The sequence below is a fragment of the Planctomycetota bacterium genome (genome assembly GCA_039182125.1).
Taxonomy (GTDB): domain Bacteria; phylum Planctomycetota; class Phycisphaerae; order Tepidisphaerales; family Tepidisphaeraceae; genus JBCDCH01.
On record JBCDCH010000021.1, the window covers coordinates 1 to 55643 of the forward strand.

The 55643-nt window shown below is 63.9% G+C and carries 61 protein-coding genes and 1 other RNA gene (1 of these 62 running past the window's edge); 35 read left to right on the forward strand and 27 right to left on the reverse strand.

What is annotated here, in order from left to right; translation table 11 throughout:
* Positions 1–92 precede the first annotated feature (92 nt).
* The 3 genes from AAGD32_07435 to AAGD32_07445 are packed head-to-tail and all read left to right on the forward strand — an operon-like array spanning position 93 to position 4755.
* Positions 93–1058: an endonuclease/exonuclease/phosphatase family protein gene (locus AAGD32_07435; protein ID MEM8874078.1), complete on the forward strand. Its 966-nt coding sequence runs from the start codon at positions 93–95 to the stop codon at positions 1056–1058.
* Positions 1059–1074: 16 nt separating this feature from the next.
* Entirely contained in the window at positions 1075–3270 is a 2196-nt protein-coding gene (locus AAGD32_07440; GenBank protein ID MEM8874079.1) for a DUF255 domain-containing protein, read from the forward strand.
* Between the two features lie 54 nt (positions 3271–3324).
* Positions 3325–4755, forward strand: coding sequence for a leucyl aminopeptidase (locus AAGD32_07445; GenBank protein MEM8874080.1), 1431 nt, complete (start codon positions 3325–3327; stop codon positions 4753–4755).
* On the opposite strand, the gene AAGD32_07450 is transcribed toward AAGD32_07445, so the two are convergent.
* Genes AAGD32_07450 through AAGD32_07460 form a run of 3 tightly spaced genes read right to left on the reverse strand, consistent with a single transcriptional unit; the run spans position 4752 to position 6146 of the window.
* Positions 4752–5471: a hypothetical protein gene (locus AAGD32_07450; protein MEM8874081.1), complete on the reverse strand. Its 720-nt coding sequence runs from the start codon at positions 5469–5471 to the stop codon at positions 4752–4754. The genes AAGD32_07445 and AAGD32_07450 overlap by 4 nt on opposite strands.
* Positions 5472–5501: 30 nt before the next feature.
* Complete coding sequence (locus AAGD32_07455) at positions 5502–5825, reverse strand: Uma2 family endonuclease (GenBank protein MEM8874082.1); 324 nt, start codon at positions 5823–5825, stop codon at positions 5502–5504.
* 12 nt (positions 5826–5837) lie between these two features.
* The gene (locus AAGD32_07460) at positions 5838–6146 is read right to left on the reverse strand and encodes a hypothetical protein (protein MEM8874083.1); all 309 of its coding nucleotides are present in this window, start codon (positions 6144–6146) and stop codon (positions 5838–5840) included.
* A 56-nt stretch (positions 6147–6202) separates the two neighbouring features.
* Between AAGD32_07460 and AAGD32_07465 the strand changes: the two genes are divergently transcribed.
* From AAGD32_07465 to AAGD32_07510, 10 genes are all read left to right on the forward strand, one after another.
* Positions 6203–7255, forward strand: a complete 1053-nt coding sequence (locus AAGD32_07465) for a peptidylprolyl isomerase (protein MEM8874084.1) — start codon at positions 6203–6205, stop codon at positions 7253–7255.
* Positions 7256–7310: 55 nt separating this feature from the next.
* An RNA gene (gene ffs, locus AAGD32_07470) (signal recognition particle sRNA small type) lies at positions 7311–7410 on the forward strand.
* A 136-nt stretch (positions 7411–7546) separates the two neighbouring features.
* On the forward strand, positions 7547–8524 hold the full coding sequence (locus tag AAGD32_07475) for an NAD(+)/NADH kinase (GenBank protein MEM8874085.1): 978 nt from the start codon (positions 7547–7549) through the stop codon (positions 8522–8524).
* A gap of 69 nt (positions 8525–8593) precedes the next feature.
* Complete coding sequence (locus AAGD32_07480) at positions 8594–8815, forward strand: hypothetical protein (protein MEM8874086.1); 222 nt, start codon at positions 8594–8596, stop codon at positions 8813–8815.
* Complete coding sequence (locus AAGD32_07485) at positions 8787–9587, forward strand: DUF167 family protein (protein ID MEM8874087.1); 801 nt, start codon at positions 8787–8789, stop codon at positions 9585–9587. The genes AAGD32_07480 and AAGD32_07485 overlap by 29 nt, the downstream gene beginning before the upstream one ends.
* Positions 9588–9676: 89 nt before the next feature.
* Complete coding sequence (locus tag AAGD32_07490; protein MEM8874088.1) at positions 9677–10255, forward strand: hypothetical protein; 579 nt, start codon at positions 9677–9679, stop codon at positions 10253–10255.
* A gap of 21 nt (positions 10256–10276) precedes the next feature.
* Positions 10277–11647: a BatA domain-containing protein gene (locus AAGD32_07495; protein MEM8874089.1), complete on the forward strand. Its 1371-nt coding sequence runs from the start codon at positions 10277–10279 to the stop codon at positions 11645–11647.
* 146 nt (positions 11648–11793) lie between these two features.
* Complete coding sequence (locus AAGD32_07500; GenBank protein ID MEM8874090.1) at positions 11794–12153, forward strand: STAS domain-containing protein; 360 nt, start codon at positions 11794–11796, stop codon at positions 12151–12153.
* A 103-nt stretch (positions 12154–12256) separates the two neighbouring features.
* On the forward strand, positions 12257–12721 hold the full coding sequence (locus tag AAGD32_07505; protein MEM8874091.1) for an ATP-binding protein: 465 nt from the start codon (positions 12257–12259) through the stop codon (positions 12719–12721).
* A gap of 91 nt (positions 12722–12812) precedes the next feature.
* On the forward strand, positions 12813–14012 hold the full coding sequence (locus AAGD32_07510) for a rhomboid family intramembrane serine protease (protein ID MEM8874092.1): 1200 nt from the start codon (positions 12813–12815) through the stop codon (positions 14010–14012).
* Positions 14013–14028: 16 nt separating this feature from the next.
* Here AAGD32_07510 and AAGD32_07515 read toward each other — a convergent pair whose 3' ends face one another.
* Positions 14029–14826: a metallophosphoesterase gene (locus AAGD32_07515; protein MEM8874093.1), complete on the reverse strand. Its 798-nt coding sequence runs from the start codon at positions 14824–14826 to the stop codon at positions 14029–14031.
* Positions 14827–14917: 91 nt separating this feature from the next.
* On the opposite strand from AAGD32_07515, the gene AAGD32_07520 reads away from it, so the two are divergent.
* The 3 genes from AAGD32_07520 (at position 14918) to AAGD32_07530 (ending at position 17352) form a co-directional block, all read left to right on the forward strand.
* Positions 14918–15403, forward strand: coding sequence for a hypothetical protein (locus AAGD32_07520; protein MEM8874094.1), 486 nt, complete (start codon positions 14918–14920; stop codon positions 15401–15403).
* 57 nt (positions 15404–15460) lie between these two features.
* Positions 15461–16414 carry a helix-turn-helix domain-containing protein gene (locus tag AAGD32_07525; GenBank protein MEM8874095.1) on the forward strand — a complete coding sequence of 318 codons (954 nt, stop codon included), beginning with the start codon at positions 15461–15463 and terminating at the stop codon, positions 16412–16414.
* A 68-nt stretch (positions 16415–16482) separates the two neighbouring features.
* Positions 16483–17352, forward strand: coding sequence for an OmpA family protein (locus AAGD32_07530; protein ID MEM8874096.1), 870 nt, complete (start codon positions 16483–16485; stop codon positions 17350–17352).
* Between the two features lie 91 nt (positions 17353–17443).
* Here the strand turns inward: AAGD32_07530 and AAGD32_07535 are convergent, their stop codons facing one another.
* The 7 genes from AAGD32_07535 to AAGD32_07565 all read right to left on the reverse strand — a co-directional run bounded on the left by AAGD32_07535 (position 17444) and on the right by AAGD32_07565 (position 23433).
* Positions 17444–18580: an extracellular solute-binding protein gene (locus tag AAGD32_07535; protein ID MEM8874097.1), complete on the reverse strand. Its 1137-nt coding sequence runs from the start codon at positions 18578–18580 to the stop codon at positions 17444–17446.
* Positions 18581–18590: 10 nt separating this feature from the next.
* Positions 18591–19052, reverse strand: coding sequence for a fructose PTS transporter subunit IIA (locus AAGD32_07540; protein ID MEM8874098.1), 462 nt, complete (start codon positions 19050–19052; stop codon positions 18591–18593).
* Positions 19053–19134: 82 nt separating this feature from the next.
* On the reverse strand, positions 19135–20388 hold the full coding sequence (locus AAGD32_07545; protein MEM8874099.1) for a hypothetical protein: 1254 nt from the start codon (positions 20386–20388) through the stop codon (positions 19135–19137).
* Positions 20389–20399: 11 nt separating this feature from the next.
* A complete protein-coding gene (upp, locus tag AAGD32_07550; GenBank protein ID MEM8874100.1) occupies positions 20400–21023 on the reverse strand; it encodes a uracil phosphoribosyltransferase in 624 nt (207 codons plus the stop codon).
* A gap of 12 nt (positions 21024–21035) precedes the next feature.
* Positions 21036–21596, reverse strand: coding sequence for a 3-isopropylmalate dehydratase (locus AAGD32_07555; protein ID MEM8874101.1), 561 nt, complete (start codon positions 21594–21596; stop codon positions 21036–21038).
* A 14-nt stretch (positions 21597–21610) separates the two neighbouring features.
* Positions 21611–22300: a PDZ domain-containing protein gene (locus AAGD32_07560; GenBank protein ID MEM8874102.1), complete on the reverse strand. Its 690-nt coding sequence runs from the start codon at positions 22298–22300 to the stop codon at positions 21611–21613.
* 56 nt (positions 22301–22356) lie between these two features.
* Positions 22357–23433 (reverse strand): phosphotransferase, encoded by a 1077-nt coding sequence (locus AAGD32_07565; GenBank protein MEM8874103.1) that lies wholly within the window; start codon positions 23431–23433, stop codon positions 22357–22359.
* A gap of 110 nt (positions 23434–23543) precedes the next feature.
* On the opposite strand from AAGD32_07565, the gene AAGD32_07570 reads away from it, so the two are divergent.
* The 7 genes from AAGD32_07570 (at position 23544) to AAGD32_07600 (ending at position 27968) form a co-directional block, all read left to right on the forward strand.
* The gene (locus AAGD32_07570) at positions 23544–24404 is read left to right on the forward strand and encodes a rhomboid family intramembrane serine protease (GenBank protein MEM8874104.1); all 861 of its coding nucleotides are present in this window, start codon (positions 23544–23546) and stop codon (positions 24402–24404) included.
* Between the two features lie 20 nt (positions 24405–24424).
* Positions 24425–25102, forward strand: coding sequence for an ABC transporter ATP-binding protein (locus AAGD32_07575; GenBank protein ID MEM8874105.1), 678 nt, complete (start codon positions 24425–24427; stop codon positions 25100–25102).
* Between the two features lie 25 nt (positions 25103–25127).
* On the forward strand, positions 25128–26039 hold the full coding sequence (gene ilvE, locus AAGD32_07580) for a branched-chain-amino-acid transaminase (GenBank protein ID MEM8874106.1): 912 nt from the start codon (positions 25128–25130) through the stop codon (positions 26037–26039).
* Between the two features lie 149 nt (positions 26040–26188).
* Positions 26189–26362 (forward strand): histone H1, encoded by a 174-nt coding sequence (locus AAGD32_07585; GenBank protein MEM8874107.1) that lies wholly within the window; start codon positions 26189–26191, stop codon positions 26360–26362.
* Between the two features lie 119 nt (positions 26363–26481).
* The gene (locus AAGD32_07590; protein ID MEM8874108.1) at positions 26482–26952 is read left to right on the forward strand and encodes a beta-hydroxyacyl-ACP dehydratase; all 471 of its coding nucleotides are present in this window, start codon (positions 26482–26484) and stop codon (positions 26950–26952) included.
* Positions 26953–27039: 87 nt separating this feature from the next.
* Positions 27040–27564 (forward strand): LEA type 2 family protein, encoded by a 525-nt coding sequence (locus AAGD32_07595; protein MEM8874109.1) that lies wholly within the window; start codon positions 27040–27042, stop codon positions 27562–27564.
* Entirely contained in the window at positions 27564–27968 is a 405-nt protein-coding gene (locus AAGD32_07600) for a RidA family protein (GenBank protein ID MEM8874110.1), read from the forward strand. The genes AAGD32_07595 and AAGD32_07600 overlap by 1 nt, the downstream gene beginning before the upstream one ends.
* 37 nt (positions 27969–28005) lie before the next feature.
* Here AAGD32_07600 and AAGD32_07605 read toward each other — a convergent pair whose 3' ends face one another.
* The 4 genes from AAGD32_07605 to AAGD32_07620 form a co-directional block, all read right to left on the reverse strand.
* The gene (locus AAGD32_07605; protein MEM8874111.1) at positions 28006–28359 is read right to left on the reverse strand and encodes a carboxymuconolactone decarboxylase family protein; all 354 of its coding nucleotides are present in this window, start codon (positions 28357–28359) and stop codon (positions 28006–28008) included.
* A gap of 73 nt (positions 28360–28432) precedes the next feature.
* Positions 28433–28759, reverse strand: coding sequence for a metalloregulator ArsR/SmtB family transcription factor (locus tag AAGD32_07610; protein MEM8874112.1), 327 nt, complete (start codon positions 28757–28759; stop codon positions 28433–28435).
* A 47-nt stretch (positions 28760–28806) separates the two neighbouring features.
* Entirely contained in the window at positions 28807–29703 is an 897-nt protein-coding gene (gene murQ / locus AAGD32_07615) for an N-acetylmuramic acid 6-phosphate etherase (protein MEM8874113.1), read from the reverse strand.
* Positions 29704–29742: 39 nt separating this feature from the next.
* A complete protein-coding gene (locus AAGD32_07620; protein ID MEM8874114.1) occupies positions 29743–30915 on the reverse strand; it encodes an anhydro-N-acetylmuramic acid kinase in 1173 nt (390 codons plus the stop codon).
* 76 nt (positions 30916–30991) lie between these two features.
* On the opposite strand from AAGD32_07620, the gene AAGD32_07625 reads away from it, so the two are divergent.
* Together AAGD32_07625 and AAGD32_07630 are read left to right on the forward strand one after the other, a co-directional pair.
* Positions 30992–31354 (forward strand): ATP-dependent Clp protease adaptor ClpS, encoded by a 363-nt coding sequence (locus AAGD32_07625; GenBank protein MEM8874115.1) that lies wholly within the window; start codon positions 30992–30994, stop codon positions 31352–31354.
* A gap of 62 nt (positions 31355–31416) precedes the next feature.
* Positions 31417–31857, forward strand: a complete 441-nt coding sequence (locus AAGD32_07630; GenBank protein ID MEM8874116.1) for a hypothetical protein — start codon at positions 31417–31419, stop codon at positions 31855–31857.
* On the opposite strand, the gene AAGD32_07635 is transcribed toward AAGD32_07630, so the two are convergent.
* The 4 genes from AAGD32_07635 to AAGD32_07650 form a co-directional block, all read right to left on the reverse strand.
* On the reverse strand, positions 31847–33535 hold the full coding sequence (locus AAGD32_07635) for a serine/threonine-protein kinase (protein MEM8874117.1): 1689 nt from the start codon (positions 33533–33535) through the stop codon (positions 31847–31849). The two genes, AAGD32_07630 and AAGD32_07635, sit on opposite strands and share 11 nt — an antisense overlap.
* A gap of 12 nt (positions 33536–33547) precedes the next feature.
* Complete coding sequence (locus AAGD32_07640) at positions 33548–34825, reverse strand: citrate synthase (protein ID MEM8874118.1); 1278 nt, start codon at positions 34823–34825, stop codon at positions 33548–33550.
* A 99-nt stretch (positions 34826–34924) separates the two neighbouring features.
* On the reverse strand, positions 34925–35644 hold the full coding sequence (locus AAGD32_07645; GenBank protein MEM8874119.1) for a hypothetical protein: 720 nt from the start codon (positions 35642–35644) through the stop codon (positions 34925–34927).
* Positions 35625–36452, reverse strand: coding sequence for a hypothetical protein (locus AAGD32_07650; protein MEM8874120.1), 828 nt, complete (start codon positions 36450–36452; stop codon positions 35625–35627). Before AAGD32_07650 ends, AAGD32_07645 begins: the two co-directional genes overlap by 20 nt.
* A 618-nt stretch (positions 36453–37070) precedes the next feature.
* Here AAGD32_07650 and AAGD32_07655 point away from each other — a divergent pair.
* From AAGD32_07655 to hslU, 3 genes are read left to right on the forward strand one after another with little or no spacing between them, the layout of a single operon-like run.
* Positions 37071–38915: a glycosyltransferase family 39 protein gene (locus tag AAGD32_07655; GenBank protein ID MEM8874121.1), complete on the forward strand. Its 1845-nt coding sequence runs from the start codon at positions 37071–37073 to the stop codon at positions 38913–38915.
* A gap of 3 nt (positions 38916–38918) precedes the next feature.
* Positions 38919–39497, forward strand: coding sequence for an ATP-dependent protease subunit HslV (gene hslV / locus AAGD32_07660; GenBank protein ID MEM8874122.1), 579 nt, complete (start codon positions 38919–38921; stop codon positions 39495–39497).
* Between the two features lie 9 nt (positions 39498–39506).
* The gene (hslU, locus tag AAGD32_07665) at positions 39507–40826 is read left to right on the forward strand and encodes an ATP-dependent protease ATPase subunit HslU (GenBank protein MEM8874123.1); all 1320 of its coding nucleotides are present in this window, start codon (positions 39507–39509) and stop codon (positions 40824–40826) included.
* Here the strand turns inward: hslU and AAGD32_07670 are convergent.
* From AAGD32_07670 to AAGD32_07695, 6 genes are read right to left on the reverse strand one after another with little or no spacing between them, the layout of a single operon-like run.
* On the reverse strand, positions 40821–41342 hold the full coding sequence (locus tag AAGD32_07670; protein ID MEM8874124.1) for a gamma carbonic anhydrase family protein: 522 nt from the start codon (positions 41340–41342) through the stop codon (positions 40821–40823). The genes hslU and AAGD32_07670 overlap by 6 nt on opposite strands.
* A complete protein-coding gene (locus tag AAGD32_07675; GenBank protein ID MEM8874125.1) occupies positions 41339–41836 on the reverse strand; it encodes a hypothetical protein in 498 nt (165 codons plus the stop codon). The genes AAGD32_07670 and AAGD32_07675 overlap by 4 nt, the downstream gene beginning before the upstream one ends.
* Before the next feature lie 7 nt (positions 41837–41843).
* The gene (locus tag AAGD32_07680; protein ID MEM8874126.1) at positions 41844–42797 is read right to left on the reverse strand and encodes an alcohol dehydrogenase catalytic domain-containing protein; all 954 of its coding nucleotides are present in this window, start codon (positions 42795–42797) and stop codon (positions 41844–41846) included.
* 3 nt (positions 42798–42800) lie between these two features.
* Complete coding sequence (locus tag AAGD32_07685; GenBank protein ID MEM8874127.1) at positions 42801–43577, reverse strand: HEAT repeat domain-containing protein; 777 nt, start codon at positions 43575–43577, stop codon at positions 42801–42803.
* A gap of 16 nt (positions 43578–43593) precedes the next feature.
* Complete coding sequence (gene murI, locus AAGD32_07690; protein MEM8874128.1) at positions 43594–44469, reverse strand: glutamate racemase; 876 nt, start codon at positions 44467–44469, stop codon at positions 43594–43596.
* A gap of 28 nt (positions 44470–44497) precedes the next feature.
* Complete coding sequence (locus AAGD32_07695; protein ID MEM8874129.1) at positions 44498–44824, reverse strand: hypothetical protein; 327 nt, start codon at positions 44822–44824, stop codon at positions 44498–44500.
* Positions 44825–44895: 71 nt separating this feature from the next.
* Between AAGD32_07695 and AAGD32_07700 the strand changes: the two genes are divergently transcribed.
* From AAGD32_07700 to AAGD32_07720, 5 genes are all read left to right on the forward strand, one after another.
* On the forward strand, positions 44896–45321 hold the full coding sequence (locus AAGD32_07700) for a response regulator (protein MEM8874130.1): 426 nt from the start codon (positions 44896–44898) through the stop codon (positions 45319–45321).
* Between the two features lies 1 nt (position 45322).
* A complete protein-coding gene (locus AAGD32_07705) occupies positions 45323–45961 on the forward strand; it encodes a hypothetical protein (protein ID MEM8874131.1) in 639 nt (212 codons plus the stop codon).
* A gap of 205 nt (positions 45962–46166) precedes the next feature.
* Positions 46167–46436, forward strand: a complete 270-nt coding sequence (rpsO, locus tag AAGD32_07710) for a 30S ribosomal protein S15 (GenBank protein ID MEM8874132.1) — start codon at positions 46167–46169, stop codon at positions 46434–46436.
* Positions 46437–46679: 243 nt separating this feature from the next.
* Positions 46680–48896, forward strand: coding sequence for a polyribonucleotide nucleotidyltransferase (gene pnp / locus AAGD32_07715; GenBank protein MEM8874133.1), 2217 nt, complete (start codon positions 46680–46682; stop codon positions 48894–48896).
* A gap of 295 nt (positions 48897–49191) precedes the next feature.
* Complete coding sequence (locus tag AAGD32_07720; GenBank protein MEM8874134.1) at positions 49192–50745, forward strand: sulfatase; 1554 nt, start codon at positions 49192–49194, stop codon at positions 50743–50745.
* A 39-nt stretch (positions 50746–50784) separates the two neighbouring features.
* Here AAGD32_07720 and AAGD32_07725 read toward each other — a convergent pair whose 3' ends face one another.
* Positions 50785–52104: a DNA recombination protein RmuC gene (locus AAGD32_07725; protein ID MEM8874135.1), complete on the reverse strand. Its 1320-nt coding sequence runs from the start codon at positions 52102–52104 to the stop codon at positions 50785–50787.
* A 105-nt stretch (positions 52105–52209) separates the two neighbouring features.
* Between AAGD32_07725 and AAGD32_07730 the strand changes: the two genes are divergently transcribed.
* The gene (locus tag AAGD32_07730) at positions 52210–52875 is read left to right on the forward strand and encodes a histidine phosphatase family protein (protein MEM8874136.1); all 666 of its coding nucleotides are present in this window, start codon (positions 52210–52212) and stop codon (positions 52873–52875) included.
* A gap of 3 nt (positions 52876–52878) precedes the next feature.
* Here AAGD32_07730 and AAGD32_07735 read toward each other — a convergent pair whose 3' ends face one another.
* On the reverse strand, positions 52879–54057 hold the full coding sequence (locus AAGD32_07735) for a hypothetical protein (GenBank protein MEM8874137.1): 1179 nt from the start codon (positions 54055–54057) through the stop codon (positions 52879–52881).
* Between the two features lie 178 nt (positions 54058–54235).
* On the opposite strand from AAGD32_07735, the gene AAGD32_07740 reads away from it, so the two are divergent.
* On the forward strand, positions 54236–55643 hold the 5' portion of the coding sequence (locus tag AAGD32_07740; protein MEM8874138.1) for a trypsin-like peptidase domain-containing protein. Its footprint extends 170 nt past the window's final position; 1408 of the gene's 1578 nt are visible here — the first part of the coding sequence; its start codon is at positions 54236–54238; the stop codon falls past the right edge of the window.

The following is a 55643-nucleotide window of genomic DNA, read 5'->3' on the forward strand; positions in this document are numbered from 1 at the left end:
CAACGCAGCTATGGGTGACTTGCGAAAGGCTTAGCTGCGTTGCTCCGCAACGCGGTTCTGCAACTGTCTTCGATATCTCGCATGCAGCGGACGTGAAGAAGTTCCGAACGTGGGCCGCGGTTGTGCTGTGGGGCGTGCTCGTTGCCGTTGTCGGTGCCGTCGCGTTGGCGAACGTGTCGCCGGACGATCTCGCCGGTGAGTCGGCGTGGCGGGCGTGGCAGTTTCGGTTGCTCGTGGCACAGTTTCATGTTGCCTGCTGCGTGCTCGTTGGCGGTGTCGTAGCGCTCGCGCTTCGGCGGTGGTGGCTTGCGGCGACGGCGGGCGTCGTGGCGATCGTGATGGGCGCGCTGGTGCAGGTCGGACCGAGCGCGGCGACGCCGAGCGGGCCGACGCTGCGGGTGGTGTCGGCGAACGTGTATTTCCTCAACCCGAGAGCCGAGCGGGCCGCAGCCGACCTCGCAAACCTCGACGCCGATTTGTTGCTTCTGCAGGAGTGGAACCCGCTGCACATCGAGCCGTTCGCCGCGGCGTTCGGCGAGTCGCACCCGTACCGCCTCTCGCACCCGGCGCGGGATCCGAACGGCTTTGCGATTTACAGCAAGGTGCCGTTCCGACTCGAGCCGACCGATGAATCGGGGCTCGAGCAGAAGGTCCGCCGGGTCCGCCTGCAGGTTAACTTCGATGAGCAGGACTGGATCGTCTACAACGTCCACCCCAGTTCCCCCGGCAGCACCGCCGGTGTTCACGCGAACCGCATCCAAAGCAAGGCGCTGGCCGAGATGATCGCGGGTGAGACGCTGCCGACGGTCGTCGCCGGCGACTTCAATCACACGCCCAACACGTGGAACGCCGACGCAATCCGCGCGTCCGGCGTCACCGGCCGAGGTTCGGCGGGCACGTGGCCGTTCAATCGCGGGCTGCGTCGGATTTTCTGGCCGAAGTTCCGTATTGACGACGTGCTGGTGAGCGAGGACCTCGGCGTGTGGCCGCTCGGGACTTTCAATGTTGCCGGCGCGGACCACCACGCGGTGCTCGCGGAGGTGGGGCGGGCCGAGTGAAGCGCTACCGTGTCGCATGGCCAATCGCCTGAAGAACGAGACGTCGCCGTACCTGTTGCAGCACGCGGAGAACCCGGTGGACTGGTGGCCGTGGTGTGACGAGGCGTTCGCGGAGGCGCGGCGGCGAGACGTGCCGATCTTCCTGAGCGTCGGCTACTCGACGTGTTACTGGTGCCACGTGATGGAGCGGCAGTGCTTTGAGAATGCGGAGATCGCGGCGTTGATGAACGAGCGGTTCGTGTGCATCAAGGTCGACCGCGAGGAACGGCCGGACGTGGATCAGCTTTACATGACGGCAGTGCAGGTGCAGACCGGCGGGGGTGGCTGGCCGATGAGCGTGTTCATGTTGCCCGACGGTCGGCCGTTCTACGGCGGGACGTATTTTCCTCCGCAGGACATGCAGGGTCGACCGGGGTTTCCGACGGTGCTCACGGCGCTCAGCGATCACTTCAAGAGCGGCCGGGCGGAGTTGGAGCAGCAGGCGCAGCAGATCACCGACATCGTGCAGCGGTTGGCGGAGCCGAAGGGGCCGGAGACGTCGTTCACTTTGGATCTGCCGATGCTGCTCGACCTTGAGCGGCAGATGCGCGGCGACTTCGAGCCGATGCACGGCGGCTTCGGGCACGCACCGAAGTTCCCACGGCAAACGCTGCTGCAAACGGCGTTGCAGTTCGAACGTGAGCACCCCGACGAGACGAGGCGAGCGCAGCTCAAGCAGACGCTCGACGCGATGGCCGCTGGCGGTATACGCGACCATCTCGGCGGCGGCTTCCACCGCTACAGCACCGACGCGAAGTGGCTCGTGCCGCACTTCGAGATCATGTTGTACGACCAAGCCATGTTGCTGGACGTGTACGCAACCGCGGCCGAGCTGTTCGACGACGACGGCTACCGCAGCGTCGCCCGCGGCATCGCCGAGTTCGTGCTGCGCGAGATGACGTCACCCGAAGGTGCGTTCTACACGGCGTTCGATGCGGAGGTCGATGCGGTCGAGGGTGACCCGTACGTCTGGACCGCCGACGAGGTCCGCGCCGTCATCGGTGACGACGAAGACTTCCTGCGGACCTACGGCCTGCTCGACGGCCCCAACTTCCATGACCCGCACGGCCCCGCCACCGAGCACACGCACAACGTCCTACGCGTCACCGGCGACTTCCGCGAAGCGGAGGAGAAATTCACCGAGCAACGCGCGAAGTTGCTCGAAGCGCGAAACAAGCGCAAGCAGCCGATGCTCGACACGAAGATCATCACGGCGTGGAACGGGTTGATGATCAAGTCGTTGTTCAAAGCAGGATCCTTGCTTGAGGATAAGACCTACCACGAAGCGAGCGACCGGGCGGTGCACTTCTTGGTGCGGAACCATCACGTGCTCGCTGAGCAATCAAGCGGAAAAGACGAACTCAAGCGATCTTCTCGGGATGGCGTTCACGGCCCGTCGGGAACGTTGGAAGACTATGCCCATCTGGTCAACGCGATGCTCGCATTCTCGGCGACCGATTGGACGTTCGAGATTGATGCGGCCGAGTTGTTCCATGCGATGGTCAACCGCTTCGGGAATGCTAGCGATGCGTTTTACGATGGCGACGCCTCCTTGATCGTCCGGCAGATGTCTGCGGTTGATAGCCCGCTGCCAGCGGCTTCGGCGGTCGCCGGGGATTGTGCACAGCAACTTGAGCACGCTTCTCGCGCACGGGCTGTTGTGCGGCAGTTTGCTCAGAACCTGCGCGAGCATCCTGGCGGCATGTGTACGGTGCTCGGGTTGGCGCTTGATCTCGCACCGGTTCGCATCGCCGCCGATGATCGGGCGACGCCGAGCCTTGAGGAGGTCGTACAGTTTCGTGGCAGTTGGAAGAACGATTGCGAGCTGTTGCTGACGTTGCATGTGGCTGACGGGTATCACCTGCACGCGACGCCGATTGGGGACATGCACTCGCTGGTGATCGGCGTCGTCGATCAGGCGGCGTCGCTGGGATTCCCGGCGTCGGTGACCGAGCAGTTCGAGTATGCGGACGAGCCGGTGTCGGTGTATTGCGGCGAGGTGCCGGTGACGATCACGTTCAACACGCCGCCGACCGAGCCGGTGGAGCTTCGGCTGCGGTATCAGGCGTGTTCGACGTCGGCGTGCCTCGCGCCGGTGAGCAAGTCGCTGACGGTTAAGCCGGAGTGCGACAGCAAGGGCAGCTGTGGTGTGGACTGTGGATGTGCTTCTTAACGCCTACGGTTGAAGCCGTGGGCGTTGGGTATTGGATCGCATACCCTTTCGCCAATGCCCGTCTCCACCAGCACTGCCGTGAACGTGTCCGTTGTTTCCAAGGCTCCGAAGACCGATGCGGTCGTGGAGTTTGCCAATGAGCAGGGCGGGTCGCCGGCGGTCGAAGCGTTGCGCGGCGCGAAGCTATTTGCCGGCAAGCCGAACGAGCTGGCGTTGACGGTCGCGGACGACGCGACGCTGGCGGTGGTCGGGCTCGGCGACGGTTCGGTCAAGCACGTCCGAAGCGGGTCGGCGTTGGCCGCGCGTCGGTTGCGTAAGCAGGGGGTCGCGTCGGTACTACTTCGGCTGGAAGAAACGGACGAGGCGCAGGTCGAGGCGGCCGTCGCTGGCTTCGTGATCGGCTGCTTCAACTTTACCGACTATCGCGGTACGGCGGCGAAGCCGGACAACGGTGCGAAGAAGCTCAAAATCGCCATCGCGACACGTCACAAGGCTGCGGTGAAACGCGGTGAGGCGATCGGCTTGGCGCAGAACTTTGCTCGCAATGTTGCCTCCACGCCGGGCAACGACCTCTACCCCGACAGCCTCGCCAAGATCGCTCGCAAGCTCGCCAACCAGCACAAGGGCCTGACCTGCAAGGTGATGGACGAGAAGAAGCTGGCGGAGATGAAGATGGGTGGCATCCTCGCCGTCGGTCAAGGCTCGGCCCGCAAGCCGCGCATGATCGTGCTCGAGCACAAGGGCGGCAAGAAGAACGAGAAGCCGCTGCTGGTCGTGGGCAAGAGCATCACGTTCGACACCGGCGGCATCAGCATCAAGCCCGCGGCGAACATGGGCGCGATGATCTACGACAAGTGCGGCGGCATGGCCGTGCTCGGGCTGATGCACGCCGTCGCGGCGCTCGGTGTGAAACGGAACGTCGTGGGCATCCTCAGTGCTGCCGAGAACATGCCCGGCGACAACGCCTACCGCCCCGGCGACATCATCACGATGTACAACGGGATCACGGTCGAAGTGACCAACACCGACGCTGAGGGCCGACTGGTTCTTGGCGATGCGATCGCTTGGGGCTGCAAGACGTACAAGCCGTCGGGCTGTGTCGATCTAGCGACGCTCACCGGCGGCTGCGTGGTCGCACTCGGCGAGCAGCGGGCCGGGTCGTGGAGCAACGATGACGACTTCGCCGCCGACGTGCAATCCGCAGCCGACGCGACCGACGAGCCGGTCTGGCGGATGCCATTGGGCGAAGATTTCGCCGAGCAGTTGCGTGGATCGGTCAGTGCGGACGTGGTGAACTCGCCGGGGCGATGGGGCAGCGCTTGCACGGCCGCGCAGTTCCTGCAGCACTTCGTGCCCGACGGTACGCCATGGGTCCACCTCGACATCGCCGGCCCGGCCGAAACGCCGCGCGATCTGCCGCTGTACCCGAAAGGCCCGACCGGCTTCGGCGTGCGAACGCTGGTGAAGCTCGCCGAGAACGGTTAATCCGCCTGCTCGTCGAGCCAACTCAGGCCGGCGGCGATGTTGCCGAATATGTCGCCGTGCCAGCCGTGGCCGCCGTTGTAGGTTTGGAACTCCACAGTCGCACCGGCATCGCCAAGCATTCGCTCGGCGTTGCGGGCGAGGTTGATCCGACAGACCTGATCCTGCGGTGAGTGCAACAGGTACAACGCCTTGCCGTCGACGCGGTCGATCGGTTGATGCCAGCCGGGGTAGAACACACTCATCGCGATGAGTGCTCCGTCGATGCCCAGGTCTTCGTCGAGCAGAAGCGCATAGCACGCCGGCCCGCCGCTGGACCAGCCGAAGACGAACTCACGGGCGTCATCGAGTGCATGCTCGGCGGCGATCGCAGCGCGGGCCTCGGCGATATGTTGTTCGACCGTGAAAGCTTGTCGCTCGGGCTCGCGCGGCAGGAGGAACTCGGTCGGCCAGACGGTGTTGTCACCGGGATTGAGCGGCGTCGCGATGAGCTGCACGGTGAGGCAATCGTTCGGCACCGCGTTGGCCGCGATGTTCTTTACGAAGGGCGCGAAGTCCGCCGACCCATCGCCGCCGGGCAGCACGAACACCACACCCCAACCATCATCGGGCGCGTCACCCGGCGGTACGTGCAAGATGTACTGCATCGTTGGCTCGTCGGCCGGATGCAGCGGCACGGGAGCGATCAGAACCAACGTAAGCAGAGCCGCGACGACCATGCCTCAAGCTACTAAAGACACGCAATCGCGTCAATCCTTCGGCTTGGCGAAGAGTTCGTCGACGCCGACGTCCACGGTCGCATCCGTCGCGGTCGGTAAACGGAGCGTGTCGCCGGCGCGGAGAGTGTGCACGGTGTCGTACCGCGCTTTGTCAGGCATGGGCTTGGTGTAAACCTCGACGCAGCGGTCGGGGATGTTGACGATGACGTACATCGGTGCTGACGCCCTGGCGTACCCGCGGAGCTTGACGGTGCGGTCCCGCCGGAGCGAATCGTCGGCGACCTCGATCACGCACAACGCATCGGCGACCGTGGGGTGATTGGGAACGTAGTCGCGGAGCGAACCGCAGATGATGCAGGCATCGGGCTAAGGTTGATGGTCTTCGAGACACCCCAGCGGTTGTTGCGTGTTCAGGAAACAGCCTTGTTCAGCGAACATCGGCTTGAGGTCGCTGAAGAACTCGACAAGCAGGCGGTGCCAAAAGCCAATCGACATCGGGTCTTCCCCTCGTGCGTTGCGGAGTTTGCGGACGATGACGCCGTCGAGCAGTTCGTGTGTCGCATCCTCGGGAATCAGCCCGATGCGCACCATCTCCATCATGTCGTCCACGGTGAACCGCTTGGACGGCAGAACGTCGTGGGTGCTGGTCGAGGTGGGGCTGTCGATCGCGGACATGGAAGCCTCCTTGGGAAGTTTAACCGATGCCGACGTGGTTGGCACTACGATGTTTCATGCGAATCGGGCGACGTTTGATCTGGGGAGTTGTCGGCGGGCTGCTGTGTTTTGTTTGTGCAACTTCTCACGCGTCGCTCGAACCGACCAAAACGTGGTACGCCCCGGGACAGCCGATCATCGTCAAGAACACCGCCGCCGAGGTGGTTGAAGTTCGGCTGACCGACTTCATCGGCCGCATCATCGACCCGCCGGAGACGCTCGAACTCGGTCCGGGGGACGAGGTGAACTTGTCCGATGTGTTTCCGTTGCGTCTGGTGAACACATACGTTGTTTACGCGGTTCCGCCGGCGGCGGAATCGATGCGGGACTTTCTCGGGACGCCGTTGGTCGTGAATGTTCGCGGTGACGATCGGCCGGGCGCGACGGACGGGCCCGTGGTGACGAAGGTCGTTCCGCTGGAGTTCGCGGAGATGCAAACCGACAGCGGGCAGCTGCGGCTGGCTTTTTACTACAACGCCGCGCCCCGGACGGTGACGAACTTTCTCGACTTGTCTCGCGGCGGCTTTTACGACGGGCTGGACTTTCATCGCGTGTTGCCGGGGTACTTGATTCAGGGCGGCGATCCGCTGGGCGATGGGACTGGTGGGCCGGGGTATCGGCTTGCGGCGGAGTTCAATGATGTCCCGTTGCTCCCGGGCACGGTGGCGATGTCGCGCGTGGTCGACCCGCTCGAGCGCCAGGGCGCGCTGCCGCGCCGCGCGGCGGCCGACTCGGCGGGCAGCCAGTTTTTCATGCTGCTCGATCCCGACGAGCAGCAGATCGAGGGCCTTCGGCGGCGCTACACGGTGTTCGCGCGGGTGGTCGACGGGATGGACGTGCTGGGCGCGTTGGGGATGCGCGCGGGCGAGCGGCCGGTGATTCGTGACGTCGAGGTCAAGCCGGTCACCGCGACGGCCAATCCGTATCCGCGTCTGCTGGCAAGTCCGATCGACGGCAGTTTGTTGGTGCCGCCCGGGATCGAGCCGACGACCCGGCCGTCAACCCGACCTGCGACGCGCCCGACCACGAGGCCGTCGGCGACGAGGCCGACCACGCAGCCCACGAGGTAGCCGAACGGCGCCTACCATCCGTTTCGACATTGCTTGGTCGCGTCGCCGCCGGAGGCGGCCGGGCCGAGGCAAGCCGCGGCGGTGAACCGGGTCAGGTCCGAAAGGAAGCAGCCCTAAACCAGTCCATGGTTGTGCTCTCGGGAACCCGGCCTCCTTCGGCGGCGGTCGTTTCAGGAGTTGGATTGGCCGTGTGCCGGTGAGGCAGGAGAAGATCGGCCGCGCTTCTGCTAGCCTCTTACCGCCGATCGCCCTGACCCGTGTCTCGCCACTTCGCCAAGTTGTTTCCTCCCCATGCGTCTTCTCATCGTCGCCACCCTGAACAAGCCTCGCGTGAAGCCCGCGGTGGAAGCCTTGCTTCCCTGGCTGGCCGAGCGGGTCGAACTCGTCGGCGTCGACGACGGCTATGACGGTGACCACGAAGATGCGGCCGGCGACTACATCCCTTCTCACGAAGGCGTCATCCCCGTCGATATCGAAGACGACAACGTCGAGTGCGACTTGGAAACCATCGACATGGACGCGGTGCTCGTTCTCGGCGGTGACGGGACGCTGTTGAGCGTTGCTCGGCGGCTCGGTGGGCGACAGGTGCCGGTGATGGGCGTGAACTACGGCCGGCTGGGGTTCCTGGCCAATTTCACGCCCGAAGAACTGCACCCGTCGTTCGAGCAGTTCCTACGCGGCGAGCTGCCGATCAATCCCAGGCAGATGTTGGACGTGAGCGTCGTGCCTCACACCAGCGGGTGCGATTGGCTCAACGACGAGTCGGTCGCTCGCAACCGACGTTTCCACACGCTCGGGCTCAACGACGCGGTGCTCACCGCCGGGCAGCCGTTTCACATGATCGACATGGAGCTGAGCGTCGACGGCGACAGCGGCGTGCGGTACTTCGGCGATGGCGTGATCGTGTCGACGCCCAGCGGCTCGACGGCGTACAACGTTTCGGCCGGTGGACCGATTCTCAATCCGCCGGTGCAGGGGTTCTGCATCACGCCGATCTGCCCGCACTCGCTCAGCTTCAGGCCGGTGGTCATCGCCAGCACCTGCAAGATCGCGGTTCATGCGCGGAGCGTGAACGACGGAACCACGCTCGTGGTGGACGGGCAGGATTGTTGCCGGATGCACGCCGGCGATCGCGTCGTGCTCCGTAAGGCACCGCAGGACTTGCTTCTCGTGGAGAATCCGGCCGCGCGGCGTTGGCGGGCGTTGGCCGAAAAGCTGCATTGGGCCAGCACCCCGCGTTACAACCCCGCGGACATGCAGGACGAGTGATTGCCGCCGCTTGCGAGTAAATACTTGCAACCCAGCGGGTTTTCGCCGATGTTGGGATCGGATTAAGCCATGCTCGAAATTCTCAACGAAGGTATCCAGCGCGTCCAAGCACTACCCGAGGGGGATCAGGGCCCGTTGACGACCTGGCTCTACGGCTGGGTCATCGTCAACGTGATTTACTACCTGGTTCTCGGGGTGGTCGTGATTTGGCTGGGGATCCGGATCATCAACGCGATGATGTCCGCATTGCGTGAGGCCAACCGTGTCGCCGCGCAAACGCCCGGCGGGTGAGTGTTCAGGGGTGTATCCGGTGCTTGCCGTCGAAGAGTTTCATCCGTTCTTTTTCCTGCTGCCCGATTCCCTCGGGTTGCTGGAGTATCTGTTCATCATCGAACTGGCATGGCTGGTGGCGATGGCGATCTACGGATTCGCATTGCGCAAGCTCGTCCGCAACCCGCGCGACAGCGTGGTCGTGTTTCACCGGATCTTCTGGCGCATCTTCCTATATCCGAAGAAGACCGCCGCGCTCGAGGCGTACGACGCGCCGATGAGCGTGGCGACGCTCGACGACTTCGACGCGCCGATCCTCGACATCCCTGCCGACGACGGCTGGTCGAGCGGATCGGCGGAGGCTTCGTTCGGCACATCCAACGCCGACACGGCCGGCGGTACGTCGGTTGGTGGAACGGGGATGGGCGTCGACATGCCCGGTGCCGATGTTGACGTCGACATGCTCGCGGAGATGGACGGCCCGCCGCCCGAGCCCGAACCGATGGCCGCCGAGGACACCGGCGAGATCGAGATCAACGTCGAGCTTCAGTCCAACGCGCCGGGCCTCGCGGTGGCCGGCATGGTGGGTGACACCATCACCGTTCGCGTCCCTTGTAGCGCCGAAGACGGCATCGCCAACCGCCACGTCGTTCACGCCCTTTGCCACGTTCTGCAACTCGAAAGCTATCAGATCACGCTCCTACGCGGCCACGCCAAGGGCAGCAAGACCTTCCGCCTCGCTGGGACGTCGCTGCAGAAGGTGCAGCAACGGGTGATGTCGGCGTCGAACTAGCGTTATCAGATTCTTTGCGCTGTATGCGTTATCGGTCACGAGCGGTTGGCTAACGAGCATGGCGGGGGCGTGTCCGATACATTCTGATGATGACCGTTGCTCGCCAGATCGCTGCCACTGTTATTGCCGTGACGGGTTTGTCGGTGCTCGTCGCCGCCCAGACCACGCGGCCCGGAGCCGCCGAGGTCGCCGAGGAGACTTCCGCGACGGCACCCGCCACGACGCCGGCGGACGAGGTGTCGGAGGAGGCGAGCGACGTGCTCGACGACATGTTCGCCGAGGATCCGATGAACGATCCGTCGAGCGCCGGCACCGCACTGCGAGCCGATCCGATTGCGCCGAGCTTTGATGTGTCGTCGGGTAGCGCGGCGGTTGATCCCACCGCGCCGACCTTACGGGTCATGCGTGAGGGGACGTTTTTGGTCGACCGGGTCGGCCGGGTCGAACGTAGCCGGGACGGTTCGTTGCCGATGTTCATCTTCGAATCCGACGGCGACGCGCTGCAGGACCCCCCGGTGATGCTCATGCCGAATCTGAAGTTGATGGCGCTCGAAGACGCGCTCGACGCCGCCGAGGGCGAGTCGCTCCGCTTCCGGATTACCGGCGAACTGACCGAGTATCGCGGCCGCAACTACGTCCTGCTGCAAAAAGTCATCGTGGTGCAGTGATCCGCGTGGTGTAATGCACACGTGTCGCTCGCCGCGCCGATTGCGTTATTACTGTTGCTGCCGTGGTTGGCGGTGGCGTGGTGGTTGATGCGAGGGCGAGGGGCGTCGGCGGTGGTGCCGCACTTGCCGCTGTGGCCGGCGACACGCTCGGCATCGACGGCGCGATCGCGTCGCTTGCCGCCTTGGTACATGATGCTCATGCTGCTGGCGTTGCTGGCGGGGATCGTGGGGCTTGCCGAGCCGCGGACGAATCGAACGTCGATCACTGTCGTGTTCGATCGTGGGCTGACGATGCCGCCGACTCGTGCGGCCGACTTGCCGGTCGGCGATTACCTGGGGGTCAACGTGCCCGCCAACGCGGTGCGTTCGGTGCCGTGGCGCACGGACCTCGGCCAAGCGCGGCGTGAACATCCCGACGCGTTGTTCGTCACCGATCAGCCCATCGACGCCCTGCGGGCGCGACTGGCTGCAATCGAGAACGTCGGCATTGATCATGTCGGCGTCGACGAAACTGGTGTGCTTGTGCGGTTGCGTGGGCAAGGACAACGGGCCGTACGTATCGGGCAAGTTCATGCCGACGTTCGCGTTGATGGCTCGGCCGAGGTGGTGCTCGATGTGGCACCGACGACTGACCGGCTGGTTGTCGAACTCGCGCCGGCTGACGCGATCACGGCGGACGATCGTTTCTTTCTCGTTCGTGCGTCGGCCGAGCCACGCGTGGTTGTCGATGGTTCGGTCGATCCGGCGGTGGGTCGGTTCGCGGCGGTGTGGTCGACGGAGCGGGGTGGCGATGGCGTGCGTGTGTTGCTGACGACGGACGAAGCGGCATCGGGGCCGGCGGTGGTGTTCGCTCGTGGGCCGTTCGTGCCGGTCGCGGGTGCGTTGAGCGTTGTGCCCGGCCCGATCACGAACGACGTCCGCTGGGCACGCTGGTTGGACCAGGCGACAGCCGCTCCGATGCCCGAAGGCTTTCGGGCCGTCGTGAGCTTGGGCGGCGTGCCGGTGGTCGGTGAAAGTGCAGGCCGGGTGTGGATCGGCCTCGACCCCGCCAGCGTTTCGGCGCGGCCGGACTGGGTGGTGCTCCTGGCCAATGCGGTAACCCATGTGGGCGGTGCGCCGGTGTGGACGTCGGAGCCGATCACTGTTTTTCCCCCGGGTGAACTCGTTACCACAGCCGATCCGAGCTACGCACCCTCGCCGGGCATCTACGAGGTTGATGGTGTTCCCACGGCGTACAACGCGGCAGTGGCGGAGCCACGCGGGGCGCCGGGGCCGTTGGTCTTGCCGACGGAAACGTGGGCGGGCGTGAGTTATCGGCGGTCGTGTTTCGCGGTGGCGGCGGTGTTGTGGTTGTCGGGGCTGGCCGGTTGGTGGCGTCTGGGGCGTCCTTGACACCCCCATTGGGCAAACTTAACGTCACACGGTGCGGGCAAATGCTGATTTGCCGCTACACCATCGGCCCTGATTCGGCCGATCCCATACCTATCGCCCGGCCAATCGGGCGAGGTCCGACCTCCCACCTTCGCCCAGAGATTGCAATGCCCGACAGCTCCACGCCCGTTGCGGTGGTCGATGAAAAAGATGTTCGCATCATCGAATTCACCGACAGCAAAATTCTGGACGAAGCCAACATCGAGGAGATCGGTGCCAAGCTCTTTCAGCTCATCGGCGAGAAGGAACGCCCGAAGCTGATGTTGGATTTTTCCAACGTTGATCACCTCTCCAGTGCCGCACTTGGCAAGCTGATCCAGGCGAACAACGAGGTTCGCAATCGCAACGGCCAGCTCCGGCTTTGCGGGATCAAGCCGCAGATCTTTGAAGTCTTCGCGATCACCAAGCTCGATCAGATTTTCAAGATCTACCCGACCCGCAGCGACGCGATGGCCAGCTACAACTGAGCCGAATCGGCCCGATGCCATGATTCGTCGGGCCGGTGTGTTTGATCCCGTTTGACTGGTTCTGGAACGCTTTTTGTGGGGTAACACTCGAATCGTGGCAGGCATGTCAGCCAACTCGACCGCGACCAGCCCGCAAGGCCCTGACGATGGAACCTTGCGGTTTCACATCGTCTCGGATTTCGATGAGGGCAAGCGCGTCCAGAAGCGCATCCTCGATGAGGTCGAGCGGTACGACTTTAGCGCCGATGCGGTTTTCGCGATCAAGCTCGCCCTTGAGGAAGCATTGATCAACGCCATCAAGCATGGCAATCGGCTCGACCCCGACAAGCGGGTCAAGATCGAGGCGACGGTCGACGAAACCGCCGCCCGTATCATGATCCACGACGAGGGTGCGGGCTTCATCCGTGACAAGGTGCCCGACCCGACCCTCGAGGAGAACATCGAGAAGTGCAGCGGTCGGGGGATCCTGCTGATCGAGGCGTACATGACCGAGGCCGAGTGGACCGATCACGGACGCCGGCTCGAGATGGTCAAGCTCAACGCCGCCGAGCCGCCGACCGTGCCATAACCGTCGAGGCGGACATCGGGACGCGGTAGGTCGGTAGGTCTGGCGGCATACTGTCCACACCCCGCGTTCCGACTCCTTTCGCCTTGCCGCCATGTTTCTGCCGTTACGAACCGATGTCCCGCTGCGTCACACGCCGTACATGAACGGCGCGTTGATCTTGGTGAACATGGTGTTGTTCGCGGCGCAGTTGATTTTCAGCCCGCGGTTCAGCTTGGACGGTGGGATCACGCGGCCGGGTTTCGATCTCACGGCGTTCGGCGCGCTCCAGCCCCTTGATCCGCACTGGTGGAACTTCATCACCTACGCGTTCATGCATTCGCAGGCCGACCTGTTGCACCTGGTGTTCAACATGGTCTTTCTCTACATCTTCGGCAACGCCGTCAACGAAAAGCTTGGGCACTGGGGTTATCTCGGGCTGTACCTTGGCGGGGCGGCCTTTGCCGGACTGGCTCACGCGCTGGGCAGTCTCAACCCCGTCATCGGTGCGAGCGGCGCGATGTGGACCGTGATCGGTGCGTACATCGTGCTCTTCCCGCGGGCCCGGGTGACGGTGCTGTACTTTTTCTTTCTCATCGGAACGCTGGTCATCCCGGGCCTCTGGCTCGTGGGCATCTACCTCGTGCTCGACGTGCTCGGGTTGCTGGGCATCGGCATCTTCGGCGGCGGCAACACGGCCCATCTGGCTCACTTGGGCGGGGCATTGTTCGGCGTGGTGGTGTCGCTCGGATTGCTCTGGCTCAAGCTCCTGCCGCGCGACGACTTCGACGCGCTGGCGTTGATCAACCGATGGAACCGTCGCCGCCAGTTCCGCGACATGACCGCCCGTGGCTTCGATCCGTTCGACGCCACCGCGCGATTCGCCGACGAGAAGAAGTCACCGGCCAAGTCTGATCCGAAGCTCGATCAAATTCAGGACTTGCGTGCGGAGATTTCCGAGACGCTCGGCACGGGCGACGAGGAAAGCGCCGCCGAGAAGTACCGCCAACTCGTTGCCATCGACGAGCAGCAGGTGCTCAGCGCCCACAACCAACTGCTCGTCGCCGGCACTTACTACCGGCAAGGCGCCTACGCCGATGCGGCCGCCGGGTACGAACGTTACTTGCGTGTCTATCCGCGTCACGATCAGGCGGACCAGACGCGGTTTATGCTCGGTCTCATCTACAACCGCTACCTCGGCCGACCCGAAGACGCGAAGCGTCACCTCGAAGCCGTCGTGGACCGCCTGCACGATCCGGAAGAGGTCGAGATTGCACGGGAAGAGTTGGAAAAGACCAACGTTGCAGCCAAGTAGGAATCTTCGGCCGCAGTCAGGGTGACTCGTCGGATTGGCTTGGTGTCAACACCACTTCCCACACCTCCGGCGGGCACCACGTGCGGACGTGGTGGGTGCTGCAACCGAGCCCGGTACCGACGAGCAGGACGGCGTTTTCGTAACGGTGCGCGCCACGGTGAAAGCCGGGGCCGAGTGTGTCGTGAGTGATGAGCGGCTTGCCGCCGGGGAGGCAGACCTGCCCGCCGTGCGTGTGGCCTGCGAGGACGAGTGACGCGCCCAAGGGCCCGTGCGTCCGCAGCGCGTCGGGATAATGCGTGAGCAGCACGCGCGGCCGCTCCGGCTCCGGCAGCGTTCCAAGCCACGCCCGGCTGACCTCCCCGCGCCGGACGCCCGCAAGCCCGACGATCTCCAGCCCGCCCGCAAAGGCCAACTGGTTGCAAAGCACCGTTACGCCCATGTCGCCGAGCTTGGGGATGAGCAAGTCCGTGTCGTGATTCCCGACGATCGCGAAGACGCCGTGCTTGGCGGTGAAGCCGGCCAGGAGTTTTCGCAAGATCGGCACCGCTTCGCGATGGTCGAAACGGTCGTCGACGTAATCGCCGGTCATCAGAATCAGGTCCGGCGTGTTATCGGCGATCCGTGCAAGCAGCTTGTCGTAAGCCGGCTGCCAACGGGGTAGGGCGTGGATGTCGGTGATGTGCAATATCCGGAGCGGCTCGGGAACGTCGACGCCGGTCACGGTGAGGCGCTTTCGGGTGAAGCCCGTGGTCCGGCCGAGCACGAAGTTCGGGCCGTGTTCGAGCGTTTCGGTCTGAAAGTGCGGCGTTCCCATGGATGCTCGAATGTCGCCTGCGAGAGATGAATCGTCACCCAAGGGCGGTCGGCTTTGCGGCTCGGCGGCGCGGCGATACCATAGCCCGACCATGCCTCGCGGCCCCCGTTCCAATCCGACGACCATCGCTTTGTGGGTCAACGCTGTTCTGCTGTGCGGGATTCTCGTGGCACTGCTCGGCCGGTCGATCCCCGGCGGCAACGAGGCGTTCGCCCAACAGGCAATGCCCCCGATCGCCGGCGGCGGCGGTTTGTTCTTCATGCCTGGCCAGATCGACAGCAACCTCTACGGCGTGTATGCCATGGACGTCGACCGCCAGACGCTGATGGTTTACACGTTCGTGCGTGGCGAGAAGACGCTCCGTTTGACGGCGGCGCGGGACATCAGTTTCGACCGCGACCTGCGGCGGTACAACACCGACCCGCACCCCGACGACATCGCCGAACTGCTCAGCCGTGAGGCGGACGATGCCCGTGTCAGAGAGAGCGGTGAGAACGCCGCCCGCAGCACGGCCGAAGACCCCAACGCCAACAACGACGGCACCCCCGATTCACCCGGTGAATCACCCAACGAATGATCCCGCCCGCGGCGAATGAATGCGCCCCGGCAATACCCCACCCCAGGAAACGTACAGATGGCCAAGATGTTCTACACGTCGGAAGAAGCTCAGGAAGCCCTGGGCCTCGATGAAGAGGGACTCAAGCAGCTCACCCGCGAGGGCAAGCTCCGCGAGTTCCGTGATGGTTCGCGCATCATGTACAAGTCCGATCAGGTCGACAGCCTTCGCGGCGAGACCGGCGGCGATGCGGTCGACCTTGCCGGCGATTCGATGGGTGACTCGATCGGTTTGGCCGACTCGGCGGGCGCGTCCGGTTCGGCCATCGGTCTGGCCGACACGGGCGACACCGGTGGTGGCCTCGGGCTCAGCCCCGACGACACGGCGGCCGACCTCGGCCTCTCCGGCAGCCTCGGCGGCGTCCCCAGTCCCTCCGACACCGGCTCCGGCTCGGGCATCACCGTTCTCGAAGACACCGGCGCCGGCGACCCCGCCGCCCAGACCGCCATCTCCGCTTCCGTCTCTGATCAGATCAACCTCGAAGCCACCGGCTCCGGGTCCGGCCTGCTCGACCTCACCCGCGAGCAGGACGACACCTCGCTCGGCGCCGACGTCCTCGACGACATCGGTCCCGGCGGCACGGGCCTCGGCGGCAGCGTTGGCGGGTCCATGGGCGGCAGCTTCGGCGGGTCCGGCTCGAACATGGGCGGCACCGCCCTCGGCCAGGCCGTCCCCGGACAGACCATGGCCACGCCCGTCCCCGGCCAGGTGCCGATGGCCGCGGCCGCTGCGGCGTACGACCCGTCGTCCGCAGCCTTTGCCGGTCTCGCACTCGGCGGGATCATCGCCTCGTTCATCGGCCTGCTTGCTGTGGCCGGTCTCGCACTCCGCGCCGTGCCCGGCGTTCTCGCACCGATCACTACGCCTGGAGAAGCCGGCGACAACGCGCTGATCTACGTGCTGGTCGGCGGCTTGGTGCTCTCGGTTATCCTCGCCGCGATCGGCTTTGTCATCGGCAAGTCGTCGTCCTAAGTCCAACTGCCCCTCACCGCCGAGCAGGGACGCTCGACGCACCTACAGCCCGGAACGGATCCCACACCATGACCAAGAAGAATTTGCTCATCGCCGCCGGACTCTCGGCGCTCTCGCTCGGCCTCGTCGGCTGCGTCCCCCAGGAAAAGTACAACGCCCTGCGCATCGAGAAAGAAGCCCTCGAAGCCCAGATCAACGAAGCCCAGTCCGACCAGCTCGCTGCCCGGCGTGAAGCCGATTTGCTCCGCAGCCAGGTCGGCCAACTCTCCGGCGGCAACGAGTCGGTCGCCGCGCTCATCGCCGGTAAGGATCGCCAGATCGATCAGCTGCGTACCGAGAACACCGACCTGCTCGCGGCTTACGAGGCCGCCCTTCAGGAAGGTGCCCCGGCATTGCCCGCACCGGTCATCAACGACCTGAACCGTTTCGCCGACGCCAATCCCGGCCTCGTTGAGTTCGACGAACGGACCGGCACGATCCGCTTCAGTTCGGATCTGACTTTCGGCTCGGGAAGCGCGGTGCTCAACCCGTCGGCCGGCGAAGCGATTAGCCAGTTCGCGTCGATCCTGCAGAACGACACAATCGCCGAGTACGAGTTGCTCATCGCTGGTCACACCGACAATGTCCCGGTGTCCAACCCCGCGACCCGGCAGAAGCACCCGGACAACTGGTACCTCTCCAGCCACCGCGCGATCAGCGTCGCCGAAGCGTTGCGGCGTAACGGCGTGGCCAAGGAGCGCTTCGCCGTGGCCGGCTACGCCGACCAGCGTCCGGTCGCCGACAACGGCACCACCGCCGGCAAGGCCGCCAACCGCCGCGTCGAGGTGCTCATCCTCCCGACCAAGGCCCCGACCGGGACACCCGCTGGCCAGCCCCGCATGGCCGCCGAAGAGGTTGTCCCCGTCGAAACCGATGGCGGCCTCGAGCCGTTGAAGTAGTTCGTCACCCAGCCGATTTGCGAACCAACGCAGCCACGCGCTTTCGAGCCCGTGGCTGCGTTGTCGTTTGCACCGTCGCCTCGAACGCGGGTTATCTTTGAGCGTCGATGAGCTTCGCGGTGAGTGCGGCACTACCCCGCGCCACGTCGGGGCCGGCGGCGCGACCCGGGACTTCGTCAGCAAGGTCGGCATACAGAAGCCCGATGCGTTGTTCGCCGAACCATGCGTTGGGCCGAGCGAGGGCCGGGTGCGCGCGGCCTGCCTTGTCGGCGGGCACGATTCGTGTGTGCCGAAAGCGTGCTTCGAGCGCCGCGTCGGTCAGTAGCAACTGCTTCAACACCGCCCAAGCCGCGTCGGGGTCGGGATGGTCGGCGGGGATGCCGAGCATGGTGCCGCCCCACACGCTGGTGCGCGTGTCGCCCGGTTCGAAGATCGGCAGGGGCCGCATCGCGAGCTTGCCGCGCAGCTTGTCGGTTTCGAGATAGGCGATCCGCCAGTCGGGCGTGAGAAACGCCCCGAGATCACCGCGTTCCAAGTCCTGCACCCACCCGACCGGCCCGGCAGATGCGTCGGTCGCCACGCCGTCGCGAACGAGTGACGCATAGAAGTCGATCGTGTCATCAACGGTCGCATTGTCGTCGGTCACGTCGGTGCCGCGTTGGAGCAACATGAGCCGGAGGTGGCTCGCCGAGGCGGTCGGTAGTTCCAGCGCCGGCTTGTCGGTCGCGGCGGTGTAAGTCCGCAGTGCAGCGGCCAACTCGTCCCATGTCCGCGGTGATTCCAGGTCCACGCCCGCCGCATCGAACAGGTCCCGGCGATACGTCAGTGTCACCGGATGCACGTCCTGCGGAACGCCATGGATGATGCCGTCTCGTGACCACGCCGAGAGTGTCGAGGGCGGAAACTCACCAAGCAGGCCGTCGCGTTCGAGCAGCATGTTGAGGGGCAGCAGTCGGCCGGCGGTGATGTGCTTGTCGACGTGGTTGACCTCGATCTCGACCACGTCCGGCAGCAACTCCGGTCCATCGGCGGTGAGTAGGCGCAGGTCGATCGCCCGCATCTGCATGAGCCGGACGTCGGCAACGTCGAGATCGCGGTAGGTGTCGGCGTGGGTTGGCGCGAATGCCCAAACGACCGGACCGGTCGTCGGATTCGTCGGCGAAACGAGAAGGAGAGTGGCGCCGACCGTCGCGAGTACCACGCAAAGCCAAAACGGTCGTCCGGGCATGTCCGCGACGTTACATCGACTCTTCCTGCTTGACGATCAGGTCGTACATCGCCGAGGCGTTTTCGGCGGTCTGGAGCTTGGTTCGGAAGGTGTCGATGATCATCAGCCGGCTGATCTTGCCGAGGGCGGTGATGTGCGGGCCGGTCTTGTCCGGTGGGCTGGCCAAGAGCCAGATCAGGTTGACGGGTTTGCCGTCGATCGAGGCGAAGTCGATACCCTGGGCGGGTCGACCGATGGCGATGACGAGCTGCTTGACGCCGTGGGTCTTGCCGTGAGGGATGGCGAGTCCGTTGCCGATGCCGGTGGTGCGGGTGGATTCGCGCTCGAGGATCGCGCTGAGCACCTTCTCACTGTCGGTGATCTCACCGTTACTCGCGAGCAAGTTCACCAACTCGGTGATGGCGGCGGTTTTATCCGTCGCCTGGAGAGGGGCGACGATGCTTTGCGGTTTGAGAATTTCAGTGAGGCGCATGGCGGTGGACCAGTGTGCGGGGTCGGCTTGGGTGGCGATGCTAGGGTCGGCTTCGCCGCGCCGCTAGGTTTCCCCCAGACCGCTAGGTTTCCTCGTCGACCAGCGCGACGTGGCGGAAGTACTGCTGTTTCTCGAAGCCGGCACCGAGCGAGCCGATCACGATCCCCAGCGATGCGATGAAGCCGGCCAGCGTGAGATAGTGCATCAGGCCAACTTCCCCGATGCTTGCCGCCCAACCACCGACGACGGCGGGCGGGTAGATCACCCATGCTGCCAGCAGCACCGTGCCGAAGAGCACCGCGTAAGTCGTGGCCATGCCGATCACGATCGAGACAATGGTCGCGAGATTGCCGACCGCCCGCTGCTCGCTGAGTAGGCGTGTTCCACGTTGGACGAGGAGCCGTTGCTTGAGGATGATGTAATGGCTGGTTCCACCGAGTGTGAGCACCGACAGGATTAGCACCACCCACCACCGTTGGCTCATCCCCAACTCCCACGCCTCGGCGGTCATCAGCAGGATGAACAGCGTCGATGCCGCGGCGGTCGTGAGCTTGCTCAGACGTAGCGGAAACTCCCACGGGGCCATGCGGACGACGGCCTTGAAAATGTCGTCAGTGTTGTGAAACAGGACACGCAGGTGGAACTTGATCGGCGTGCGGTGTGCCGGGCCGTGCATGCGTTCCTCGATGCGGGCGTCGGCGACTTCGTTGAGTTCGTGGGTGAGCACCTGCATCGCGTCGAGGCCGAAGTTCCGCATCCGGTCCAGGTCGGCGGCACAAGTGAGGTTGTGCATGAAGTCCCCGTCGTCATCACTGTGCGGGGCGTCGAGCAGGTGACCGATCAGGTGCAGCGCGAGCGCTTCGAGGCGTTTGGCGAGGACGTCGATTCGGACGTTGGTGTCCGTCTCGCCGGCGGCTTCCGGATCGATCCGGGCCGTCGAGATGGCGGCGACGGTCATTGCCCGGCTCGGCGCGGCCATCGCGAAAGGCTTGTCGATCGTTTTCAGGTCTTCGTCCGTGACCACGAGTGCCGCGTCCCATCGGTTTGCATCGCGTTCACTCGCGCCGATGTCCAGGAGCGTGACGGTATCGCCGGCGACGTGTTCGGAGGCTTCGCCGCGTCGACGCAGGACCGGCGTCTTCCAGTCGAACGCGTCGAACAGCCCCGCGAGCCGATCGAGTACGGCCTTGCTCGCACGTTGCAAAGCGGCCAGGTCGACCTCGTCGGGCCGACCGACCACCACCCAGCCGATCTCGACGGTAAGCGGCGTCGGGTCACCGCTCGTCGCGGCAACGTCGTCGGGCACACCGGGCAATGGGCAGGTGGCGTAAGACATGGCGCTTGGGGTCAGGTGCCAAAGACCCGGTCGCCCGCATCGCCGAGTCCCGGCATGATGTAGCCTTTGGCGTTGAGTTCGCGATCGACGGCGGCGGTGTAGATCGGGATGTCGCCGTGCTGTTCGTGGAGGGCGGCGATGCCCTCAGGGGCGGCGACGAGGCAAAGGAACCGCATCGAACCCACGCCGGCATTCTTCAGGAAAGTCGCGGCCGAGATCGCGCTGCCGCCGGTCGCGAGCATCGGGTCGATCAGCAGCACCTCCGTCTCTGCGATGTCCGGCGGGAGCTTGTCGTAGTACGCCTCGGGGTCGAGCGTTGATTCGTTGCGTTCCATGCCGAGGTGACCCACGCGGGCTTCGGGCAGAATGCGCAGCACGCCGGAGGCCATCCCGAGCCCGGCCCGAAGGATCGGCACCAACGTCACCGGCCGGGCGAGTACCTGGCCGACCGTCTTCTCCATCGGCGTCTGGATCGGCCGTGGCGTCGTCGGGAACGCCCGCGTCACCTCGTACGTCATCAGCATCGCGATCTCTTCGAGCAGTACCCGAAACGCGCGGTAGCCCGTCGCGAAGTCACGCAGTTCGGTCAGCTTGGTCTGAATGACCGGATGCTCGATGACGTGGACCTGGTGCATGCGGTGATCGCCTTACTTTGCAAGCATGCCGGTTTCACGGGCGTAGGCGAAAACCCCGCCCGCGTTGACGATGGGGAGGACGTCGCCGAGGGGTTCGAGGGAGTAGTTCTTGCCGCTGGTTTGGTTCTTGAGCGTCAGGGCGTCGAGGTCGACTTCGAGTTGATCGCCGGTTTTGATTTCCTCGACCAGGCGGGTGAGGCATTCGAGCGGGAGCAGGTAGCCGCCGTTGACGCTGTTGCGGAAGAAGATGCGTGCGTAGAACTCGGCGATGACGCATTTGACGCCGGCCTCGGCCAGGGCGAGCGGGGCGTGTTCGCGGGAGGAGCCGCAGCCGAAGTTCTTGCCGCCGATGATGATCGGGTACTGGCTTTTGAACTCGCCTTCGGGGACGAAGCGGATGTTGCCCTCGGGCAGGCCGGCCTCGGCTTCGGGGACGCCGCTGTTGGCGTACATGCCGAAGTACTTGCGCTCCTCATCGTCGGCCGGGTTGTAGCTGAGGAACTGGGCCGGGATGATCTGGTCGGTGTCGATGTTGTCGCCGAGGACGTACGCGGGGCCGGTGATGACAGGCATGCGAAACGATAGCGCTACCGGGCGTCGGCGACCTGCTTGGGCGGGAAGAGCCGATCGAAGCGATCTTCCCAGATTTGGTCGGCGACCCGCATGCCGCGGTTCTGTACGTCGATGATGGCCTGGCCCTGCGCGCCCGGCTGGAAGTTCCAGGTGAAGTTGGAGGCGAGCCGGAGCGTGATGGCCTTGATCTCGACCCCACGTCGTACTTGGAGCGTGACGAAGTCGCCGCCGTTGAGAGCGGTGAGGACGCCGATGAGATCCCAGCCCGAGCGGATCGGTAGTTGGCCGTCTGGGCCGAAGCCGACGATGACGTCGCCGGGCCGCAGGTGCTGGAACGCGGGGAAGCCGATGTGGACCTTGCGGATGAACACGCCGTCGCCGGCCTCGTCGTCCAGATTACCGAAGGCGGCAGCCGGCTCGGTCGGGAACTGCACGCCGAGAAATCCGCCCTCGCCGCGCATTTTGCCGGCCTCGCTCGCGATCGAGACGTGATTGACGATGGTCCGCAGGGCGTCGCGTTGGTTGAGGTTGAGCTCCGGGAGTGCCTCGGCGGCGTCGGCCAATGCCGCCAGTTGGCGGGCGTTGAGGTCCATGAGCTGGGTGCGTGCCGTCGTTCGGACTTCCGGGTCGGCGGAGCCGAGGTCGGCGACGAGCCGCTCCAGGCGGTTCGGTGCCGCGGCGGCCGTGCAAATGACCGTCAACATCAGCAGCAGCGTCAGCGAAAAGGCATGTCGATACATCACGGGCCTCCGGGGTCAGTTTAGTCCGCGACCATCGCCACGAGGTCGTCGGTCGACTTCTGCAGCCACTGGATTTTACTGACGACCATGTTCAGAAACGCACCACCCTCGAGCCGGCCGAACTGCCCCGTCGCCGCGATCGGGAAGACCGCCTCGGCGATGAGCGCCTCGATCATCAAGGCGGGAATGACACGCAGCTCGGCAGTGGAGAGTTGGGCGACGGCGTCGTAGCCGCGGAGGAAGCGTTTGAAGCGGGACTGGTCGATGTGGCTCGGCCATTTCGAGACGTCGTCGCCGCCGCCGAGGATGGAGAACTGCAACGCGCCGTTGGCGGTGTCGATGATGCGGGGGAGCTTGCGGGCCGAGTCGTAGTCGATGACGGCGACAACGTGATCCTCGTGGAAGAGCATGTTGCCCGGATGCCAGTCGCCGTGGACGATCTGGTCGGCCCAGCCGGCGAGACCGGCGTCGTTGACGAACGTCGCGGCCTCGGCGTAGCTGTCGGCGAGGAACTTGCAGCTGGCGCGGACATCCTTCTTGCCACGCATGGCTTCGGCGATGGTGCCGAGCCCTTTGCGGACGGCCGGCGCTTCGTGGTAACTGCCTCGCGGCGGCTCCCATTGGGCGGAAAAACTGTCGAGCAGCGTGTGGTACACCGCCTGCACTCGGCCCGAGTCGTAGGTGGCTTCGAGGGTCTGTGGGTAGCCGCTGCCGGGGATGTACTCGAACATCTCGTAAATCGCGCCCTCCCATTGCAGCATGGAGTTGTTGTCCCGCCGCGTGCCGATGAGGTGAGGCAGCGGAAACTGCTTGTCGGCCAAGTGCAGCTGCAGCGCGTGGCAGAACGCGACCTTGAACGGGTCGTCCCGGCCACGGGCGCGACGCTTAAGCAGAAAGCGACCCGTGTCGGTGTCGATCTGGAGCTTGGGCGCCTTGCGAGAGCCGCGGTTGAACTCGCGCATGCGTTGGATCACGCCCAGGTCGTAGTGGGAGAGGACGGTCGCGAGTTCTTCGGTGCCGTACTTCTCGCGGCCGTCTTGACCGACGGGACGGTCGATCTCGCGTGCGGGCCCGGCAGATTCGGCGGCTTGCGGCACGCCTTGAGTGTATGGGCAAGATGCGATGGTTACGAACCCCCAACCCAGGTACGGCTGTTCGGTAGCCTGGCTTGCAACCTCCGAGCCGCTCGGCGCTAACATCGTTATCAATGGGCATCAATGACCGCGACTATGTGCGTAGCAGGCCGACCAACGCCGTGGGTATGAGCGGTGCGGGGATCGGCCAGATGTCCGGCTGGTCGGTCACGACTTGGTTGATCGCGATCTGTGTCGCCGTCTTCATCATCGATCTTCTCCTGATGAACACGGACTTTGCCTATGGCAGAGGCCAGGTGAACATCGACGGGAATGTCGTCGAGGTCTATGTACCGGTGCTGGAGGCCATCGAGCTGGCCGAGCAAGGCAAGATGATCCCCATCGGCCGGGTTGCACCGATCGAGCGTTGGGGGTTCTTCAGTGCCGACACCGCCGTCTTCGGCGGCCAACTTTGGCGCTGGATCAGTTTCCAATTCCTTCATGCCGGTGGGTGGCACTTGCTCGGCAACATGATCGGGCTGTACTTCTTCGGCTCGCTCATCGAAAACTACCTCGGCCGACGGCGGTTCCTCGCGTTCTACTTGCTCTGCGGCGTGGCGGGGCCGGTGATCTACGGCATGTTCGCGTTGGCCGGCATTCTCTCGACGACGTCGAGCACGCCGCTGATCGGGGCATCGGCGGGGGTGTTCGGCATCCTCGCGGCCGCGGCGGTGATCGCGCCCAACGCCACCGAGCTGGTCTACGGCATCCTGCCAATGCAACTCAAGACCATGGCGTTGCTCCTGCTGGGATATGCTGAGTTCATGGTGTTCACCAACGGCAACAACGCTGGCGGCGAAGCGGCCCACCTCGGCGGGGCCGCGCTGGGCTACCTCCTCATCCGCCATCCCGAGTGGCTTAACTGGGCCGACAAGGGCCCGCACCTGGGTTTGCCCAAACCCAAGGGGCCGTCGCACATGCGGTACACCGGCTAGTTCCGCCCTACGGTGTGCCCGTGTCCGAACCGCTGATCGATGTCCGCGACTTGCGCAAGACCTATCTCATGGGAGAGGCGCAGGTCGAGGTGCTGCGCGGTGTGGATGTGTCGGTGAAGCGGGGCGAGTTTCTCGCCATCGAAGGCCGCAGTGGTAGCGGCAAGAGCACGCTACTCCACCTGATGGGGCTGCTCGACGACCCGGACGAAGGAATGGTTCGCCTCTTCGGCGAGGAGGTGCCACGCGGCAAGAAGGCGCTGCTGCGCAACACGAAGATCGGCTTCGTGTTCCAGTTCTACCACCTATTGCCGGAGTTGAACGTCCTGCAGAACACGCAGCTGGCGGCGATGGTCCCGCACGCCGGTCAGCCGGACAAGAAGACGATGCGGCAGCGGGCGACGGACCTGCTCGACCTGTTCGGATTGGCCGACCGCCTGAACCACCGCCCGTCGCAGTTGTCCGGCGGGGAGCGGCAACGGGTGGCGATCGCGCGGGCGCTGATGAACGAGCCGGAGCTATTGCTCGCCGACGAGCCGACGGGCAACCTCGACTTCGAGACCGGCGAGAAGATCATGGAAGAGCTCGGTCGGCTCCACGCCGAGCGTGGCCAGACGCTCGTGATGGTCACGCATGATCGCGCGTTGGCGAGAACGGCGGACCGTGATCTCGTCCTCAAGGACGGGAAGCTGGTAAGCTAATGAATGAACCCACCGCGGAGGAACGATGTCGGCTGACTTGAAAATCTGGATGAACGGCGAGCTGGTCCCCCAAGCCAATGCAACCGTGAGCGTGTTCGACCACGGCTTGCTCTACGGCGACGGCGTGTTTGAAGGCATTCGTGCCTACGACGGCCACATTTTCGAGGAACGCGCCCACATCAACCGGTTGTTCGAATCGGCCAAAGCCTTGCGGCTCACGATCCCGTACACACCCGACGAGTTGTCCAAAGCCATGCACGATGCCCTCGCCGCCAACGGGCTCAGCGACGGTTATCTGCGGTTGGTCGTGACCCGCGGCGTGGGTGATCTGGGCCTCGACCCCAATCGTTGCTCGCGGGCCACCGTGTTCTGCATTGCTTCGACGATCCGGATTTACCCACAGGAGATGTACGACAACGGCATGTCGATCATCACCAGCAGTTGGACCAAGAACCACCCCAACGCCACACCGCCGCGGGTCAAGAGTTTGAACTATCTCAACAGCGTCTTGGCCAAGATCGAGGCGAACGATGCCGGCGTTCCCGAGGCGGTGATGCTCAATCACTTAGGTCAGGTTGCCGAATGCACGGCCGACAACATTTTCGTCGTCGAGGGCACCACCGTGTACACCCCGCCCAAGGCTGACGGCATTCTCGACGGGGTGACGCGGGCCGTGGTGCTGCGGATCGCGGGGCAGATCGGCATCGACGCGGCCGAGCGGACGCTGATCCGCCACGATCTCTACTCCGCCGCCGAGTGCTTCCTGACCGGCACGGCCGCCGAGGTGATCCCGGTGACGCGGATCGACGGTCGCCCGATCGGTCGAGGAGTGCCGGGGCCGATCACGCGGAAACTCAAGACCGCGTTCGAGGCGTACTGCCGTGGCAGTCGGGCCAAAACCGCAGCCCATGCGTCGGCAGTGCAAGCACCCGCATGAGCGATTTTTGCGGCTGAACCGGTGTCAGAGCGTTTGACGACGGGTTTCCGGCCCATTAGGTTTCATCGAAACGCGAACCGGCCCCGTCGCCGGAAGAACCCACGTTTACCCCCGCCGTCACACCCAACCCGTTGGAGACCATCATGCCCATGCCGGAATTTGAAAAGCTCAAGGAACTGATCAGCGAAGCCTCTGAAGACGTCGAAAAGGCCGTTGGTGGCAACAAGGCCGCCGGCACCCGCGTCCGCAAACGCATGCAGGAGATCAAGAACGCCGCTCAGGAAGTTCGCGTGAAGATCCTGGAAGTCCGCACCGGCGATTAATGCCGCATTAATCACCACTTGACGGATTTCCCCGGCAAAGCCGTGGACGCCGGTCCTCAAACCCGGGCCGTCCGCGGCTTTGCCGCTTTCTCCCCCGATCCGCCCCCGAACCGACCGCCATGCCGCCCACCGTTCTTTACGACCTCAGTGACCTCGACCTCGACCGCCAACTCGATGACATTCCGGCCATCGAAGACATCAACCCGCAGCGCGGCGATATGCTTCACGTCAACGGCATCTGCCACGTCGCCGACGACGGGGCGATCGGCTTCAAGGATATCCGCGATGACGAATTCTGGGTTCCAGGTCACATACCCGGCCGGCCGTTGCTGCCGGGTGTGATCATGCTCGAAGCCGCCGCTCAGGTCGCAAGTTACTACACCAAGGTCGGACTTGGCTGGGAGGGGTTCATCGGCTTCGGCGGGATCGAAAACTGCAAGTTCCGCAAGGAAGTCCTCCCGGGCGGTCGCATGTACATCCTTGTCAAACTCATCGAGCAGCGCCACCGTCGTGTTCGGTGTAACGCCCAGGGCCTGGTCAACGGTTCCGTCGTGTTCGAGGCCGACATCATCGGCACGAAGATGGGCTGAAGCCCCTCCCACGTCCGAACGAGCGGGCGAGTCTGGCGAATCGCGGGGCGTTGGGCCGATACGTCCACCGTGTCACGCTACGTTCCGTTGCTTGTTCTCCTGATCGCCATCGGTTGCCAAACCGTCGAGAAGCCGACCGCGTTCGTTCGCGGGGCTAAGCTCGATTCGGTCGCGGTCGACCGGTTTACGATCGGCGTCGACGTCGCGGTGACCAACCCCAACACGTTCGATCTGCCGCTGCCGATGGTGGATTACGAAATGAGTATCCGCGAGGTGGAGTTGCTCGAAGGGCAGGCGAACACGGCGAATCTCGTGCTGCCGGCCGGGCAGACACGTTCGGTCACGGTGCCCATCACCGTCCGATACCAAGCCCTGCTCGAACTTACCGATGCGTTGCTCGCGACCGGCGGCGAGTTCGACTACCGCCTCGAAGGCGAGGCACGGTTCCGACCACCGGGATTGCCGGGGTTGCTCGGAACGGTGTCGGCACCGTTCGCGTTCGACGGGAAGCTGCCACTGCGCGAGGCACTGCGCGATCCGAAGACGCTCGCCGACCCGAACGGTCGGCGTCTCGCCGGCGAACTCTTTCGACGGTTTTTCGAGGGACGCTGATGCGGGTCGATACCTATCGAGATCGCCGCCGAGTGTGGACGGGCACGCCCTGGGAAGCGGCCAACGGTTACAGCCGGGCGGTCCGCGTGGGTGATCGAATTCTCGTCACCGGTACCGTCGGCGTCGAGCCCGGCGGCAGCTTCGCACCCGATGTTGCTGGGCAGACCCGCAGGGCCTTGCGGATCATTCTTGATGCCGTTGAGTCGCTCGGTGGCCAGGCCGAGGATGTCGTGCGGAATCGAATCTACCTCACCGACATCGCCGACCTGGCGGCGGCGGGCGCGGTGCACGGGGAAGTCTTCGGTGACATCCGTCCATGCCTGACCGGCCTCGCCGTCGCCGCACTGGTTGATCCGGCTTGCAAGGTCGAGATCGAATCCGAAGCCGTCGTCTCACCCGCGTAGCGCGGTGCAGCAAGAGTTACGGCGGTGTCGGACACCTTCAGCCTTGCGGCACGTCATGGCCCAGCGCTTCAAGCGCGTCGATGACGGCGGCCACATGCATGAAGCCCGGCCCGCCCTGCATCAGCACGACGACCTTCGCGACATCGATCAACTGCTCCGGCGTCGCGCCGGCATCGAGGGATGCCTTCACGTGGGCGAAGATGCACGGCTCGCACCGCACCGCCAGCCCGACAGCCAACGCGCAAAGCTCTTTCTCGCGAACGCTGATCGACGCCTCGGCGAGGGTCTCGTGGTGCAGCTTGCCGAACGCGTCAGCCGTCCCGCCCAAGGCGGCACGAACCTTCTTCATCTGCGTCGGCATGTTTTCGTAGAACGTCTTGGCGTGGGACATGTTGAAGCTCCTTTTGTCACTGTGGAAAATCAATCGAAACATCGTCAGCCAACGACGCGTTGGCCGAAAAAAATCATCCGCTACCGAACCGTTTCTCGACGCACTTCATGATCGACGCGAGTCCTTCCTCGGCGATGCGGTAGTAGACGGTTCGGCTCTCCTTCTCGCTGGCAAGCAGGCCACGATCACGCATGAGGCCGAGGTGTTCGCTGGCCATATGCGGCGGAATATCGCACGCTTCCGCCAGTTCGCCGACACTCCAGCGTCCCCGCAGCATGAGCTGGACCATGCGCAACCGGTGGGGATGGGCAAGGGTTCGCAGGCACTCGGCCGCCTGTTCGAGATTTTCCAACGGCGTGAGCGCCTCGTCGAGGATGGTGCCGGCCGACCGCGTTGCCATGTCGCCACGATATCTGGCACTAATCCGATGTGTCAAGCGGTGCGGCGTTACGCCTCCATCGCGTTGCGAAGGCGACCGTCGGCCGCGTCGAGCCTGGCAAGCGCTTCGTCCGGATCGACGTCGAGCTTGTGCATCACGATCGCTTTCTTGACGTGGCCGTCGGCGCGATCGAGCAGGGCGAGGGATGCCTCGCGGTCCAAGCCGGTGATCTCGGCGATGATGCGGGCACCGCGGTCGACGAGCTTCACGTTGCTGGCTTTGAGGTCGACCATGAGATTGCCGTAGCACTTGCCAAGAAGGACCATGGCTGTGGTGGTCAGTTGGTTGAGCACGAGCTTGGTCGCGGTGCCGGCCTTGAGGCGGGTGGAGCCGGTGAGAACCTCGGGACCGGTGAGCGGGCGGATCTCGACGTCGACGTCGGGTTCGTTTCCGGTGTGGGGAACGCAGGCGACGAAGATGGTGAACGCACCGCGTTCGTTGCCGCGTCGGAGGGCGCCGTGAACGAAGGGCGTGGTCCCGCCGGCGGCGATGCCACAAACGACGTCGTCGGGGCCGACGCTTTTTTCATCGACCGCGACCGCACCGTGTTCGGGCGAGTCTTCCGCACCTTCCTGCGCGACGAACATGGCCGCCTCGCCGCCCGCGATGACGCCCTGAACCTGCCGCGGATCGGCGCGAAAGGTTGGCGGGCATTCGGAGGCGTCGAGCACGCCGAGCCGACCGGACGTGCCCGCTCCGAGGTAGATCAGTCGCCCGCCACGGCGCAGACGTTCCGCGATCGCGTCGGCAGCCTTGGCTACTTCGGCCCTCACCGCCGCGACGGCCTCGACGGCGACGCGGTCCTGCTCGTTCATCACATACACGATGTCGACCGCCGACATCGCGTCGAGGTTTGCGGAGTCGGGCAGGCGTTGTTCGGTGAGGATGTGGGAGCGGTCTTGCACGGGAGGCGGAAGTGTAACTCGCGGCGACCGAGGGTCACGTTACGGCCGTGGCGTGATCGCCCCGAGCACGACAGACCGCGACGCCCCGGTTGCGCTGGGCACGTTCGATGGCTCCCCGTCCAACGTCGCCGCACCGAGCAGGGCAAACGCGACGGCTTCCTTGGCGTCAGTCGGAACGCCGTGGTCGGCGGTCGTGGCAAAGCGAATCCGATCAAGCCGGTAGGTTTGGGAGTCCTCGATAACCTGCCGACGCAGGTCGAGATTTGACCAGCCGCCGCCGCTGACGATGACATCCGTCGGCTCGTCGGCGGCTATGTCAACGAGTGCCTCGGCGATGGCTTGGGACGCGATGCCATTGGCCGTACGAAGAGCGAAACCCAGCTGGTGTTCTGTGATCGTCAGGTATGGATCGAACAAGTTGTGCGCGGAGGCCTTCTGCTCGAACTTGTCAATCAGCTCCGGGACATCCAACGACTTCGGCGGGCGGCGGGAGAAGAAATCGAACTCCTCGAGCATCTCGAGACAAGCCACCCCACTCTTGCACTCGCCTCCCATTGCCCTCCAGCCACCTTCATCGAAAGCCGCATCCCCCCGTGTTCGCATGATGTGATCGCTCAAGCAGTTTGCCGGACCGCAGTCGAAGGCGATGACGTCTTCGAGTTCGCAACCCGCTGGCAGATACGTCAGGTTCGCGATGCCACCGAGGTTGAGGAGGACGCGGTGCTTGGTCGGATGGCGGAAGAGCAGCCAGTCGGCGAACGGGACCAGCGGGGCGCCTTGCCCGCCCGCGGCGAGGTCGGCCCGGCGGAAGTCGCTGATCACCTGACAGCCCGTGTGCCACGCGAGCAGGGCAGGGTCGAACAGCTGAATCGTGTCGGGCGGCTCGTGGAAGAACGTCTGCCCATGCACCGCGATCGCGGCGATGTCGTCTGATGTCAGGCCGGCGGAGTCCATGCACGCTTTCGCCGCGTCGGCGTGGACGAGGGTCAGGGCGCGACAGATCGCCGCATACTCGGCGAAGCTGCCATGACCGTCGCCGCGAAGTTTAAAGATGCGTGCCCGAAGGTTCGGCTCGTAGGGAGCGTGCGTGTGACGCAGCAGCTCGGCGGACATCCCGCGTCCCCGGCCGGTGATGCGAACAGCCGCGGCATCGACGCCGTCGGCGCTGGTGCCGCTCATCATGCCCAACAAAATGCGTGCGTCGGTGTCCATCCGACGATTAGGGTATCGTCGGGGCGGTGGGTGCCGTATACTTTAAAACGACGACCCAGTCAGGAGGTCCGCAGCCATGGCCGATCAGGAACAGGACATCCCGAAGTACGACCCGGACGATGATAACAAGTCGGGCGGCACCGCGACCAAGTCACCGCCGAAGTCGGACAAGAAGTCGTCACCCAAGAAGCGTCCGCCGGGCATGCTCCCGCCGTGGAAAGTGCTGCTGCACAATGACGATTCGAACGACATCGAGTACGTCATCGACACGGTGCTCGGCCTGACGCCGCTCAAGGAGCAGGAAGCCACCCTCCGCACGATCGAGGCCCACAAGCAGGGCGTCGCGTTGCTTTTGGTGACACACAAGGAGCGGGCGGAGCTTTACGAGGATCAGTTCAAGAGCAAGGGCTTGACCGTCTCGATCGAACCCGCCGAGTGAGCGGTTGCGGCGGCCGTCCGTGCGGTTGCTGAGAATGGCCGACTTCGTCCGATAATCATCCCATGCGCGTCGCGATACTTCTTGCTGCACTTTTGGTGTTTGGCTGCAATCCGTCCTCCGCGCCGGGCCTCGCCGGCGAGTGGTCAGCGTTGCCTCGGGCGACCGTGGTTTACGACGGCTTTGGCAATCGCTTCGACGCGGTGACGGTCGACCTGACCGAAGGGCCGACATTGACGGACACGCGGTTCGAGCGGATGACGCCGCTGCTTGTACGGGCCGAGTCGTCGTCCCAGTTCGTGATGCTCAGGCCGGACGAAGTGCCGACCGGGCCGGTCCAAATCAACGGCAAGCTCGTGCCCAAGCACTTGGTATTCGGTCGGCCGACCGCCGACAGCCCTAGCCGCACCATCGCCCGGCGGGAAATGCTCCGTAACGGTCAACCCGTTTACGAGTACGTCCTGGTCGTTGGCAAACTCGAGCCGTCCGAAGTGACTACTCAATGACTTCGATTTGGTCGGGGCTGTTCACGACCATCTGCGGCTTGTCGCGGTAGATGCTGACGGTGCCGGTGACGCGGATGGTGTTGCCGTGGATACCTTCGCCGTGTTCGCCGCCGAACGCTTGGGCCATGGCTTCAAAGTCGCGCGGGAACCAGGCGAGCGTGAAGCCGTCACGGATGTTGACGCCTTCGAAGCCGACGGTGAAGACTTTGCCCGTGCCGCTGAGGCGTGCGAACGACACGTTACCCTCGACGGTGACGCGACTGCCGTCGGCGGCCATCAGGGCATCACGGTCGGACACGGAGATCGCATCGGACGCGACGGGCTTTTGTTCCGCGGGCGGTTCGACCGGTTCCGGCGTTGGTTCCGCCTCGGGTTCTGGTACGACGATGGGTGCGAGGCGTTCGACCGGCGGAGTCATGATCGGCGGTCGCGTCTCTACCGGTTCCTCGGCAGGAAGCTCTACGGCGGGGCGTTCGACGGCAGGTTCTTCAGCGGGCGGCTGCACGGCGGCGATATCTTCTCTGTCGTCTCCGGTGAGCATGCCCGCCGTGACGAGAACACCGACCACGACCACGGCCGCAACGCCACCGAGGATCAGCGGCGTCGACGACGTCTTGCGTTTGGCCGGACGCCGAGCCGTCATCGGTGTCGGCGTGGTCGCGGCCGGGGGCAACGGCGCGACCGATCCGCTCGCGTTGGCCGGCAGGGCGGCGAACGTGCGAAGCGCCTTTGCGAAAGTGCCGAGATCCTTGGGTCGCTGCGACGGGTCCTTGGACAAGGCCTGCTCCATCAGCGCGGTCAGCCCATCGGGGACGTCGGACCGAAAGTCGGTTACGGGCGCGATCGGTTCGTCCATCTGGGCACGCAGCACCGCTTCTCGCTCGTTGGTGTTGCCGCGGTTGGCCGGATCGGTCAGATGCTCGAACGGTTTGCGGCCGGTCAGCAGGAAGAACAACGTGCATGCCAGTGAGTACAGGTCAGCCCGGGGAGAGGCCGGGTTGTTGCACACGACTTCCGGGGCGACGTAATGCGGTGTACCGGCCGTGCGGTTGGAGATGCCCGGGTCGGACGGATCGTCGATCTGCGCCAAGCCGAAGTCGACGACCTTGCAGGTCCCGGTGCGGCTGAGCATGAGGTTGCCCGGCTTGATGTCGCGGTGGAGCACGCCGTTCTGGTGGGCGAAATGCAACGCATCGGCGGCATCCGCGCAGAGCCGACAGGCTCGGTCGACCGCAAGGGGGCCGTGGGCGTGGACTGCCTCCTTGAGCGTGCCGCCGGGTTGCAGTTCCATCGCGATGAACAGCAGGTTATGGGCCTCGCCGATCTCGTAGACCTGAGCGATATTGGGGTGCTCGAGTCCGGCGACGGCGCGGGCTTCGTGGAGGACTTTGGCGGTGGTCTCCTTGGTCGATCCGCGACCCCGGGACCGCAACACCTTGAGCGCGACACGCCGCTTGAGCGAACGATCCTCGGCCTCGAACACGCGACCCCAACTGCCTTGACCCAGCAACGACAGCAGTCGGAATCGGCCGATCCGTTTTCCGAGCCACTTGGGTGTGACGTGGGTGCCGGACTTGTCCTCGAACGCGGCGGCGAACTCGCTGAGCGAACCGGCCGTCACGCTCCCCGGCGTGTTGTCGCTGCTCCCACCGTCATTACTTGTCGGCTTCTCGGCCATGGTGCAAGAAGTTTACCGTTCGGCGATTGGCGTTACGTGTTGATCGGTCTTGCCCGTGTAAAGCTGACGGGGGCGATAGATCTTGCCCTTCTGGTCGCGAACTTCCTTGTACTGGGCAATCCAGCCCGGCATGCGGCCGATGGCGAAGAGCACCGTGAACATGTCCGTCGGAATGCCCATCGCGCGCATGATGATGCCGCTGTAGAAGTCGACGTTCGGGTAGAGGTTGCGGCTTACGAAGTAGTCGTCGGCCAGTGCCGCCGCCTCGAGTTTCTTGGCGATCTCCAGCAGCGGGTCATCGGCACGGTCCAGGCTCGCGAGCACCGCCTCGGCCTGACCCTTGAGGATTTTCGCGCGCGGGTCGTAATTCTTGTAGACCGGATGGCCAAAGCCGAACAGGCGGTACTTCTTGTCCTTCACACCGGCGATGAACTTGTCGGCGTCGAGGTCAGGATCGTTGTGGATCGACTCGAGCTGATTCATGATCTCGACGTTGGCCCCGCCGTGGAGCGGTCCCCAGAGGGCACAGATGGCTGCGGCACAGGACGCGAACAGATTGGCGTGGGAACTGCCGACCATCCGGCAGGTCGACGCCGAGCAGTTTTGCTCATGGTCGGCATGGAGCAGGAAAATCAGGTCCAACGCCTTGGCCATCGCGGGGTTGAAATCCTCCTTGCCGAACTTCATTTTCAGGAAGTTCAGCGTGTAGTCGCACTCGTCGCGGTTGCGCACATCGGCAAGCTTGCCTTCACGGTGGCGGTAGATGGCGGCGGCGAGCGTCGCGACCTTGGCGATGAGTTTGGTGGCGGTCAGGTCGAAGTGTTCCTCGTAGTCGACGTCGAGGACTTCGGGGTGGTAGCCGCAAAGGCCGTTGAGACTGGCCGAAAGCATGGCCATCGGCGATGCGTCAGGCGGGAAGCCGTTCAGGATGGAGAGCAGCCGGTCGTGGACCGGGGTGTGTTCGCAGACGGTGCTGATGAAGTGTTCCAGGGCGTCCTGAGTGGGCAGTTCGCCCCAGATGAGCAGGTAGGCGACTTCGAGAAAGCTGCAATGCTCGGCCAGTTCGTCGATATGGATGCCGCGATAGCGGAGAACGCCTTCCTCGGGGTTGATGAACGTGATCGCCGATTCGCATGAGCCGGTGTTGCGATAGCCGGGGTCGAAGGTGATGAGCCCGGAAGACCCACGCAGCTTGGTCACATCGACGGCACGTTCGCCTTCGGAGCCGGTGTGGGTGGGTAGAGAGAGTTCATTTCCGTCGCAATGGAGGGTGGCGTTATCGGCAGACATCAGACTTGATCATATCCGGTCGGTGGGACGGACGTCAGGTTTCGGAATACTTGCGCGGCCTTGCCCATCGTCACGTTGGACTTGGGTGCGGCAGCGGTTTCAGCTAACGACCGCTACCCGGCGCTCGGCATGTGAGGCGACTAGTCGTTCAAAGTTGTCGAACTCCTCGTCAGAAACGCGATACAGGTCGGATGTACTCCCTTGCATCAACGACGAAAGGCCAAGTTCCAGCTGAGACCGGCTCGGCGTAGGTGGAGCCTGATCGGGCTGAAGAAAAGTACGTCGCTTGATTTCGAGCCGTTGATGGACGGCGTCTTGTGACACGGGCATGCCACGATTGAGCTTGCACAGATCCAGAATGTCGATGCCATGTAAAACACCGGAACCCAGAACGGCCTTCTCGATCGCGACGACCTTGTCAGCGACCCAGTCAGCTGAGGACTGGAACCACAACTCGACGCCCCCGTGGCTCGAAAGAAAAGGAAGCCTCACCAGTTCGATACTCTTACTCCTGAGGTCAGTAAGGTGAACTGATGTCGGAAGTGTTCCGGTCAAACGTCGACCGGGAATGGCGTGTATCGCTTCATCTCTTGTGGCGTTCAGTATTCGGCGTACCACCGACCACCTGCTTGAGTCCACATCAAGTGAGCCCCTGAAAACCACGTCGATGTCATTCGGGCAACGGTCGATAATGCGGTGGCACCAGGCTGAAAAGCTCCCAAACAGGCCCAAATTCGACCGTAACCACTCACGGCTACTGAACGCAGTGAGAAATTGGTCCAGGAAAGTACGTTGTGGTTCATTCATCTTCGGGGTCATTCGGTGGTTCCTCGTTTGCCGGAGGGCGAAGAAAAGACTCGATTAAGCTATCCGCCGTGGCTGATGCTTGTTGGCCAACGATCGTCATTTTTGCATCAAAGCGATAGTTCCCCGCGTCATCGAAAGCCACGAAACGAAAAACGGCCGACTTGCCTTCCACCTCATCTGTTTTCGCGATCAAGAGCCGAGTGTCTTCAAGATCAACTACGTTGACATCATTTCTGTGATCACGGAGATCATTAAGCACCCATGTCCGGCCAACGCTTTCGGGAAGATTCTCCGCATTGACTAGTGAAAGGACTGTTTGGAAATCGAATTCGCCCCGGCGATCGTCGCGACTAAGCTCCGCCGCAAGCTCATTCCGGATGATCAGTGACTGCATGCCGCCGCTCATCACGAAACGGATTAGTATGTCTAACGAAGATGACGACATCGAGCGGTGGTCGTTTCTATTGGTGGTCGTGTCAACCAGTATCCTGCTTGTGCCGGGTGGCGGGACAAAAACAAACTCGTTGACACGCCAGATTCCAGGGACATTCGAGCTAAGGATATTTCTTGAGGCGATATCGCCCCTAGGCCGTTTATCTGTCAAAGTTAGGGAGTAGTGGGCTTGGGAGGAGCTCATGTCGACTTTCAGCGGCTCTAATTCAGCATGATCTTGTTCGGTGGGATTGTTGCGCTGAATCATAATGTGCGTGCTGTCGATGTCGGCAGGTAACTGAAGGGTCTCGCCAAAGAAACTTAGCGAGATGATCTCTGTTTCGCTGTTGTCTGTGCTGGTTCCCGCCTTTTGAGCGTATGATTGCATGCTCGTGTGTAATGTGATTACTACAGAAGCCAGCACTGTGAGCCGCACGAGTATGGTAACAATGTTTGTCACAGGTGTTTGCATTTGGTAAATCGTGATCCGCTGGGAAGGGAGGGTCTGCCAATCGATTCCGCGGTCAGTCAAAATTATTTTGTCCGCAGCAGGTTAAATGTTGCTCCGGGATGAGTGTCCGGCCTCAATGATGTATCCGATGTCGGCCTGACGCGTTGCAAGTTTGGGCTGGCAAGATCGAGATTTCTCTTCTCTAGCCGTTGCGGCAGCGGTGTTACTTGATCGGTAGGTTGGATATTCGCGGTTTCAGGAAACAGTCGTCGATACTTGAGGCTGGTGTTGGTTTGGATTGTGCTTGCTGGCACGTCGTTACATCGCTGTTTTGTAGTTTCGAGAACCGAGTTTAAGTCATAACCCGGTGCTGTGTTATGCGGTGATACGTCAGGATACTTCGGTGTAGAATCAGGCATGCATCAAGCTGGCGTTTACGAAGTCAAGGGGCCACAGCCGTCGGTCGAGGTTGCGCGGGTGCCGGAAGAGATGCGGGCGTTGCATGATCAAGAAGTGGTCGCGCAAGAACGGGAGGAGGATGCGCCACGATCAGGCGTGCGAGTTCTCCCGGAAAGCCTGTTCATCGATGAAGCCAGTGGCCGGCGGTGGGGCATGTCGATGCTCATGCTTGCTGTGGCGGTCGGGTACTTCGTCCTGCTGCTCGGCTATTGGTCGCCCGCGCATCCAGGTTCCAACCAGCACGGTTATCTCACCGGCGCGCGCAACTTCATCGAGTATGGGCACACGGGATTCGTGCCCGAGACGCCGTACGAGTTCATCGGGGCGATGTACGTCATGCCAACGCCCGAGAACGGCACGGTTTTCCCGAAGTACCCAGCCGGGCTTAGTGCGCTCATGGCCGGCGGCATGCTCATCGCCGATGCGGTCGGTGGTGACCCGGTCGTGGGGGCGCACCTCGTGAGTCCGGTCATGGCGACGCTCGGCTTGCTGGGCGTGTTCTACCTCATCCGCCCGGTCGCCGGCAGCTTCGCGGCGTTGCTCGGGGCAGTCACGCTTGGCTGTTCGCAGGTCTACTTCACGCTCGCGGTCAATCCGAACAGTCATGCGACGGATACGGCGCTTGCGGCGATCGGGTTCGCGTTGTTGCTGCGGTGGATGCGGAAAGGCAACTTCCTCGTCGGCATGCTCGGTGGCGGGATCGTCGGCCTTGCGGCAACGGTGCGCTACACCGACGGCGTGCTCGGGCTGGCGGTGTTCGTGGCTTGCGTCGGTGCGATCTACTGGAAGCGACCGGTGACGTACCTCAAGGCCGCTTTGCCCTTACTAGCTTGGCTTGTTCCCGTCGCCGCACTCTACGCCCACAACTGGTACCACATGGAAACCCTCACCGGTTACGACTCGACCAACGAATCGTCGGCGTTCCGTGTGAGTTGGTTCGTCGAGAACTGGGAACGCACCGTCCGTCTCATTCACGACGAGGGGCTGATCTTCCTTTTCGGTCCCGGTGTGTTCGGCGTGTTTCTGTTATTGGCCAAGTCACCCCGACTGGGGCTGACGATGCTCGCCTGGCTCATCCCGTCGGCGCTGCTGTACTCGGCGTACTACTACGCCCCGAACTATTCGATCGCATATCTGCGGTTCTTCATGGTGATCATGCCGGTGATCGTGATGGGGGCGTTCTTCGTGCTTGGCCGGGGTGTGATGAACAACCCGGCGTTCGCGGGGCGTTGGTCGCAGGCGGCGGCGTCGATCGCAGCGGGGGCGGTCGTGCTCCTCGCGTGCATCGTCGGCACCACCCGCGCGGCGTACGGTAACGAAGCGTCGCTCATGCTCGGTTTCACACTCGAAAAAGCCAAAGCCGACAATGCCAACCATGCGTCTCTCGGCAACGCAGTCCGCCGGGTCGCGCCGGAGGGGAGTTTGGTCGTCACGTTCACTGGCGGCATCGACGGTTTCGCGCAGCATTTGCAGTTTGCCGGCGGTTATGAGTTGTACGCGGAGAATGCCTGGAGCCGGTCAGGCATGCGGAGCTTCGGTTGGATGGCTGCGGACAAAGACGACGTGCCCAACCCGATCGACCCGAACTTGCTTGCATTTCGGCGTGAGCATTACGACGGCAAAAGTTCAGCTGACTTGAAGCTCATTGGCATTCGTACCATCAACGACGCGCTGGCCGACGGTCGGCGGGTGTTCATCGTCACCACGCCCGGCCGTGAAGATGATTTGCTCGGCGGTGCTTTTGACGCGGAGGTGCTAGTGCGTTGGACGAGCACGCCGCAGGTGTTCGCACAGGCCGAGGCCGAACCCGAAGACGATGGCCGTCGTCGCGGTTGGGGCAAGGCTCGCAGCACACCCCAGACCCGCGTCCTCAACGCCACCCGCCAGAATTACGTGATCGCCGAACTCAAGCGAAAGCCGGCCGAGTTCGCCATACGCTGACCCATCATGCAATACCGTGCCACCACCATCCTGAGTGTCCGCCGCGACGGTATGGTCGCCCTCGGCGGCGACGGGCAAGTGAGCCTCGGTGACACGATCGCCAAAGCCGACGCAAACAAGATCCGTCGTCTCAACGGCGACAAGGTGCTGTGCGGTTTCGCCGGCAGCGCGGCCGACGCGTTCGCGCTCATGGAACGATTCGAAACCAAGCTCGCCGATCATCCGGACGACACCCGCCGGGCGGCCGTCGAGCTGGCCAAGGACTGGCGAACCGACCGGGCGATGCGCCGGCTCGAGGCGATGCTCGCAGTGGCCGACGCCGAGTGTTCGCTGGTGCTCAGCGGCGGTGGTGACGTGATCGAGCCGACCGATGGCGTCATCGGCATCGGTTCCGGCGGCGTGTATGCGAGCAGCGCCGCCAAGGCCCTGCTCCGTCACTCCGACCTCGACGCTGAAGCGATCGTTCGCGCCGCGATGACCATCGCCGGCGAAACGTGCGTCTACACCAACACGAACATCATCGTGCACAGCATCGGTCAAGCCGGAACGCCTCGGAAGCCGATTCGCCAACACGGCGGCTAACGTCTGCCCATGGAGATGACCCCCCGGCAGATCGTCGACGCGCTCGACACGCACATCGTCGGCCAACATGACGCCAAGCGTGCCGTTGCCGTGGCCGTGCGAAATCGTTGGCGTCGGCAACAACTCGATCCCGAGGTCGCCGCCGACGTATCGCCGAAGAACATTCTGATGATCGGCCCCACCGGCGTGGGCAAAACGGAAATCGCCCGCCGTCTTGCCGCGCTGGTCGGCTCGCCGTTCGTGAAGGTGGAGGCGACCAAGTTCACCGAGGTCGGTTATCACGGCCGCGATGTCGAGGCGATGATTCGAGACCTGCTCGACGTGTCGATCGCGCTGGTGCGGGAGGAGCAAACCGAGGCGGTCAAGGATGCCGCGGCGACGCGCGTCGAGGATCGTTTGCTCGATCAACTCCTGCCCAAGCCGAGCGGTTTCGAGGAAGAAGAACAAGCCCGCTGGGAGCGCAGTCGGGAAAAGCTCCGGGAGCAACTACGGGCCGGTAAGCTCGAGGATCGTGAGGTCGAGGTGAGCGTCGAACGCAAAACCTCCGTCGTCGGCATGTTCGGGCCGCAGGGCGCGGAGATGGACCCGGAGATGCAGGGCATGCTCGAAGGGATGATTCCGAAGAAGCGCGACACCCGTCGCACAACCGTCGGCGAAGCACGCCGGGTGTTGCAAAGCGAGGAAGCCGAGAAGCTGATCGACAAGGACAAACTCACCCGCCAGGCGATCGAACGCTGCGAACAGACCGGCATTGTCTTCCTCGACGAGATCGACAAGGTCGCGACCAGCGGCAAGGAGTCCGGCCCGGACGTTTCGCGGCAGGGCGTGCAGCGCGACCTCTTGCCGATCGTCGAGGGGAGCGTCGTCGTCACCAAACACGGTCCGGTCAAGACCGACCACATTCTGTTCATCGCCGCCGGCGCGTTTCACCAGAGCAAGCCGAGCGATCTGATGCCGGAGTTGCAGGGGCGTTTCCCGATCCGCGTTGAGCTGGACGACTTGGGCGTCGCGGACTTCGAGCGGATCCTTGTCGAGCCGCGCAGCGCGTTGACCAAGCAGCAAACGCTGCTGCTTGGTACCGAAGGGCTGACAGTGACATTTGCCGACGACGCGATCACCGAGATGGCCAAGCTCGCCTACGACGCCAACCGTCGTCAACAAAACATCGGTGCCCGGCGGCTGTACACGATCATGGAGCGCGTTCTCGAAGATGTGAGCTTCGACGCCAGCGATCGCGAGGGCGAAGCGTTCGAGGTGACCGCCGCTTTCGTACGCGAACGGCTCGATGAAGTGATGGCCGACGAAGACTTGTCGAAGTTCGTGCTATGACCCGGGCGGTCGAAAGTCGCCGGCGGCGTACCTGCGTGCCAGGTCAACGTAGTGCTTGCTGAGCCAGTCAAGATAGTCGAGTTCCTTGGGGCGGACTTCGCGGACGATCTTGCCGGGTACGCCCATCACGACGCTGCGGTCGGGAACCTGCAAGCCTGGCGGGACGGTGCAGCCGGCGGCGATCAGGCACTGGGCACCGATACTCGTCCTGCCGAGCACAACCGCGCCCATTCCGATGAGCGTACCAGGGCCGACGCGCTCGCCGTGGACGATCGCGCCGTGGCCGATGCTCACGTCGTCTCCGATCACGTTGGGCACGCCGCTGTCGCAGTGAATGCACGCGCCGTCCTGAACGTTGACGCGCGCTCCGATCGTGACGGGCGCGACGTCGCCTCGGACGACGCTGTTGAACCAGAAGTTGGCGTCGGTACCAATGCCGACAACGCCGACGATGGTGGCCGAGGGCGCGGTGTAGAAGTCGCCCGCTTGATGTTGGAACTGGACCGACCGGTTCATGCCGAGAGTTCCATCGGGGCGTCGACCTGTGCGGCCAGTTCGGCGATCTGGGTCGTGTTCAGGTCGATCAGCGGCGTCTCGACATTGCACTGTCCGCCGCAAACGTGGCGTAGCAGATCCCCCCAGAGCTGCGTGAACTCTTGAGCCGTGACCAGACCGTTCGTGTCGCTCACCGAAAGGCCCAGGTAAAGCGCGGCCGCGTCAGCCTTGGCGGCGAGGCGTGCGCCGACGCCCATGAGCGGCAACAAGTCCGCGAGCCGGTCGGCGACGTTGGCCGATGGTTCCACCGGCGGCGCGGCCGGAAGCACGATCGTCTGCGCCCGTTCCGGCTTGAAGTGCTCGACCTGCCTTTCGAACGCGGTCAATTGCGGCGAGGGCCGTTCGTAACGCTCGGCGTGGATCATCACCACGCGGTGCCGCTGGGCCGCGAGTGCCGTGGTCACGATCGAGTTCGCGCCGCCGCTGCAGAGTACGATTGCCAGTTCGTTCGCCATGGATTGCTCACATCGTGAGGATGACCTTCAGCACGCCCGGCCGTCCGGCAAGCTCCAGCGCTTCGACGGCGTTGTCCAGTTTCATGCGTTTGTGGATCAGGCTGGCGACGTCGATGCTGCCGTTGGCCAGCGCGGCGATCGCATCGCGGAACGGTCCGCACCGGCTGCCGACGATCGTGATCTCATCCACGACGGCCTTTGCAAGGTTCATCGGTTTGTCCGCCGCGACCGTGCTCTTGAGCACCACCGTGCCGCGTGGGCGGCAGAGACTCAGCGCCAGTTCAAGCCCCGCCGTGCTGCCGGTGCAGTCGATGACCACGTCCTGGTCACTGCGTGGTTTCACGTCGGCGACGTTGCGTGATCGGACTTGCCAGCGTTCGGCGAGGGCGAGTTTCTGCGGATGCCGGCCGAGCAGCCGAACCGGTGCGCCGGCGTTGCGGACCACTTGGGCGACGAGAAGTCCGAGACGCCCGTCGCCAAGAACCGTGACCCATGTCTTCTCATCGAACCGCACTTGCTTGGTGACCTGGATGGCGGCCGCGAGGGGTTCGACGAAGACGGCCGCGTCGTCGTCAATAGTGTCGGGCAGAACATGAAGATTCTCGGCCGGCAGGCGCGTGTACTCGGCAAAACACCCGTCGCGGTCGAGAATGCCGAGCACCGTGCGGTTTCGGCAATGCGCCCGCAGGCCCCTTTGGCAAAGGTCGCAGGCAGAGCAGACGCAGTTGATCTCCCCGACGACTCGATTGCCGAGGAGCTTGGTGTCGGGCGCCGATTCGACGGTCGCGACGAACTCATGCCCGAGCACGCCGGTGAAGTTCATGTAGCCTTTGGCGAGTTCCAGATCGGTCGAGCAGACGCCGGCCTGCCAAATTTTGAGCAAGGCTTCTCCCGCCGCCGCCGGTTTCTCACGTCGTGCCTCGAGCCGCGGTCCGTCAGGCGTGAGGGTGAGGGCTTTCATACTTTACCCGAACGGCTTCTCGCTCTCGCTGAGGAATGTGAGCCATTGGCCGGGCCGGTAGTCGTAGTCCATGCCGGTGAGGTACTTGAGCGACTGGCCCGCTTGCCAGGCGATCGAGAAATCGTTGTCACCGACGAGGTTGGCCAGCCGGCGAGCCACGTCGAGTTGGGGGTAGTGCTTGAGCGCGTCGGCCGCAGCGATGCGGATGTCGATGTCTTCCATCTTGTCCTCGGCCACCTTCAGCAGCGGCTGGACGGCCGACTCGTCCGGCAGGTTGGAGAGGGCTTTCGCCGCTTCGAGACGCACCAGCGGTTCGTCAGCGTTCAGACTCGACACGAACACGGCCGGCTCACCGCTGCGGGTCAGGTTCAGCGCACGGATCGCAGCCGCCCGGACGGTCGGGTCGGGGTCGCTCTGGGCGTAGCCCTTGTAGACCGTGACGTAATCGGCCTGCCCGCCGAAATCTCGGCTGGCCAAGTCAAGTAGCGCCATGCGTCGGTCGGCCGGGTTGGGGCTGCGCAAGCCTCGTGCCATGTCGCCGGCGCTGGTGCCGCGCATGCGTTCGATGACCCGCTTGGGCAACTCCATGAAAATCGCCTCCACCATCTCGCGCGACCGGTCCATCGCCCCCGGCGACCTGTCGGCCTTGGCGGCGAGGTAGGCCTGCCGCTCGTGGAAGCTCATCCCGTCGTTCTGGACCCCCATGCTCCGGTTGCAGCCGGTGGTCAGGCCGGCGACGAGCGTGACGGTGCAGAGTGTCAATATGGTCGATCGATTCATGGCGAAAAGGTTCGGGTCAGCCTGCCGCGCGTAGCGGGGCGGTATCGGTTTCGTCGTGAGGTGTCGGCGGTTCGAGTTCCAGTAGCCCCGGCGTTCCCACATGCAATCCGCAAACACGCCGAGCAAGTCGGCGGAAACGGTCGGGGTCGTCCGTGACGTGGCACTGCAGTTGTGTGTCGGTGCTCGCACCGTTGTCGGCCGAAGGCGTCACGCCTTGCAGCCGACGGGCGAGATCGTCGGCACAAGCGGTCGCCGAGTCAATAACAACTGCCGACCGCATGTACCGCTCGAAAGTTTTTCGATACACCGCGAAGTGTCCGCAGCCCAATAGCAGCACGTCGACGCCGGCGTGACGCAGCGGCCGGGTGTACTCGCGGACGGCGGCCTTGACCAGCGGGTCGTTGTCGCCACGGCCTTCCTCGACCATCGGCACCAACAGCGGGGCAGGCCGGAGCAGGATCTGCGATCGCATCCGGCGTGTGCCCAGTGCGACGTGATACGCCCGGCTGCGTAGCGTTCCCGACATCGCCAGCACGCCGAGCACCGGCCGGGACTTCTCGCCGGCCGCACTGCTGACCGCCCGTGCTCCCGGCTCGACGACGCCGCTGATGCTCAGGTCCGGCATCGCCGCACGAATCTCGTCGAGTGCAACGGCGCTGGTCGTGTTGCACGCAATGACGACATGGCAGGGGTCGTACTCGTCGCGCATCCGGCGGATGATCGAAACGGCCCGGTCGGCCGCGAAGGCCGGCGACTTGTTGCCGTAGCACGCGCCGGCCGTGTCGCCGACGTAGATCAGCCGCTGGCCGGGGCAACGCTCGGTGATCGCTTCGGCAACCGTCAGCCCGCCCAGGCCGCTGTCGAAAATCAGGATGGGTCGTTGTTCGGACAAGGTCTCAATCCCCCGGGATGATCGGTCGCTACGCCGCCAACGGGAGGGCAGCGTTTTCGCGGGGCGAGTGCCCGCCGGTCAGGGCCAAGTAAAGTCGAAACAGCGCGATTCGCAAGTTGCGCCCGCTCGAATGGCCCTGCAACGCGTTCCAGAGCGAGAGCGTCATCGCCCCGGCCCGGCTCAGTGCGTAACGCCGGCTGCCGATGTCTGTCGCGCGGACCGCATCGGCCACCGCCTGCGTCAAGCGGTCGACTTCGCCGGGGATCATGCCCCCGGCTGCCTCGCCGACGGCTTCGACCCGACCCATCAGGTCGTGGCAGGGCAACTCGAACGGCAGGCGATCAACGTGGTGCATGCCGAAGTTATCGGACGCGGCACCGGCTTTCCCTTGAGTCCGGGCCGAAAGTTTTCGTACACTGTCGCAGTATGTCCGACCCCAGCACACCCACCGGCACCGCCACCGACAGCGCCCTCGACGGCAAGACGATCCTCTTCGCCGACGACGACGGTGACGTTCTGGCCTCGCTCGAAGCCGCCTTCGAGCCGACCGGGGCCAACATCCTCACCGCTCGTAACGGCAACCAGGCCGTCAGTCTCGCCGAGGCCGAGAACCCGGACCTGATCGTGCTGGACGTGATGATGCCCGGCCGCAGCGGCTTCCTCGCCGCCGAGAAGATCAAACAAGGCAAGCTCCCCAGCGAAAAGCCCTACCTGATCATGATCACCGCCAACGACGGCCAGCGTCACCAGATCTACGCGGAGAGCCAGATCGGCGTGAACGCGTATTTCCACAAGCCGGTGCCGCTTGAAAAGCTGCTGAACACGGCGGAGGAACTGCTGGCGGGGGAGTGAAATGAAGTTTTGTTTGGTCGTCTGCGCGTTGCTGCTCTTTGCGTCGATTGCATGCGACGAGCTCGGGCCAACATTCTACGGACGGGTCGTCGATGAGCATGGGGTTGGATTGCCAGGGGTCGAAATCTTGGTGACATTAGACGAGGTCTCGATCGGTCCCGGTGGCCGGCGTCCAGGTGGCAATCGAAAAGATCTCCGTTTGTACTCGGACGAAGCCGGCGACTTTACATTTCAATGCGGTCGCTTCGACAGTGTGACCATTCTTGGGCTCAACTCGGAAGACAGAACTTGGCTCCGTGATTACGCTTGGGGCCTTGACGATCGCAAAAGGCACCTGAACAACGAGTCGTTCGACCTTGGGGGGCCAGGTATGGGCGCAGGTCGGCTGTACACACCCGACCAGAACAATCCTGCAGTTTTCCCGATGTATCCGAACGATGGCTTTGCAGGACGTGGCACAGCTTTGCCGAGCCGTGGTGGCTCAGACCTCGTTGACGGAAGAAGTTTGAGGAACAAACCCGTTGAGAAGATTCATGTGCCAAGCGTTACCCGTTGCGGGATCCAGTCTGAAGAGCAAATCGTGGCCGATTGGAAGAAGTATTACAAACAGAAGCGAGAAGAGGGAACTCCAAAGAGATGACTTATCGTCGAGTGTAGCCATCAAACTGCTTCATCTAGAGTGATGCGCACCGCCGCGTGCTGTCAGCACGCGGCTCATGTTCCGTTGCTCTGCGTTGGGGCGTGCCTACCATGTCGACCGGTCCGCGGGTGTCGCGGGCATTTTCATTTTGGCTCGACCGTCGCTCGGCTTCGGCTTGGCGACCGGTGACAAGGAAACCCCACCCATGCCCCTGCAAGGCGAAGAAAAGAATACCGTCGTTAAGGACAACCAGACCCACGAGAAGGACACCGGCAGCCCCGAGGTGCAGGTGGCCATCTGGACCACGCGGATCAAGGAGCTCACCGAGCACCTCAAGACGCACAAGAAGGACTTCTCCAGCCGCCGCGGCCTGCTCAAGCTCGTCGCCAAGCGTAACAACGCTCTGAAGTACCTTCAGAACAAGGACCGCGAGCGTTACCAGGCTTTGATCAAGAAGCTCGGCCTGCGCAAGTAACCCCACCCGGTCGGCACGGCTCACCCCGTGTCGGCCGTTTTCGTAACTGAACCCCATCCCAAGACGTGCCGCCCCAGCCGATGGCCCCCGGCCCCGCGCGGCAACCCCCGCAGGGCGGGGGATTTGAGATTTGAGATTTGAGATTGCAGAGCCGGAATCACTGACCGTCGCCCAATCTGAAATCTCGAATCTGCAATCTCAAATCCCGGCCAAGCCGGGCCTGGGGCCCACCAGGAAAATCAGATGAGCAAAATCCGCGTTGAACGCGAGATCGCAGGCCGCACCCTCTCCATGGAGACCGGCTCCCTCGCCAAACTCGCCGACGGGGCCGTGATGGTCCAGTACGGCGAGACCGTCGTTTTCGCCGCCGTGGTTCGTGACAACCCGCGGCCGGGGCTGGACTTCTTCCCGCTGCAGATCGACTACCGCGAACGGCGCAGTGCCGCGGGTAAGTTTCCCGGCGGTTTCCTCAAGCGCGAGGGGCGCCCGACCAACAAGGAAATCCTCACCGCCCGCATGGCCGACCGGCCGTACCGCCCGTTGTTTCCCAAGGGCTTCCGCGATGAGGTGCAGGTCCACTTGAACACGATGGCGTTCGACGGTGAGAACGACCCGGACGTGATCGCCGGCATCGCCGGTAGCGCCGCCATCGCGATCAGCAGCGTCCCCTGGGGCGGGCCGACTGCGCACTGCCGCGTCGGGCTCGTCGGCGATGACATGGTGCTGTTCCCGACGATCGACGAGATGGCCGAGTCGGACATCGACTTGGTCGTCGCGGGCACGGCCAACGCGGTGAACATGATCGAGGTCGGCGCGTTCGAGGTCCCCGAGGACGAGGTCGCCGACTGCATCGAAGCCGGCCACGAAGTCGTCAAGGAGATCGTCGCGATGATCGACGAGCTGGTCGAGAAGGCCGGCAAGGAGAAGGAAGGCGGTGCCCCCGAGAAGGACGAGGGACTCTACAAGAAGATCCACAAGTTCAGCGCCAAGGAGCTCAAGAAGATCAAGGCGATCCCAGGCAAGAACGACCGCAACACCACCACCCTCGAGCACCGCCAGGAGATGCTCGATCACGTCGCCCCCGACCCCGGCGAGAAGGGCACCTACGGCCAGTTCCAGGCCCGCGACAAAACCATCAAGCTCGCCAAGGAGTACTTCCACGAGATCGAGGAAGAGATCGTCCGCGAGCTGATCCTCGACGGCAAGCGTCCCGACGGCCGCGGCCCCGAGGACATCCGCCAGATCACCGCCGAGGCCGGCGTCCTGCCCCGCGTGCACGGCTCTGCCGTGTTCACCCGTGGCGAGACCCAGTCCCTCTGCACCATCACCCTCGGCACCAGCGGCGACGAACAGATGGTCGACGGGCTCATCCCCGAGTACAGCCAGAAGTTCATGCTGCACTACAACTTCCCGAGCTACTCCGTCGGCGAAGCCCGGCCCATCCGCGGCCCCGGTCGCCGCGAGATCGGCCACGGCGATCTGGCCGAGCGCTCGCTCATCGCCGTGCTGCCGGACCTCGAGGACTTCCCGTACACGATCCGCGTCATTTCGGACATCCTCGAGTCCAACGGCTCGTCGTCGATGGCCTCGTGCTGCTGCGGATGTCTCTCGATGATGGACGCCGGCGTGCCGCTCAAGGCGATGGTCGCGGGTATCTCCGTCGGCATGGTCGAGAAGGGCGACAAGAAGGTTCTCATCACCGACATCCTCGGCGAGGAGGACCATTTCGGCGACATGGACTTCAAAGTCTGCGGCACCGACCAGGGCGTCACCGCGATCCAGCTCGACATCAAGATCGAGGGCCTGGACTACCAGACGATCCGCGACACCCTCGCCCGTGCCCGTGAAGCACGGCTGTCGATCATGGAAGACATGAAAAAGGCGCTGCCCAAGCCGCGTCCGGAGATCTCCGACCACGCCCCGCGCCTCATCACCGTCAAGATCGACCCTGAGAAGATCGGCAAGCTCATCGGCCCCGGCGGCAAGAACATCAAGAAGCTCCAGGAAGACACCGGCACCAACATCGACATCGAAGAGGACGGCACCGTCTTCATCGCCGCCCCGAGCGTCGGCGGTGCCGAGAAGTGCCGCGACATCGTCGAGGCGATGTGCCAGACCGTGCAGGTCGGCCGCATCTACTCGGGCGAGGTCGTGTCGGTGAAGGACTTCGGCTGCTTCGTCGAGATCGCACCGGAGACCGACGGCCTCGTGCACGTCTCCGAGCTGTCCAATCACTACGTCAACAGCGTCGGCGACATCGTCAAGCCCGGCGACAAGATGGACGTCAAGGTCATCCTCATCGACGACCAAGGCCGCATCAAACTCAGCCGCAAGCAGGCGATGCAGGAACTGGGCATCGAGGAACCGGAGCCGGAAAACACCGGCGACCGCGACCGCAACGACGGCGAAGACGGCGAGAAGAAGCCCCGCCGCCGAAGCCGCGGCGGCAAGCGAGACTGATCATCGCCGTCCGAGCTAATCCAAAAGCCCATGCCGTTTGGCGTGGGCTTTTGCTTGCGCCGAGTAATCAGGCGAAGTCAACCTTGGAGCGTGTCGAGCCCCAAATACGTCGATGCGATTGCTGGTTCGAGATGCCAGTTCTGCAGTAACACGCCAAGCTGCGTTGCTCCGCAACGCGGTTCGATCGGTACGTCGGAACGCCACCACGGCATGGCCGCATCCATCGACACGGCCTTGTTAAAGTGGTACCACGGGCAGGCCTTTGGCTTTCTTCACCCTCGAAGCAGGCAGAACCATGAAGCGACTTTCTCAACTCATCGCGGCCACTGCATTTTCGTTCGGTCTTTCGGTCGGTGCATTCGCACAGGACGCGGACAAGGTGAACGTCCTGTTCATTGCGGTCGATGATCTCAAGCCGGCCATCGGGGCGTTCGGCGATCCGTTGGCGAAGACGCCGAACATGGATCGTCTTGCCGAGCGTGGCACGATCTTTACCAATGCCCATTGTCAACAAGCCGTTTGCGCCCCGAGTCGGGTGTCGCTACTGACCGGCTTGCGGCCCGACACGACGAAAGTCTGGGACCTGCAGACGCAGATGCGTGCCGCGCTGCCGGATGTCGTGACGATACCCGGCGCGTTCAAGGGAGCCGGCTACGCGTCGGTCGGCATGGGCAAGATTTTCGACCCGCGCAGCGCCGGCGGCTACGAGAGCATGGACGAAGTCTCTTGGTCCGAACCGTTCGTGTACGTGGAGAATGCCGCCGACAAGACGTTTTCCTACCGAGACCTCAATGTCGTCGCGCACATCGAAGAGGTCCGTGCGAACACGGAGTTGCCGCCCGGTTGGGAAGCGCAACTCAAAGTGATTTTCCCCGACGGCAAGCCGTCGATCGACAAGGCCGACGTGCCGGACGAGGCGTATGTGGATGGTGCGATGGCCGACTACGCGGCGGGGCGGTTGGAGGGCTACGCCGAGAGCGGCGAGGCGTTTTTCCTCGCGGTCGGTTTCCAGAAGCCGCACCTGCCGTTCAACGCGCCGAGCAAGTACTGGGACCAGTGGGACCGCGACGACTTCGAGTTGGCTGAGTTCCGCGAAACGCCCGAAGGTGCGCCGGCTTTCGCGACCCAGCCCGGCTGGGAGCTACGCAACTACGACGTCGTCGACGAAGGCCCGATCCCCGAGGACGTGCAACTCGAACTGATCCACGGCTACTACGCCGCGACCAGCTACATCGACGCGCAGGTCGGGCAGCTTCTCGACGCCCTCGACGAGACCGGCCTCGCTGACAACACCATCATCATTCTCTGGGGCGACCACGGTTGGCACCTCGGTGATCACGACATGTGGTGCAAGCACACCAACTACGAGCAGGCGACGCGCAGCCCATTGATTATCGTTGATCCGCGGATCGCTGAGCCGGTCGCGGTGAACGCAAGTCCGGTGGAGTTCGTCGACGTGTATCCGACGTTGTTGGATCTGGCCGAGATCGAGCCGCCCCATGAGATGCACGGTGCTTCGCTGGTTCCGATCATGTCTGGCGACGCGGATCGCGTGAAGGACGTCGCCGTCAGCCAATACCCCCGCGGTGGCGGTTCGAACTCGATGATGGGCTACGCCTACCGCACCGACCGCTACCGCCTGATCCAATGGCGTCTGCAGAACGCCAAACACGAGGGCGAAACCGACGGCCCCGTCGTTGCCACCGAGCTGTACGACTACGAAACCGACCCCCTCGAAACCCGCAACCTCGCGACCGATCCCGATTACGTTGATGTGCTTGAAGCCATGCAGCAACTCGCGCAGCAACACCGCGAGAGCGTCGGTAAGCCTGCGGTGTTTGGCGAGTGAAAACGTAACCTTGCACGTTGTGCCGGGGCTACATGAAAACTACCCATCCACCAACTTCGTCTCCGCGGCGTTGCGGTCGAGTTGTTCGATTTCCGGCAACGCCTTGTCGCTGGCGCTGCCGAGGTCGTCGAGCTTTCTTGCGGTGGTGGCGAGATTGCGGTCCATGCTGGACACGGCTTTGTTGTAGCTGGCGACGGACTTGTCGAGGGATCGGCCGACGTCGTGGAAGTGCTCGGCGAAGACGCGCAGGCGGTTGTGCAACTCGACGCCGAGCAGGCGGATCTCCTCGGCGTTCTCGGCGGCGCGCTGCTGGCGCCAGCCGAGCTCGACCGTGCGCAACAGCGCGATCAGCGTCGTCGGCGTGGCGAGGATCACCTTGTTTTGCAGGGCCTTTTCGATCAGGCCCGGCTGCTTGTCGACCGCGGCGTAGAGCAACGCCTCGGCCGGGACGAACATCACGACGAACTCCGGTGTGCGGTCGAAGCGGTTCCAGTACGCCTTCTGCCCGAGCGTGGTCGCGTGTTCGGAGAGCTTCTTGGCGTGGACGGCAAGCAGCCGGTCGCGTTGCTCGGGGTCGGTGCATTCGACCGCGTCCATGAACGCTTCGCCGGGGGTCTTGGCGTCGATGATGATGGTGCGGTCGCCGGGCATGGTGACGACCATGTCTGGGCGGGCGGCGGACTCATCTCCATTCACATGGGCCTGCGTGGTGAAGTCGAAGTGCTCGTTTAGCCCGGCCATTTCGACGAGGCGTTCGAGTTGGAGTTCGCCCCATCGGCCGCGGGTGGTCGGCTTGCTCAGGGCGGTGACGAGCTGGGTTGTTTGAACGCCGAGCTTCGCGTGGCCCTCGGCGACTTTGCCGAGCTGTTCGACGATCTTGGCCTTGTCATCTTCGCGCTGTTTCTCCGCCTCGGCGAGGCGGGTGCGGTAGGCCTCGAGTTGTTCGCGGAGCGGCTTGAGCAGAGCATCGGTTTCGAGCTTGCGTTTCTCGGCGTCGGTGTCGAAGCGGGCCTTGGCCATGTCGAGGAAGCGCTCGTTGCTCGTGCCGAGTGAACGCTCGGCCATGCCGGCGAAGGTCTCCTTGAGCTTCGCCTCGGCGTCGGTGAGGAGCTTGCGTTGCTGGTCGAGGTTCTGCTTCTCGGCGGCAAGTTGTTCCTCGAGCCGGGCGGCGCGGGTGTCGGCGTCCTTGGCCAGGTCACGCCATTGCTCGACGTCGGCGGCTTTGGTTTTCGCGTCCTCGGTCGCGGCGTCGGCCCGCTGGGCAGCCACGGCGGTGGCGGTGCGAAACTTCGCGACTGCCGCGAGGCTGCCGATGATCCCACCGACCAGCAAGCCGAGGATGCCCATGAGCCATTCCATGTTCGGGAGTTTAGCGGGGCTTCACGTCGCCGCGAGATGGTTGGCGGTACGGTGTGTCGCACCGCTTGGCTTGGCGTTGAGATTCAATCGCACTACGCTGCGGGCATGATCCACTTGCTTGCCATGACCCTACTGACCGGTGTCCTCGCCGCCGAGCCGACCACCGCGTATGCCGCCGACGCCGAGAAGTCCGAAGCCGAGCTGGCTAACGACAACTTCGAGAACAAGCTCAGCGATGCCGAGTTGGTCGAAGCCCTGCGCGGCGGGGGACATGTCGTCTTCTTCCGCCACGCCCAGACCGAGAAAGACTACGCCGACCAGGTCACCGCCGATGTCAACGACGGCTCGACCCAGCGCGTGCTCTCCGAGGAAGGCTGGCATCAGGCCAAAGCCATCGGTACCGCTTGGCGTGCGCTGGAGATCCCCGTCGGGGAGGTCATCAGCAGCGAGTACTTTCGTGCCTGGCAGACGGCCGATCTCGCGTTCGGACGGTACGAGAAGAACCCGGCCCTGAACTTCTATCCGGCCGAGGATTACACCGCCGAGCAGCAGGCTCTGATGCGTGAGCGTGTGATGCCGTTGGTCACTGCGGTGCCGGCGGACGGCGTGAACACGGTGCTTGTCGGCCACGATGACCCGTTCGAGGCGGTGTCGGGCATCTACCCGGCTCCGCAGGGCGTGGCGTACGTGATGAAGCCCGACGGTGAAGGTGGCTTCGAACTGCTGGCCCGCGTGCCGTCGGAGAAGTGGACGACATTGGCCGGGGAGTAAGCCTTACGCCGCTCGGGGCACGGCTCGGGCGGAGGCCTTGAGAATCCACGCGCGGATGTCGTCGACGTTGCTTTCCCAGCCGCTGCTCGTGCGGACCTTGAGGAAGTCGAAGAACAGGCCATCGACCACTTCGCCAAAGTCGCGCAGTAGGGCGATGCGCTCTTCGAAGAGCACGCGGGGTGAGTCGGCTTCCTCGACGTCGGGGAGCTTGAGGCCACCGAAGGCAAACGTCTCGGCGTTGAGCGTGAGGTTGTAGGTGTTGCCGGCACGTTCGAGGATCAGCCCGGCCTTGCGGGGGACCTTGCCGCTGCGCAGGGCGTCGAGCGCTTCGGGCATGTTGGCCGGCCCGTCGCCACGGAGCCCGTCGCGGCCGGTCATGCCGAAGACGCAATCCAGGTCCAACGCCTTGTCGAAGAACACGGTGGTCTCGCCGACAGTGCGTTGGCCGTGCAGCGTTTCGTGCCAGAGCCAGACGAGAAACTCGTTGCCGAGAAAGTCCTTGGCTTCCGGGCCTTTCGCGATCCAGGGGTATTCGGCCGCCTGACTCTCGCCTTCGGGGCCGTGGACGAACCGTGTCGGCGTGATGTCTTCGTAGTTGCGGCGCTTGCCCGAACTTTCGAGATGACGCAATGCGAGCATCCCGGCGCTGAGCGGTACGAGTGAGACATCGAGTGCCCGGCGGAACAGTTCGGCGGTCTTCTCGACGATCGCGTTGGAGGTCGGGCCGTAGAGCGTGCCGTGGGGCAGGTCCCAAAGTAGTGGGGTCATTTTCGAGCGGCGGTGCGTGCCGGCGCGGAGTTCGTCGTCGAACCGCCGCTCGGCGTTCTGTTTGGCCTCGCGCTTCTGGGCTTTGGAGATGAAGCCGGACGGGTTGGCCGAGGCCAGGGCGTCTTCCTCCATGGTCTGGTACGCCTTCTTGATGTCGCCGGGAACCTTGTTGGTGTCGATGCGGATGCCGAGGTGGATGGCGTCAGCGTAGACGTTGTTGCCAAAGTCGAAGGTCTTGTCGAACAAGTGTCGCCCGCCGCAGAAGCCGGCCTCGACCTCGTCGGGCAGGCCCACGTTAGATACTTGCAGGCGGAACTCCGCGAGCTTGGCGAGCAGTTCCTCGTCGGGCATCTTCGGGAAGTCGCCGGTCGTGACGAATCGGCGGGCACTGATCGAACCGGAAGCGAATGGCATGACCGCGACGGTAAAGCCGGCAACCCGAGCGCCGCGCCGGCCATCGGTGCGCGACGGGTTATGCACATTGTTTCGGAACCGCATGGCCACGCGGTTCCACGGCTTTGGTTGGTCGCCGCTCAAAATGCCGCTACCGTCAGCCCATTCAGGAGTAATGACAGCCATGATCGATCCACGCATGACCAAGCTCGCCATCACGATGTTGCTGGCGTCGGGGACGCTAGCCTTCGGGCAGACGACCAAGCCGTCCACCAAGCCATCGACCCAGCCGGCCGACTTCGAGGAAGCGGCCGAGGAGGCCCGTGAGGGCGTGGCCGACGCGGCCGTCACCGGTGGTGGCGGGGTGTTCGTCGAAGCAACGCCGCAGCGTGTGGTCGATGTGACACAGAAGGTCTTCCCCGCCGTCGTCCGCCTCGACGTGGCCCAAGAGGTCTATCGCCAGGGCAAGCGGACGTTCCAGCGTGGCACCGGTAGCGGTGTGATCTTCAGCCCCGAGGGTTACATCCTGACCAACTACCACGTGGCCGGCCGGGCCGCGGAGATCAAGATCACCCTGGCGAACAAGGAACGCGTCAACGCCCGCCTGATCGGCGACGACCACTGGACCGATCTCGCCGTCGTTCAGCTCGACATGGATGAGATTCGCGAGAAGGGCATCGAGTTTCCCTACGCCGAACTCGGCGAGAGCGGTTCGCTGATCTACGGGCAGGACGTCATCGCGATCGGGACGCCGTTCGGTTTGGCCCGCACGCTGACCATGGGCGTCGTGTCCAACACCGAGCGGACCTTCTACCCGACCGAGCAGGACATCGACGGCTACGAGACCGGCAACTTCTCCAACTGGATTCAGATGGATACGCCGATCGCTCCGGGCAACTCCGGCGGGCCGCTCGTCGATCTCAGCAGCAAAGTCGTCGGCATCAACACGCGCGGCTTTCCCGGGCAAAATCTCAACTTCGCTATCCCGATGGAGACCGCCCGCCGGGTCAAGGACGCGATCCTCAACACCGTCGAGTTCGAGGATGATGGCACGATCAAGACGCGCGGCAAGGTGATCCGTGCCGACCTCGGCATGACGCTAAAGCCGTTGCAGGATCTCGAGGATTTCTACGACATCGACGTCAACGAGGGCGTGCTCATCAGCAGCGTCGACAACGGCAGTCCGGCGAAAGAGGCCGGCGTGCGGGTGTCGGATATCTTGCTCGAGCTCAATGGCCAGCCGACCAACGTACGCTTCCCCGAACAGCTCGCCGCCGCTCGCCGCATGGTCGCGCAACTGCCGATCGGCGAGATCGTGAAGGCGAAGCTGTTGCGCGACGGAGAGGAGTTGGAATTGGAGATGCCGGTCGTTCGGCTCGAGAGCCGGATCGGTGAGGAGCGCGAGCTTAAACAGTGGGGCGCGAGCGTCCGTGACGTCACGCGGGTCTACGCCAACCAGCGCCGGCTCAACGACGACAGCGGCGTGGTGATCACCTCCACCCGCAGCGGGTTCGCGGCGGACAAAGCCGAGATGCAAAACGGCGACGTCATCCGCAGCATCAATGGCCAACCCGCGACCGACCTCGAAACGTTCATGGCGCTCTACG

Coding starts and splice junctions, on each gene's coding strand:
- AAGD32_07440 (MEM8874079.1), top strand. CDS start 1,075: ATGGCCAATCGCCTGAAGAACGAGACGTCGCCGTACCTGTTGCAGCAC.
- AAGD32_07445 (MEM8874080.1), top strand. CDS start 3,325: ATGCCCGTCTCCACCAGCACTGCCGTGAACGTGTCCGTTGTTTCCAAG.
- AAGD32_07450 (MEM8874081.1), bottom strand. CDS start 5,471: ATGGTCGTCGCGGCTCTGCTTACGTTGGTTCTGATCGCTCCCGTGCCG.
- AAGD32_07460 (MEM8874083.1), bottom strand. CDS start 6,146: ATGTCCGCGATCGACAGCCCCACCTCGACCAGCACCCACGACGTTCTG.
- AAGD32_07465 (MEM8874084.1), top strand. CDS start 6,203: ATGCGAATCGGGCGACGTTTGATCTGGGGAGTTGTCGGCGGGCTGCTG.
- AAGD32_07475 (MEM8874085.1), top strand. CDS start 7,547: ATGCGTCTTCTCATCGTCGCCACCCTGAACAAGCCTCGCGTGAAGCCC.
- AAGD32_07480 (MEM8874086.1), top strand. CDS start 8,594: ATGCTCGAAATTCTCAACGAAGGTATCCAGCGCGTCCAAGCACTACCC.
- AAGD32_07490 (MEM8874088.1), top strand. CDS start 9,677: ATGACCGTTGCTCGCCAGATCGCTGCCACTGTTATTGCCGTGACGGGT.
- AAGD32_07500 (MEM8874090.1), top strand. CDS start 11,794: ATGCCCGACAGCTCCACGCCCGTTGCGGTGGTCGATGAAAAAGATGTT.
- AAGD32_07505 (MEM8874091.1), top strand. CDS start 12,257: ATGTCAGCCAACTCGACCGCGACCAGCCCGCAAGGCCCTGACGATGGA.
- AAGD32_07510 (MEM8874092.1), top strand. CDS start 12,813: ATGTTTCTGCCGTTACGAACCGATGTCCCGCTGCGTCACACGCCGTAC.
- AAGD32_07515 (MEM8874093.1), bottom strand. CDS start 14,826: ATGGGAACGCCGCACTTTCAGACCGAAACGCTCGAACACGGCCCGAAC.
- AAGD32_07520 (MEM8874094.1), top strand. CDS start 14,918: ATGCCTCGCGGCCCCCGTTCCAATCCGACGACCATCGCTTTGTGGGTC.
- AAGD32_07525 (MEM8874095.1), top strand. CDS start 15,461: ATGGCCAAGATGTTCTACACGTCGGAAGAAGCTCAGGAAGCCCTGGGC.
- AAGD32_07530 (MEM8874096.1), top strand. CDS start 16,483: ATGACCAAGAAGAATTTGCTCATCGCCGCCGGACTCTCGGCGCTCTCG.
- AAGD32_07535 (MEM8874097.1), bottom strand. CDS start 18,580: ATGCCCGGACGACCGTTTTGGCTTTGCGTGGTACTCGCGACGGTCGGC.
- AAGD32_07540 (MEM8874098.1), bottom strand. CDS start 19,052: ATGCGCCTCACTGAAATTCTCAAACCGCAAAGCATCGTCGCCCCTCTC.
- AAGD32_07545 (MEM8874099.1), bottom strand. CDS start 20,388: ATGTCTTACGCCACCTGCCCATTGCCCGGTGTGCCCGACGACGTTGCC.
- upp (MEM8874100.1), bottom strand. CDS start 21,023: ATGCACCAGGTCCACGTCATCGAGCATCCGGTCATTCAGACCAAGCTG.
- AAGD32_07555 (MEM8874101.1), bottom strand. CDS start 21,596: ATGCCTGTCATCACCGGCCCCGCGTACGTCCTCGGCGACAACATCGAC.
- AAGD32_07560 (MEM8874102.1), bottom strand. CDS start 22,300: ATGTTGACGGTCATTTGCACGGCCGCCGCGGCACCGAACCGCCTGGAG.
- AAGD32_07570 (MEM8874104.1), top strand. CDS start 23,544: ATGGGCATCAATGACCGCGACTATGTGCGTAGCAGGCCGACCAACGCC.
- ilvE (MEM8874106.1), top strand. CDS start 25,128: ATGTCGGCTGACTTGAAAATCTGGATGAACGGCGAGCTGGTCCCCCAA.
- AAGD32_07585 (MEM8874107.1), top strand. CDS start 26,189: ATGCCGGAATTTGAAAAGCTCAAGGAACTGATCAGCGAAGCCTCTGAA.
- AAGD32_07590 (MEM8874108.1), top strand. CDS start 26,482: ATGCCGCCCACCGTTCTTTACGACCTCAGTGACCTCGACCTCGACCGC.
- AAGD32_07600 (MEM8874110.1), top strand. CDS start 27,564: ATGCGGGTCGATACCTATCGAGATCGCCGCCGAGTGTGGACGGGCACG.
- AAGD32_07605 (MEM8874111.1), bottom strand. CDS start 28,359: ATGTCCCACGCCAAGACGTTCTACGAAAACATGCCGACGCAGATGAAG.
- AAGD32_07610 (MEM8874112.1), bottom strand. CDS start 28,759: ATGGCAACGCGGTCGGCCGGCACCATCCTCGACGAGGCGCTCACGCCG.
- AAGD32_07620 (MEM8874114.1), bottom strand. CDS start 30,915: ATGGACACCGACGCACGCATTTTGTTGGGCATGATGAGCGGCACCAGC.
- AAGD32_07625 (MEM8874115.1), top strand. CDS start 30,992: ATGGCCGATCAGGAACAGGACATCCCGAAGTACGACCCGGACGATGAT.
- AAGD32_07630 (MEM8874116.1), top strand. CDS start 31,417: ATGCGCGTCGCGATACTTCTTGCTGCACTTTTGGTGTTTGGCTGCAAT.
- AAGD32_07635 (MEM8874117.1), bottom strand. CDS start 33,535: ATGGCCGAGAAGCCGACAAGTAATGACGGTGGGAGCAGCGACAACACG.
- AAGD32_07640 (MEM8874118.1), bottom strand. CDS start 34,825: ATGTCTGCCGATAACGCCACCCTCCATTGCGACGGAAATGAACTCTCT.
- AAGD32_07645 (MEM8874119.1), bottom strand. CDS start 35,644: ATGACCCCGAAGATGAATGAACCACAACGTACTTTCCTGGACCAATTT.
- AAGD32_07650 (MEM8874120.1), bottom strand. CDS start 36,452: ATGCAATCATACGCTCAAAAGGCGGGAACCAGCACAGACAACAGCGAA.
- hslU (MEM8874123.1), top strand. CDS start 39,507: ATGGAGATGACCCCCCGGCAGATCGTCGACGCGCTCGACACGCACATC.
- AAGD32_07670 (MEM8874124.1), bottom strand. CDS start 41,342: ATGAACCGGTCGGTCCAGTTCCAACATCAAGCGGGCGACTTCTACACC.
- AAGD32_07675 (MEM8874125.1), bottom strand. CDS start 41,836: ATGGCGAACGAACTGGCAATCGTACTCTGCAGCGGCGGCGCGAACTCG.
- AAGD32_07680 (MEM8874126.1), bottom strand. CDS start 42,797: ATGAAAGCCCTCACCCTCACGCCTGACGGACCGCGGCTCGAGGCACGA.
- AAGD32_07685 (MEM8874127.1), bottom strand. CDS start 43,577: ATGAATCGATCGACCATATTGACACTCTGCACCGTCACGCTCGTCGCC.
- AAGD32_07695 (MEM8874129.1), bottom strand. CDS start 44,824: ATGCACCACGTTGATCGCCTGCCGTTCGAGTTGCCCTGCCACGACCTG.
- AAGD32_07700 (MEM8874130.1), top strand. CDS start 44,896: ATGTCCGACCCCAGCACACCCACCGGCACCGCCACCGACAGCGCCCTC.
- AAGD32_07705 (MEM8874131.1), top strand. CDS start 45,323: ATGAAGTTTTGTTTGGTCGTCTGCGCGTTGCTGCTCTTTGCGTCGATT.
- rpsO (MEM8874132.1), top strand. CDS start 46,167: ATGCCCCTGCAAGGCGAAGAAAAGAATACCGTCGTTAAGGACAACCAG.
- pnp (MEM8874133.1), top strand. CDS start 46,680: ATGAGCAAAATCCGCGTTGAACGCGAGATCGCAGGCCGCACCCTCTCC.
- AAGD32_07720 (MEM8874134.1), top strand. CDS start 49,192: ATGAAGCGACTTTCTCAACTCATCGCGGCCACTGCATTTTCGTTCGGT.
- AAGD32_07725 (MEM8874135.1), bottom strand. CDS start 52,104: ATGGAATGGCTCATGGGCATCCTCGGCTTGCTGGTCGGTGGGATCATC.
- AAGD32_07730 (MEM8874136.1), top strand. CDS start 52,210: ATGATCCACTTGCTTGCCATGACCCTACTGACCGGTGTCCTCGCCGCC.
- AAGD32_07735 (MEM8874137.1), bottom strand. CDS start 54,057: ATGCCATTCGCTTCCGGTTCGATCAGTGCCCGCCGATTCGTCACGACC.